Here is a 43,125-nt window from a genome sequence, read left to right as displayed (position 1 = left end):
AAAGATGCAGAAGGAAAAGTAATTGGTATTACTGCAAAAAATATTAGTGAAATCCCAATCGCCGTAAAGTTGGGATTTAAAGAAGGAGATGTCCTTACTGCGGTAAATGATGATGTAATTGATAGTGATGAAAAAATAGTAGATTTGATTAAAAAATATAGTGATGTAACACTTCCATCTGTTAAAGTATCCATCCTTAGGAATGGAAACCCTATGGAGATAATCTATAAAATACAAGATTAGATATAAAGATGAACTATAAACATTTTCATATTAGGAGTTGAGACTTGCAAAATCAAACAAAGTTTATATTAAACTGCAAGAAACGACATTTTGTTTTCTTCGGAAGAAGAATAACTATCCTTTTGTTGTTTCTTAATCTGTTTGTATATTCGGGCTATGGTCAGGATGTGGAGCAAGTTCCACAAGAATCTCCACCGGGCAATATAGAAATTCCGCATATTGTGGATGCACCTTCTGTTCCAGAAAATGTTCCAGAAATGCCTCCTCAATCTCCACCGGAAGCAGTTCGCCCTCCAGTTACAATGCCCGAACCTGTATCCCCTCCGAGTTCTTCAAGACCACCTATACCTTCTTTTCCTACTATGAGAAGAGGGAATCAACCCCCAGCTCCTCCGGGACCCAGGAAAGCTCCATCTGCAGGGGGGACGACAGAAAAGACCACAATCGGTATTGCAGCTGAAACAGGACCTAAAACAGGTGAAACTCCTTCTGAACCTATTTCTTTCGATTTTCATGATGCACCTTTATATGATGTTATTGCGGCAATTGCTCGATTAACAGGGAGAAACTTTGATGTTGACCCAAATATCGGAGCGACAACTGTTACTGTTATAACTCATGATAAAATACCTCCTGAAATGGCGTATCAAGTTCTCGAATCTATATTGGCGTCCCGTGGTTTTTCTATGGTAGAGACATTGGATGGAAAATTAGTTAAAATCATTGCTACCCCTGATGCTGTTACCTCAGAGAAAACGCCATTAATTAAAGGGACCGAAAAACTGCCTGAAGGGTATGATAAATTTGCCACTCATATTATTACCTTAAAGTATGCGGATGCTTCCGAAGTTTCTACTGCTTTACAAGTATTGGGTTCCAAGTCATGCCGTATTTCTGCATACGCGCCTACGAATACATTGATTATTACAGATACAGCAGATGGTTTAAAGCGTATATTTTCATTCTTGCAGGAAATAGATGTTTCCGGAAATGAAACGGAAATGGAAATATTTATGCTCGAATATACCCGTGCGGAAGCCTTAGCCCAACAGATTGAGCAGGTTTTATCTGAAACGAAAACTACAACTGCTGGAGGTCGGGTTCCCGGAGCCCCTATGACACCTCAACCTGTAGTTAGACCACCGACACGTTCTGTCCCTGGCGCTCCTGCTATGCAAATTATAGGTTCCCGTCAAGAAGTCCTTCGTATGGTTCCCGATACGCGATTAAATGCCTTAATTGTAGTTGCAACCGAAGGAATGATGGAAAAAGTCCGTGATTTGATAAAGCGTTTGGATTGCCCAACTCCTTATGAAGCAAATAACCTGCATATTTATGAATTGCTCAATGCAGATGCAGAAAAAGTAGAGCAGGCATTACAACCACTTATAGGTGGTTCTGGTTCAACAAGACGACCCACAGGAACCAGTGCAACTCCGGGAGGGGCAGTTCCGGGCGCGGGTGGGTCAATGGTATCTCCGTCTATGTCCTCAGCTCCGGGGGAAGTTCAACCATTTGAACAGCGAGTCCAGATTACAAGATATGACCAGACCAATTCACTGCTTATTGTTGCTTCTCCGCAGGATTATAAAGTGTTAGAAGCGTTTATTGCCCGCCTGGATGTTCCGCAAAGACAGGTGCTTGTGGATGCAGTAGTAATGGATGTCCGATTAAATAATGATTATGGAGTCAAAGTAGACTCTGCAAGTATTAGCGGAAATTCCGGGTTTGCTGTTACAGGTACTTCTAATATACAAAAAATTGTAGATTCTTTAAAACCGGCAGCAGAAGCGGCAAATAAAATTACCAGTCCAAGCCGACTTAATCGTATGTTAGGTGCGTTAAGTTTGGGCTCGGGTGGAGGACTTACAACAGGGATATATGATGACATTGTTATTCCCATTAGTAAAACTCAACGATTACGAGTTCCTTTCGTTCCATTACTTTTACAGGCAATAGAGACTATTTCTGACTTGGAAGTGCTTTCTCAACCCAGTTTGGTTACGGTGGATAATGAGGAAGCGTCTATAGTCGTAGGTCAGGAAGTGCCTTTCATTACAAGCACTGCAAGTCCCCAACGCACAACAACGGGTGAGGTCATCGGAAGCACATGGGGCGGTTATACGCGTGTAGAACGACATGAGGTTGGTATCAAATTGACCGTAACCCCTCAAATCAGTGAAGGCGATAATGTCCTGATGAAAATTGAAATAGAAGTATCAGCTGTGGCGGGAGGTAGTCAAGCAGTCGGAGATGTAAACATTTTAGGTCCTACAACCAACAAATCCTTATTTAAAAATCAAGTCCTTGTGAAAGACGGTTCAACAGCAGTTTTAGCCGGTTTAATTAGAGATACAGCAGACCGCAACAAAACACAAGTTCCCATTATGGGCGATATTCCTTTATTAGGTTTCTTGTTCCGCAATAAATCGGTATCACGAGAAAAACGCAACATGGTAGTCTTAGTGACACCTCATATTGTAAAAGAATCCAGTGATATGGAACGGGTTACACAATATAAGGTAACAGAATACCAGGATGTTAATATACAAGAATTGTTTAAGGGTGGTTTCTTTAAGAAAGTCAAAGCAAAGGCAGATATGCGGAAAAATTATCGTCCTACTTTAGATAGGACTGAAGCGTTAACAGGACAGGTAGAACAAGAAGAATTTAACCGTGGGACGATTTATAGAAAATAATGGATAAACTACTCGCTGAAATGCAGTTTGGAGAAATATTACTCCAAAAAGGATATGTCCATCCGGAGCAGATAAAGGAGGCTTTAGAACTCCAGAAGATTAAACCGCGACGGTTGGGTGAGATTTTGCTTGACCTTGGGTTTGTAGAAGAAGAGCATGTTCTGGAAGCGTTAAGCGAACAATTTGGAATTCCGATAGAATCAGACCTTTCGCAACAAGTAGATATGAACTTGATTACGAAAGTCCCGATAAATTTCATTCGTGAATATTTTATGGTTCCGTTTAAGCAAAATGGAGCCGGTTATTTAGTTGCCTTAAATGACCCTATAAATCTTCTACCTCTGGATGACCTACGGGTGCTTTTAGGGGGACCTGTTCAGCCTGTTTTATGTCGCAAGTCAGATATACAAAAGATTGTAGATTCTTATTTCGATAGTCAAACGCAAAACACGGCTGAAATGATAGATACTATAGCAATGGCGGAGGAAGACGGAGCAACGACAATCCACACCTTAGATGGAACAGAAACGGAAAAAGACCTGCTGGACCTTGCTAATGAAGCCCCTATTATTAAACTTATCAATTTGTTAATAACAGGAGCCGTCAAAGAAAGGGCTTCCGATATTCATATCGAGCCATTTGAGCGTGAAGTCCGTGTCCGCTATCGTATTGATGGCGTTTTATATGAGAAATTTACAATACCGAAGTCCCAGCAGGCAGCCGTGATTTCCCGTATTAAGATTATGTCCAATCTCAATATTGCAGAACATCGTTTACCGCAGGATGGCCGTATTAAGATTAAGTTAAGTGGAAAAGAAATTGATATTCGTGTATCCATACTACCGACGGCTTTTGGAGAACGCGTAGTTTTACGTATCCTCGAAAAAGGTAATTTCCTTTTCAGTCTGGAAGATTTGGGAATGGACGAACACGACCACAAGATGTTTGACCGTATTATTACCGTTTCTCATGGTATTATTCTGGTTACAGGACCTACCGGGTCGGGAAAATCTACAACCTTGTATGCTTCTTTACAAAGAGTAAATTCACCGGATAAGAATATTATTACCTTAGAAGACCCCATCGAATATCTAATTGCGGGAATTGGACAGATACAGGTTCGTCCTAAAATTGGACTAACCTTTGCAGCGGGTTTGAGAAGTATTTTGAGACAGGACCCCGACATTATTCTTGTAGGTGAAATTCGGGATTTGGAAACAGCAGAAATGGCCGTCCAGGCATCTTTAACAGGGCACCTCGTTTTTGCTACATTACATACCAATGATAGTGCCGGTGCTATTACCCGACTTACGAACATGGGAATTGAACCTTTTCTTGTTACCTCATCCTGTATCGCTATACAAGCCCAGCGATTGGTGCGTAAAATTTGTAGTCAATGTAAACAACCATATAAACCTGACCGAAATCCATTAGAAGAATTAGGTATTAAAAAACCTGACCCCAGAGCAGAAACTTTATGGAGAGGTAAAGGATGTCAAAAATGTATGGAGCGGGGCTATTATGGCAGAACGGGGATATTTGAATTGTTAATGATGAGTCCCAGAATACAAGAATTAGTTCTTGAAGGAGCCGACTCAAATGTAATTAAACGTGAAGCACATAAAGAAGGAATGCGTACTCTCCGCGAAGATGGAGCCGAAAAAATGTTGAGAGGAGTAACAACATTAGAAGAGGTTCTTCGGGTAACCCGAGACGATGTATTTGAAGAAACTTATTAAAATAAAACAAGATGAAAAACACTCTTTAGAATACTTGAGAAGATATGCCTGTTTATCAATATAAAGCATTAATAAAAGGTAGTGGAAAACCGACGCGTGGAGTGATAGATGCGGATTCTCCTGCATTGGCACGAATGAAATTGCGGGAGTTAGACCTTTATCCCACAGAATTAAAAGAAGCCACAGATGGCAGTAGTTTAAAAGAGGGAGAGGGAAAAGGGAAATCGCGTTTTTTCCCATTTGGTGGAGGCGTTTCTACAAGAGATGTAGCCTTGATGACTCGACAGTTTGCAGTATTACTCCGTGCAGGTATGCCCCTGGTAGAGGCCCTGAATGCATTAATAACTCAAACCTCACGGCAGCGATTAAAAACGGCGATATTGGATGTTCGCGATAAAGTGAATGCAGGGAAAAATCTTGCTGATGCCCTGTCTGAACATCCCCGTATTTTTAGTTCGCTATATGTAAATATGGTTCGTGCAGGAGAAGCCAGTGGAACATTAGAACAAGTTTTAAACCGTCTGGCAGATGTTTTAGACCGACAAGCAAAAATAAAAGCCCAGATTTTATCTTCAATCGCTTATCCTGCCTTTATGACAGTTTTTGCTATTTCCGTTATTACATTTATGATGACTGTTATCGTGCCTCGTATCACGACTATTTTTAAAAAACAACAATCCGAACTTCCTTTTATTACAGATGTGCTTATAGGAGTAAGTTCTTTTTTAGGAAGATATGGCATATTCTTTGTGGGCTTTTTATTTTTGTTAATAATATTATGGCGGATATGGATTAGCCGTGAAGAAGGAAGAAAAAAGTGGGACCGATGGAAATTTAAAATTCCGCTCTACGGTACTTTACTCCAAAAATTACTATGTGCGAGATTCTCACGAACATTGGGAACCATGCTTCAAAGTGGTTTAACCATGCTTCCGGCTCTTGATGTCGTATACAGTATCATGGATAATCGGTTTATTCAAATGCATCTGGATGATATAAAAGCCGGTGTCCGTAGGGGTAGAGATTTAGCTCAACCTATGAAAGATTCGGGAATATTTCCACCTATGATGATTCATATGGTTGAATTAGGACAACGAAGTGGTGAATTAGAAAATATGTTAATTCAGATAGCAGATACCTATGATGAAGATGTCCGTTTGACTGTTGATGCTATCGTTGGACTGATAGAACCCGTTATAATAGTAGTAATGGGTATTTTCGTCGGATTTTTGGTTCTGGCGATTTTATTACCTATATTAAAGATGAGTACACATGTCGGAGGATGAAAACATGACACAAGAAAAAACAAAGAAAAAGGAAAAAAATTTATTGGGTTTTACGCTTGTAGAGTTAATGGTAGTTATTGCCATTATCGCCATTCTTGCTACGACTGTCGGTATTTATGTTTTTGGTGCTCTGGATGATGCCGATCAAGCAAAAGCAAAGGCAGAAATCAGTAATATGAAGACGGCTGTCCAGATGTATCGGATAAAAAACAAGCGTTTGCCGAACACTTTAGAAGAAATCGCTCCATTTCTTGACCCGCCCAAAGTCCCGTTAGACCCGTGGGGTAACGCGTATGTCTATCAAAAAGAAGGGAATTCCTCCTTTAAGATTATGTCGTATGGCGGTGATGGGAGCCCCGGAGGTAGTGGAGCAAATGCAGATATTTCCAGTGAAGACTAATCTGCAAGACATTATTCTTTTGTATGAGGTATAAAATTTAAAAATTATGATTATTTTACGGGGAAAAGATGGCTTTACATTACTTGAACTGGGAATTGTTATTTTTATTATTGGCTTGATGGCTACTATTGCCGTTCCCTATTTACTTCCCCTTGCCTTATCTTCAGAGTTAGAAAACGAAGCAAGACGATTGGCTTATTTCGGTAGAGCCGTAATGTCAACATCTGCTTTATTTGGAGATGAATTCTATGTCGAAATTGATTTAGACCAACAAAGGTATTATTGTTTGAAAGTTACTTATCCTGAGGCAACGGAGGGAGAACCCGACCAATTAGGTCTGTTTGAAAGTATGAAAGAACAGGGACTATCCCCAGAACAAATGGCTGAACTTTTTATGGGTTCTGCAGCAGGAGCAAGTACTAACACGGCTACTAAAAATACTCCTACTCCAGGAGGTTTTGATGCAGAAGCCATGAACCGACAGATTAATGAACGATTTGAAAAATTGGCAAAAAGGAAATTAATAGAACAGGCAAAAAATGTAAAACATGAAGATAGTCTGATGGATGAAATAGGACCTCTTTTTGATAAAAAAAATAATGTGGATTTATTTAATGTAGAGCCTGTGATAGAAGAAGTCAATGAACCGGGGCTATCACCCGTTCGTTTGTCTGAAAATGTAGTTATTGAAAGCGTTTTTATCGGTGGAAATAAGTTTTCCAGAGGTCTTGTAGAAATACCTGTAACACCTCTCGGATTAACAGAATCCATCGGTTTTTATGTGAGAAACGCAAACAATGATTATTATACCGTTGTATGGGACCCTGTATCCGCAGGTGCTTATGTGCTGGAAGGAGCCCAATGAAAATATACTTATCTGCTATAAGAAATAAAAAAAGAAAAGTCGGTTTTACACTGATGGAGATTTTAACGGCGTTAGCCATATTGGGAGGTTCTGCTTTTATCCTGTTTAATGTTCACTTTAATGCAATGAAACTTCACCAGGTTACCATAACTCAGACAGATGAAAATCAATTAATTTATGCGGCTTGTTCCCGTGCAGAAGTAGGAGTTCTAACTGGGACACTGGAAGGAAGTGGAGATTTTGGCACAAGTTATGAAGGTTATTCATGGAGTTATTCCGCAACCGCAATAGGTTCTGACCCATCTATCCCGTTATATACTGTAAATGTAACTTTATATACGCCGGAGAATGAAAGCAAAAATTTGACTTTTTTATATTATGACCTGAGTGTGGAAAATCAGACAAACGATTTAACCGGTGGTAGAACTCAAAGCAATCAACGGAGAAATACAAACACAATGAAAGCCCCTGCCAGTGGCTTCTCAGCAAGAAGGAATTCCCTATTTGGAAATTAATTTATGCGGATTATAAAAGAAAATAAATATCCTTTTCGTATAAAAACCCGTGGCTTTACGCTTCTGGAATTACTGATTGCTTTTACCATAATGTCCATTATTGTAATTATCGTTTATTTAGGATTGGATTCTATCTCAAAAGGAACAGATTTGGCACGGCTATCTGCGGAAAAAATGAGGATACAACGATTCTTAGTAAATCATTTTTTAAATTCTTTTAATGCCCTATATATCGACTCTTCTTTTTCTGCTTCGGGCTATCAATTTATAGGACAAAATGAGTCAGGACAATATGGACCTGCGGATTCTATCCGTTTTTGCACTTCATTACCGATGCCAGGACCGACGGCTTTACCGGGAATCCGCAGAGTAGTTACCTATTCTTTCGAGGATACATCTCAACCTGAAGGTTTGTCAGGTTTTGCTACAGATATATATGGTATTTCAAACAATGCTCCACAATTCTTGACTATTACAGAATCGCCACTTGTCCTGGATGAAGATTCAGGGAGTTTTTCGAATGATAGGAATTCTTTACCTGTAAATGTTATAAAAGTTCCCCTCGCTTCTTTAGATATTTATTATTATGACCCCATTAAACAGGATTGGGTAGAGGAGTGGGATTCACAATCAATCCAACAAATGCCATGGGCTGTGCATATTATTGCAAACCTATTTAATGAATATGGAGAAGTTAGCAATGCATCTGCGAATGGGGAAGGGGATATAGACCTTGTAATTGTTTTGCCTACAACAGTAGGAACCGTGCAACCTATGGATGACCCTAATCATTTCCGAGATGTAGGTTCCCTATTTAAGATGGATAGTAATAAGACAAAAGGAGCCACCCCTAATACATCAGCACGCGATCATTTTAGAAACAGAAGGTAGAATTTATAATGAAATTAAAAACAAAAATACAACTTCACAAACGGACAGGGGTAGCCATTATTCTTGCTTTAGTGTTTATTGCTTTGTTATCCATTATTGTGGTTGAGTTTTTATATGAGGCAGAAGTGGAGGCTTCTTTAGCATATAGTCAACAGGGAGACCTGGAAGCCTATCTGGCTGCTAAATCGGCAGTGGCTAAAGCAATGGCATATCTTGCAGAGGATAATTTAAATACCATGATGAGTGGTGCTCCACCGGTAGATAGTGATTTTGATTTGCTTTCTTTTAATATGAGTGCAGCAACCGAGCCCTTGAATGATGCTCTTATGCACGCTTCCATATCGGATGAATATGGAAAGATAAATTTGAATGCTTTATTAGTTCCTCAATCCGGAGGAGAACCTCAGGAACGAACACCTCTTGTTAATGCATTAAGAGAATTCTTTGCTTTACGAGATACAGGAAAAGGTGCCAGTCCGGATATAATTGTAGATTCTATTCTCGATTGGTTAGATTATAATGAGGGAGATTCTGAAAGACCTCAAGGGGCAGAAAATGATTATTATATGGGATTGGAAAATCCATATCCATGCAAAAATGGACCGATGGATTCTATTGAAGAATTATTGTTAATCAAAGGAATTACACCCGAAATATATTTTGGAGACCCTGAAAAGAATCAATTACCTTTATCTGAATATTTTACTGTTCATGGAGATTGGTTGGGTAGGGTAAACATTAATTCTGCTCAACCGGAAGTAATAGCAGCGATTGTCAGTGGTTATACAGGAAATCCAGCCGATTTAGGTTTAGGGCAGCGAATTTTTGATGATGCACATACACAACCATTTACAGATTTAAGTCAATTAGATGCGTATGGTATTTTGCCCAAGCCTCCGACATCGCAAAGAAGAAATACCCCTCAACAGGCAGGGAAACCTATAATTACTCCGGCAGAAAGACCGGATAATCGGGCTCAACGCTATGTTATGTCAGGTCAAATTTTTACCCTTCAAAGCAATGTTTTTCGAATTTATGGGGATGGTCTTTATCAAAATAAGATGATTCGAATTGAAGCGTATGTTTTTCGGAATCCGATGGAATCAGGAGATTTTAATAACCCCGGAATGAATCCAAATCTAAACCCTGCTAATAACAAAACAAACCAGCAAAATCTATCGCGTAATACACCAAGAACAAATAATAATTCCACAACAGTCCAAAATCAAGGAGGATTACCTCCAGAGCCATTCCGCATTTTGGATTGGAAAATTATAAAATAATAGGGAAAAAGAAAAAATAATAATCTATAAAAAACGAAAGAAAGATACATGGGAAATTTAGTAACAACGATTGAGATTCGTGAAGATGTCGTTCGATTAGCAACGGTTCGAAAAAAAGGAAAATATTTAGAGTTACTTCAGGGTATTGAAACACCTGTAATCACAGGAGATACAGAGGTCCCTGATAAAGATGAACCTGTTTTGAATGCTTTGGAAGAAGCCTTCAAACAATTAAAATATAAACCAACTTGTTTTGCTCTTTCTGTCCCCTGTTCCGTGAGTATTGTCCGTTCGCTAACAGTTCCATTTCGTGGAATTAAAAAAGTCGTTTCTGCTCTTCGCTTCGAATTAGAACCTCATATCCCTTTCCCTATTGAAGAGTTAATGCTCGATTTTGCTGTGGTGAATGAAACAAAAAAAGATACAGAAGTTTTAGCAATGGGTGTCCGCAAACAGCATATTCAAAATTATATCCAATATTTGCGAGAGTTTTCGGCGGAACCTGAAACGGCGGTTATTAATTCCTTAGGTCTGGTATATCTCTGGAAACAGGCGAGCAAAGATACCAAGAAATTAAAATCGGCTTTATTGGTTCATAAGGATTTTTCCACTCTTGCTGTTCTTTACGAAGGGAAACTTGTTTTTATACGCCATCTGGTTTTAGGAATTCAAAATTATTATGAAAATCCTGAAATTTTTGCCCGAGAAGTACAAAATAGTTTAAGGGCTTTTCTTGCCCGATGGAAAGGAAATGAAGGAATAGAAAAATTGGAAATTGGCGGATTATCTTTATCGGATGAAGAATTGGGTGTCTTTTCACGATTGGTAAGAATGGATGTTGAGATTATTTCGTTGTCTCAATTCTTACAGTTTCCAAATGCTATGAAAACAGAGCCTGCAGAAACATTATCTTGCTGGTATCCTCTCTTAGGGATAGCGGGAATAACATTAGACCCCTATTTTTCATTTAATTTGCTCAAAGAAAATCAAACTTTGTCTTCGTATTTATCCTCTTTATCCCGTCATTTAATTTTTACCAATTGTCTTATCCTAACAGGGCTTGTATGTGGTGCTTTTTTCTTACAGCAATTAACCCTGAACAATCTTGTTTATAGTAATCTCTATAAAGCGAAGGCAAATGAATTAACACAGGAAATAGAACGGGTCAATCAAGAAAGGGGACTGGATGAAAATATTGACCTATCTCCTTTTTTTGACCCGCCTCTACTGGAAATATTAAATACCATTGCAGAAAAATTGCCTTCCGATAAAGTGAATATTACAGAAATAAAATTGAGTTCGCCCGATGTGCAAAGCTGGTGGATTCGGATACAAGGGACAACCAGCGATTCCGCTTTTATAACGCAAGCAATTTCCGAATTAAAGAAGGTGAGCTATTTTAATATTGTAGATGAACCAGAATTAAGTGCTCAGGGAAATCAAACCAGTTTCGCAATACGAATACAAAAACCTCAAAAACCTTCGATTTCCCCAGAAAACAATTCGGAAAGTAATCCAAAAAACAATCAAGAAAACAATACAGAAAAAAGTAATAAATGAGGTATAAAAATGAATCAAACCCTTCTTGACCGAATTTATTTAATCACAATGATTGTGAGTTTCATTGCTGTAATAGGTATGGCAATATATCTCCACAGAGGACCTTATAGAAAGTTTCTACTATCAAGAAATGAATTAACTCAATCTTATAACCAACTGCAAATGGTAGAAAAATTAAAAAAAGAACAGGAAGAAAGTTTAAAAACCCAGGAGATGTTGCTTCGTATAATAGAAAAAAGACCCCCAAATTTTGACTTCTTTTCCTATGTAAATCAATTACTGAAAGAAACACAATTAACCGATAAAGCCAAACTGGATAACTATCGTGCACGAGCGAGTAGTGCCCGCCAACCGATGTTGCAAATTAAATTGGAAGGAGTTTCCCTAAAACGATTTTCGGAATTCTTAAAGCGTATTTATGGTGATTCTTATTTACTGGCTGTGTATAAAATGGATAAATTAAAACCCAATCAGAGTGGAAAAGGTATTGATTGCGAATTAACCCTTGTAACATTAAAATAAGAAAAACCATATTTTTGTATTGTAAAACAGGATTGCTTTGCGTTTATAATAATAGATATTAAAATAGGGGTTAAAAAGACTCTTGATAAATTATTGACAATAAAATGTATTTTTTATGGAATTATAACTAAATCCGCATTTTTAACATTGATTTTTATTTAAATTTATGTTAAAGTATATAGAGAAAATATGGACATAGAATATGAGCACCTATAAATTATTTGGTCAGATACTTGTAGAAAAGAAAATAATATCGGAAGAGCAACTACGGGAAGCCATACATCGTCAGCAAACGACGATGTCACATCGAAGGATAGGAGAAATCCTTGTTCGTTTAGGGTATATTGGTAAAAGTCATATTATTGAGACCTTGTCAGAACAGTTAGGTATACCTATAATAAAGTTAAGTGAGAGAGAAATTCCGGAGCGTGTTCGAAATATTATGGATGGAAGTATTGCAACGCTTTATAAAGTTGTTCCTGTAGAAATTCGGGGGGATAAAGTTATTATTGCTACATCTGACCCGACTAATGTGAATAATTTAGATAATATTTCCCGACTCCTTGACCGTCCCATAGAACCCGTTCTCGCTTCTCCTGAAGAAATAACAATGGCTTTAGGCAAATATTACGGGGTACAGGAAGCAACCGTAGAAAGTTTGTTGAGTTCGGCGAGTAGTGCCAGCAGTGTGAGTTCTTTATCTTCAATGTCCAATGTGAGTTCGTTTGATAGTTCGCTTGCTTCTTCATCAAGTTTTAGTGCCAGCGATATTTCTCTGAGCAGTGTGAGTATGGATGATGCGAATCTCCCATCTACATCTATAACAACAGAAGGGATGGATGAAGGCGATGCAGACAATCCTGTGGTGAAATATGTCCATCAGATGATATTAGAAGCGTTTCGTTTGCGGGCAAGTGATATACATATTGAACCTGGAAAAACCGATGTGAAAGTAAGGTATCGTATAGATGGTGTGATGCATCTAATGCCATTACCTCCGAAAAGGGCACAGGCGGCTATCATATCCCGACTTAAAATTATGGCAGAGATGGATATTTCCGAAAAGCGGGTTCCGCAAGATGGTCGTATCAAAATGACATTAGGAAATAAAGTAATAGACCTTCGTGTAAGTTCTCTGCCGGCTGTATTCGGTGAGAGTGTTGTTATGCGTATTCTTGATAAAAGTGGACTTATGTTAGGATTAGGACAGTTAGGCTTCAGTCCAGAGGTGCAAAATCACTGGGAAAGAATTATTCAGCATGCTACAGGTGTTGTTCTGGTGACAGGACCTACAGGGTCAGGGAAAACAACCACCCTTTATGCTTCTCTTCATAATCTAAATCAGCCGGATGTAAAAATAATTACATTAGAAGACCCTGTGGAATATCAAATTACAGGAATTAATCAGGTGCAAATTAATCATGAAATTGGTTGGGATTTCGCACGAGCTTTGCGTGCTATATTCCGTCAGGACCCGGATATTGTGATGGTCGGTGAAATCCGTGACTTAGAAACAGCGGAAATCGCTATAAAAGCCGCATTAACAGGGCATTTGGTTTTCTCGACATTACACACCAATGATACGGCTACTGCATTTACCCGATTGGTAGATATTGGAGTTAAACCGTTCCTTGTGGCGTCGGGTATTCGAGCAATACTTGCTCAGCGATTGGTGCGAACGATTTGCACGGTTTGTAAAGAGCCTTTTGTTCCACCAGAATTTGAAGTTCGCCGATTGGGTTTTCCTGTGGACCTGTCTACCATTGAATTATATCATGGTGCCGGTTGTGATAATTGCAACCAGACAGGCTATCAAGGACGATTGGGTGTTTATGAATTATTACAAACAACAGACCGTATTCGTGAAATGGTCATGCGCGGAGAATCAGCCACGGCAATTCGAAGAGAAGCCCGTCTATCGGGGATGTCTACCATGCGCGAAGATGCCTGGCGTAAAGCGACAATGGGTATTACTACTGTTGAAGAAGTTAACAAACGGACACGGATTGATGAACCTCTTCGCAAACCTGCTGTTGCGGTATAATTGAATATAAGGAGATACATATATGGCGTATGAAATGGTAAGTTTATTACGAATGTTAATAGACCGTGAAGGTTCGGACTTACATCTTGCGGTCGATAACCCCCCTGTGGGCAGGGTTCACGGAAGATTGGTTTTCTTTGGTGAAGACCCACTTACACCCGAAGATACAGAACGATTAATGAAAAGTATTGCCTCTGTAGATAATCAACAGGAACTGCAAGAAGTAGGAGGGTCTGACTTCGGTTTCGCATTTGAAGATATTGCTCGATTCCGTGTGGCTATTTTTAAACAAAAGGGATATGTAGGTATTGTATTGCGATTAATCCCTCGTAAAATATTAACCTTTGAAGAATTAGGTTTGCCCCGACATATTGAAAATCTACTTCGTCAACCGCGTGGATTGGTTCTAATTACAGGTCCTACAGGGTCCGGGAAAACGACAACATTGGCTACCATGCTTGATTGGATTAATACCAATCTGGATTCACATATCATAACCATTGAAGACCCAATAGAATACTATCACTCCCACAAAAAAGGAATTATAACCCAGCGTGAAGTAGGTGTAGATGTGCCGACTTTCGCAGAGGCTTTGAGAAGAGCATTGCGTATGGACCCCGATGTGATTCTCGTCGGTGAAATGCGTGACCTCGAAACTATCGAAGCGGCTATTACTGCTGCAGAAACAGGGCACCTTGTGTTCGCTACCCTTCATACGACAGGAGCCGTGAGAACTGTAGACCGTGTTGTGGACGCTTTCCCTTCCAACCAGCAGGAACAAATTCGAACCCAATTGGCAGGCAACTTAAAAGCGGTAATTTCACAAACCCTCGTTCCCCGGAAAAGCGGTTTTGGGCGTGTTGCGGCGTATGAGATTATGTATTGCACCCCTGCTATTCAAAACTTAATTCGTGAGAATAAAACTTATCGTATAACATCGGCTATTCAGACGGGTCACAAGTATGGTATGAATTTGTTAGACGAACATTTACTTGCCCTGTACCGTAAGGGTATTTGCAAATATGAGGACTGCCTTGCCAAAGCACAAATGCCTGATGAATTTGAAGCAGCGGCTCGTGCTCTGGGTATTGAAGGAGGTCCTGCTCCTAAAAAAGAAGGAGAAGTAGCATAATTTAAGACAAAATAAAAGAAAGTTTGTGATATGTCGAGTGCATTAGCGAAACAAAATCAATCAAAGACAGCCCAGTTTAACCAGCGCCGATTGGGCGATATTCTGGTAGAACAGGGTGTTATTATTCCACTCCAATTGGATGAAGCACTCCAACGCCAGCGATTAACAGGCGATTTTTTAGGTCGTGTGCTGGTCTCTATGGGCTATTGCGATGAGCAAGCAATTGTAGAGGCACTGGGAACACAATTGGGGATGGAGAAGGTTGATGTAACCCGTTTGAAAATTCCCGAAAATATTATTCGAAAAATTTCGCCCGATGTAGCTCGCTTTTACAATGTTATCCCTATCAAAGAAGTAGACGGTGTTCTTGTCGTAGCAATGGCTGACCCCTTAAATTTACAAATATTAGATGATTTAAGACATATTGTAGGTCAGCCGGTCCGTGGGGCCATTAGCAATCCCCAGGATATTGCTACAGCATGGAAAAATAATTATTCCTTTGAGACAGATTCTATTCATGAAATGATTGCCGAATTGCAGGATAAGGTAGGTGCTTCGGAGCTGTCTCTTGAAGAATTAGGAACGCAGGAAATTATCAAAGATACAGAAAATCTGGTCGAATTAGCCCAACTGCCCGAAGTTATTAAAATTGTTAACCTGGTGTTTTTAGAAGCGGTAAAGAAAAGGGCATCCGATATTCACTTTGAAGTATATGAAGACCGTTTTCGTATTCGTATCCGTGTAGATGGTGTTTTGCATGAAATTGTAAATCCGCCCAAGACACTGGCAATTGCCTTAGTATCGCGTGTAAAAATTATGTGTAATATGGATATTGGCGAACGACGGTTACCTCAAGACTCCCGTATCGAATTAAAAGTCGGTGATAGTGTTATAGACATTCGTGTGGCTACGCTTCCCACTCTGTATGGTGAAGGAGTGGTTATGCGTATTTTAGACCGAACCGCTGTCCGTATAGATTTAGACCGTCTGGGACTGAGTGATAATGTAAAAGCAAAGTTAGATGATGTTTTAGCCCGTCCTAATGGTATTTTGTTAGTGACAGGTCCTACAGGTTCAGGAAAAACAACAACCCTATATGGTTGTATTGCAAAGTTAAATAGTGAAGAAGTAAAAATTATTACGATGGAAGACCCTGTAGAATTGCAGATAGACCGTGTGATGCAATGCCAGGTGAATGAAGAAGTAGGGCTAACCTTTGCGGCAGGTTTGCGTTCTATTCTGCGTCAGGACCCGGATATTGTGATGGTCGGTGAAATCCGTGACTTAGAGACGGCACAGATTGCTGTTGAAGCATCATTAACAGGTCACCTTGTATTAAGTACCTTACACACCAATAGTGCTCCTGAAACGATTACCCGTCTTTTGGATATGGATGTTGAACCTTACCTGATAACGGCTTCCTTAGAGGCTGTATTAGCCCAGCGATTGGTGCGTTGCCTTTGCAGACATTGTAGAGAACGGTATCGTCCCTCAAAAGAAGAAATGCAGGAATTAGGATTGCCTAAAAACTGGCAAGAAGACCCGAAACTTCAATTGTTCCGTCCCAAAGGATGTCCTGCCTGTGATTATATTGGTTATATGGGCAGAACAGGTTTGTTTGAAATTTTACAGGTAGATGAAACTGTTTGTGAAATGATTTTAGACCGTGCAATGGCGTATGATATTCGTAGATATGCACGAAAGAAATTAGGTATGAGAACACTACGCGAGGAAGGTATAATAAAATGTGTTCAGGGTGTTACTTCTGCTAAAGAAGTAATAGCCCATACAGATTATTACGAAGATTAAAAAAAGGAATTGGAACCATGCCTAAATATGCTTATCGAGCAATTAATCGTGAAGGAAAAGAAATCTTTGGCATTATCCAGGCAGATAGTGTCGCCCTTGCGATTAACGATGTAAGAAGTTTGGGGCTGTTCCCGACGCATGTCCGTGAAGCCCGTCGTAGTGATGAACGAAGGGCAAGAGGTGAAAAGAAAGGATTAAGTGAACTTTATTTCGGTGGTGTAAAGACAAAGCAACTTGTGGTTATGACCCGTCAGTTATCTACTCTGATTGACGCAGGTTTGCCTCTATTACGAAGCCTAAATGTGCTAATTGCACAAATGAAACCTTGTAAGTTAAAAGATATTTTGCGTGAAGTATCGACAGATATCCAATCAGGAAGCACTTTTTCTGAAGCATTAGCAAAACATCCCAAACAATTTGACCGCCTTTTTGTGAATATGGTCAAAGCAGGTGAAGTCGGCGGTATGTTAGAAATTGTACTACAACGCATAGCCCAATTTATGGAACGAAGAGAAGCGTTAAAACGGCGTGTAAAGTCTGCTCTGATTTATCCTATTGCCGTTTTAATCATTGCCTCTGCAATTGTGATGTTTCTTTTAATAAAAGTGGTGCCTGTTTTCGCAGATATTTTCAAAGAATTCGGGGGTAAACTTCCCTGGCCCACTCAATTTCTTATGTCCGCCGGGGACTTTATGATTTATAACTGGTGGTTGCTTATTTCCATTGTGGCATGGACGATTATTTTTATAAAAATTCTCTTTAAATTTCATGCAGTTCGAAGGTTTCGAGACCGTGCTGTATTAAAAATACCCCTAATTGGGGATTTAGTCACCAAAGTGGCTGTGGCACGATTTGCCCGAACATTAGGAACGCTAATTACTTCTGGTGTGCCTATTTTACAGGCATTAAAAATCACAAAAGAGACCATCGGTAATGAAATCATCCAGGATGCCGTGGATAAAGTTCATGATAGTGTAAAAGAAGGGGATACGATTGCAGCACCTCTTGACCAGACCAAAGTATTCCCTGCAATGGTCGTTAATATGATTGATGTCGGTGAAGAAACAGGCAGTCTCGACGCCATGTTAAATAAAGTTGCAGATATTTACGATGCAGAAGTAGAAGCGGCTGTCGAGGCTATGTTGTCATTAATGGAACCTGCAATTATTATCGTTCTGGGTGGTATTATCGGTTTTATTGTGGTATCTTTATACTTGCCGATATTCACGCTCGGAGATACCATCAGTGGAACATAGTAAAAATAATACAACGAAAATATGGCACAAAAAGCTATATTTATGGTATAAATGTAATGACAGTTTAATTATTTACAAGAACTTATAACAGAAAGGACGAAGAAAATCGTCTGCAAAACTGGATGGAGGAAGACAGTATGAAACGAAACAAAGGATTTACACTCGTAGAACTATTGGTTGTGATGGCAATCATCTCAATTCTTGCTGCTATCATTGTCCCCAATGTTGCCCGATATATTGCACGAGGCAGGGCTACACGGGCTTTAGGGGACATTAAAGGAATTGAACTTGCACTAACTAAAATGGTTACCGATGCCAATGTGCAAAATTTAAATTATCTGTTTAAGGCAGATAATATTCGAAGAAATATCTTCGAATTTGGAGATAATACACCGTATGTACTGACATCACAGCAATTTCTATCTGCTATTAAATTGTATACCAATACTTTGTATGCTTTGCTAAGAGAAGGTCGGAGGGTCCTTGATGGTAGAACAGACCCCGATTTAGGTATTGCCTATGCTGATATTTTAGATAGAGATGTCGTTATGCGACTTGGAGTTGGTTATCTGGAAGATATTGCTTTTGACCCTTGGGGAAATCTGTATAATATTTATCCAGGTCCCTGGGCACCCAGAAGTGGACCCATTCCTTTCCGTATTTACATGTTAGGTGAAAAAGAGAAAACCTTACCGGGCGTGTCAGGTGGAAGAAGAAGTGATACTTTAACATTCAGTACAACAGACCCAGAAACCAATTTATCAATAGAGGTAGGTTTCCCTGCAGACAAAGGGAAATTGGCTTTTATCTGGTCTAATGGTGCTAATATGATTTCAGGTCAGGGTGTTTATGATTCTAATTTAGCAAATCCACTTCCTGGTGGAAGTTATCAAGGTTCTGCAAATTATGCGGACCAGGAAGAAGAATATAAAGGTGGTGGCGATGATATTAACAATTGGGACCCGGGTCAGAGTTGGATGCGTTTCTACAGCTAGTTAGTAAATATTTGACAAATATAAGGGCAATGTATGGGAAGGTTGAAGCATACATTGCCCTTCTAAATATGAAAGACCTGATATAAAATGTTTATCAGAGATAAAAAACAAGGTTATACATTGACCGAATTACTGGTTGTAATCGGAATTGTGGGGATGTTGACCCTTATTTCTGTTCCGTCTATTTTCCGATTCTATAAAGATGCAACGGACCCGGTAAAACGCACGGCTCGAGAATTGGCTCAAATTATGCAGGTAGCAAAAATTTATGCAATGACCTATCGTGTGAATACGGCGGTTGTTTATGGGGATGCGTTTGTGCCAGTTCCTTTAACAAATGTTGAAACAAGTCAGGGAGTTATTACAGGAGAACGCCATATACGGGCGTTGGTTTCTGCTGCAGTCATGTATGAAATTAGTAGGAAGAACAACGAAGGCTTCGATGATATTCGTGATAGGTTGGGATTTCCTGATAGATGGAACAGTATTTATGTTCCTATTGAGGCGAAATCAGAATACGGTATGAATAGGCGATTTGAAGACGGGATTGCTCTTTGCAATGTCGAATTTCGGGAAAATGTTGTTATCCCTAATTCACTGACAATAGAAGTTCCTCTTTTGCGTTCTGTGGATGAAGGAAATTCCACTGCATTACTCGGTTTAACCAAAGTAAATGTTCCATTTTTAGATTTAGAACAAACAGCACAAGCCCCAATGGCTTATTTAAGTTCCGGTGCTAAAACTTCCTGGTATGCCCATATTTTTGGACCAGATGGGAATCTTATACCTACTTCTAATACAATGGTAAAGGAACGATATATTCTCGCACTGGTAGATACGACTAATTCCGAACCGATGATTCTTCCTGAAAATCTTCAGGGACAAATCCCTGCAGATAGTGTATGGGTAACGCATAGAATGAATTTATTAAGTCTGTTTCGTGTTACAGGCAGGATAAAAACAGAAATATGAAAGAATATATGAAGAACAATTATCGAAACAAAAAATCGGGCTTCTCTATTTTAGAGATTGTTATTGCCCTTGCTATTATCGCGGGCGGGTTGGTGGCAATTTTTACATTGTTCCCTTCAGCACAAAAACTGTTAACCGATGCTTCCGCCAATGCGAATGTTTCCGATTTAGCCCGAACAGAAATGAGCCGTGTTCGTGTAGGAGGTGCTTTATCCACAGGTCTTAATTCGTGGTTAAGAGATAATGCTTTTCAACAAATAGATACAACGGCCAGTGCTTACGAGTTATATCAGCATTATGGGGCTTCTACCTCGCGTGTTCCAATGGGTAAAGGTTTGTATCGAGTAACCTTTAAGGTGAGGCTCAATGATGGGAGAGAAGAAAGGTTCGTTACTTATGTTACAGAACAACAATAAAAAACAAATAAAGTTACGGCATATAATTCATTTTGAATATAAAATAGGTATGACGCTTGTCGAACTTATGGTGGCGATGGCAATATTATCTATAATCCTAACGGGTCTTGTTGCTATGTTTGTTTCGGCTATTGAATCTACCCATCAGGGATACATGATAAAAGAGAGTTATGGGAATGCGCGTTCTGCTATGGAAATACTATCCCGCGATTTGGAACGGGCTTGTTCCCTTGCCAATCGCGGAGAAAAAGTTCAATTTTACGGGACACCTACCGCACTAACTTTTGTAACGATGTTAGACAATGGACAGGTAGGCAGGGTAACCTATTTTTTTGCACCCAGTCCGTCTATTCCTGTGTTTGAAACATGGTTACCCTTAGGACCAAAAGAAGAAAACAACCTGCCCGACAGGATTGCAAAAGAAAAAGGAATGAAACGAGAAATCAATAAAATTCCAAATGTAAATACCGCTTATTTCTTTGATGACATCCGTTCTAAAATCCAAGAGGCTTTACCAGCAAGTTGTGATGTGACTACAATCGAAAATATCTTAAATACTCTGATTCATATAAACACAGACCCATTTCCAGAAGTACAGACTGAATTAAATGTCGGCAATCAATTTTCTAATGAAGAACAGGCATATTATGTTCGTATTCAACCGATGGCTTTGTTCCGTATCGAAGAAAGTGCAAAAGCAAATATTATAGATATGGAAATGAAAAAAGGTTATATAGATTCCTCAGGGATATCTGTTCAATTAATGCCTGAACCAGATTTATCCGCAACAGAAAATCCATTTTCCTTTACAGGTTATTCGAATATTGACGCACTATTACATACTTTCCTTATTGAGGGAGTCGGAACACAAAGTGGAATAAGTATGGTCAATCCTATAGAGATTCAAACACCTTCTGTAAATGTTGTCAAGGATTTAAGAAATTGCATAGGGAATCCTAACTACCAGGTCATAGATGAAAACTTTATAAACGACCTGATAACTATCCGAAAAATAGAATTACGCCTCTTATTAATGCAAGTTTATAATTCGCGGCAGTTCTGTAATGAATGGTATAATCTGTTGCAAAATCCCTCCAATGTTCTTGCTATTACAGGACAGGGAGGTATATTAAATTTGTCTCCTTATATCTGGAGTTATGACCTTTCTATAGCACGACGAGACCAGATGTATCTATATCAATTACTGACGGGTGGAACTGGTAATCCTACTCTTCTGCTCAAACCGCCGCCCAGGGAAGTTTTATACAATTTCTGGGAAACGAATGGGTTTGATCCTCAAGATTATGTTTTATCCGATGGCTTCGGTGCTCATGCCTACTTGATTGATGAAAATAATGGATTGATAACATCCAATGACTTGATTTTCCCGGGAAATCTCTTTTCTTATCAATCTGAGGAAAATCAGACCTCGATGTATTTTAACGATGTAAGAAGTATTCCTCTTTATAGTCACTATCTTTCTTTATCGTCAGAATCCGTTTCTGTTCAGGATGCAGAATGTATTACAGCATTTTTAGATAGGGTCTGGGCAGATATGAAAGGGACAGACCCGAGTCAATCTTCTCCCTTTGCGACAATTTTCTTTGAGCGTTTACCGGTTCGAATTACTGTCAGTGCCTGGGTTTGTTCTGAAAAGCCGCAGCCCGGTCTTTCTGATTTCAGGCGCTGGTTTAGTCAATCTATTGATGTTCCGTGCGGATTACGAACTCCCCAACCAAGGAGAATGCCCGCAGGAATGTAAAGAAATTTTATTAAACAACTCAATCTATCGTAAAATTTAATAAACTTTGTTCTGGATAGAAAATTTAGAACAAAGACAGATTAAATTTTTAAGGAGTGTTTTTCTTATGCGAAAACCAGATACGGGCGCGGCATTAGTCCTTGCCATTGGAATTATCGCCATTCTTCTTGCCATTGGTTTTACTTTTTATTTTGTAACAAGAGGCGAATTATACACTGCAGAATTATCTCTTCGTCAGGCACAAGCAGACCAACTGCTAAGAGGGGCAATAAATATCGGCATATCTGTATTAAATAAAGATATAAATCAAAACCCCTATGCTTCTTCAACAGACCATGCATGGCGTTCCTTTTTTAGTGGAGCCTGGGTCGCAGGCAAACCCTGGGCTCTTCGGAATTCAGGTGCCGGGAGGGGATATTTTGCACTCCGCTCTTCAATGCAATGGAAAGGGAGTATTCCCCATATAGACATTGCACGATTATGGATTAATTTTCCAAATTTACAGGGATTTATGTTAAATTTACCACCAGAACAGCGGTTTCTATATGTCCGTTTTGCAGATGGTTACTCGGAGATGTTGTATAATGGACCGCGTAGTCGGGAATGGTTGTTTTATCCGCGTATTGAAGGGTTCAATGCGCCGATTCTTTATGATTTAAATGCAGAATTAATTGTTCCCGGACCCAATCCCTCTCTTTGGGTACCTGTTCCACAGAAAGTCGGGTCTAATTTTTTATATTATCGTTTTAATGTTAGTGCAGATACTTTTGATGAGATTACTCGTGAAGGAGATATTCCAAGAAGTTCCGCTCCCTTCCTTCTTCCATCAATGTTTGGAACAGTCCGTAACCCCGATGGCACCCCTGTTTTTACAGGCTTTGACCGATATGGAAATTCTTATGCAACGAGTAGTTTATATACCCCGGAATGGGTAAATGCGTGGGCAGATGTGGATTTAGATGGTGATGGTTATAAAGATGCTGTTTGGATGCCGATGGCAGCCGATAAACTATTTAGCGGAGTGGTCAAGGATTCTGCAGGGGAGATTCACCAAAACCTCAATGATGGTTTGGATAACAATTTAAATGGTTTAGTTGACGAAACCCCGGATAACGGTGTTAATGAAGAGATGGGTCCTTTCTTTCTTCAAAATGAACCATTACCACAAAATGACCTTCCAGATAAGTATGGTGATGAAACAGCAGACCCCGAAGAAGTATTTGAAGTAGGAGCGTTTGTCTATTGGGGGGGCGATGATGGACTGGACAACAACTGTGATGGGATTGTGGATGATAGTGCAGAGCAAAAAGTTTTTCTTACAGCACCTTTACCGGGATTACGGATGAAGGTAGATTGGAATGCAGATGGAATTATTGACCGCAACGATATGGTCCCAGATGAGAATGGGAATATGGTGTATTTGGAGGTGATTATGCCATCTTCTATAGAAGTGGTTCGTTATACCCCAACCGGACAAGAACGGTATAACTTAACAGCGGATGATGTGGATTGTCTGGACAATGATTATGACATGTTAGTTAATAATTTTGAATCTTATGCTTATATAGGTCCAAACAATATAGAAAACTTCTTTACAATTACAGAAAATAATAATGGTGAAATACAGACGATACAATTACCGGGACCTCCCTTTGTTCTAAAAGGATTTGTTTCCAGCGGTCCTTACCAGGGTGTTCCTATGTATGATCGCACTAAGAGGAATCAAAAAGACCTTCAAAACTATGATTATACCTTTGCTAAGTTCGCAATGCCCGGAAATTGGAATCCTGATGATAAATCTAATTTCTCTGCTGCTCGGGAAGCAAGTTATATTGAAATCAATCATTTTTTAGATTCTGGAGGCAATCCCTTTCTCCCCGGCGTGCAGGTATATCCCAGTCGAGGAATTTATAGAGATGGTGTAGCAGGTATTACTCGCCCTATAAACTATACAAGGCTAATCCCTTATATCCATATAACCCACACAGGAGAGCCTGTCTGTGACCTGATGGGTAGAATGGCTGTTTATATAACCGATGAAAGCAAAAAGGTAAATTTGAATATTGCGGGAGGACACTATCCGATTGATTTTAACTTTGCTGCTCCGAATCCATTGCTTGCAGGAAAGATGTTACGAACTTATTTTATTCCGGGTATATCCTCTCCATGGCTTATCGGCTATGGATTGGAAACCCGATTCTTACCCGATATGGGAATTATCCGTGCAAGGAAACTATGGAATTTATTAACAGGGGCTCCAGGAGGACAAATAGATAGTTCTCAATCCAATTATATCCTTAATGCAAGTTCCAGTTCATTATATTACGATGTGGCTTTTCCGGGTTATGGTGTTGTGGATGACAATGCCAATGCGTTTCTACTTTTGACCAATGGACTGGATGATGATGGAGATGGGGTGGTTGATAACGGTGTAAATGATTTGCTTGGAATTTTAGAAGGTATAGATGAGCCAGGTGAATTTCAATATACATTACCCTATGCGAACAAATTAGCAGAGCGTGACCGTGTAGATAATAACGCCAATAACAATATGGATGAAAGTGGAGAATTAGGGGACAGAACTATTAGCACACCCGACCAAATTAACGAATTGTCCGATTATGGCATACCGGGGACAACCGCATTTGAAAAGATTAAACCCACAATAACAACAATGGGTTTATCAAAGAATACTCAAATTCGGAAGTTTGGCACTTCTTTGCGAGGAATAAATCCTGTTAATGTAAATTATGCAACACCAGAGCAATTGGCTTCTACGATACTTTTATCAGAAAAACCTGTGTCTAGTATCAATACCATGTCCTGGAGAATGCCGATGGCAGAGGATGCCTATTACTTCGCCGAAGGACTACGAAGTTATGAATATGAATGGGATACTTGGTTTGGTGATAATAAAGGTGAAGTAGGTTTTCTTTTCTATTCAGATGACGGAACAAACGAACCCATATCTGCATTCAATCCAACAATCAATTATATATTCCCTGTAGATGCTGTGTTAAAAACAATGCAATTAGCCGTAAATCTAACGGACATGCGGGATAGTGATGTTGCACAGTCCAGATTAACCACAGAAAAAGTTCCTGACCCCCTGACATCAACAGAGAAGAATATATATAATCCCAGTCAAAATATAAATTCTTTGTCCCCTTATGAAAAAGGCTATAACACATCGAATTTTCCTCTTCGCAACATAGAAAACTATGCTAAGAACACTTTAGGGGAACTTGATATTAATTGGGCAATTAATGATTATTGGTGGTCAGAGCGAGTACTAAATGGAGTGAACAATAACGGAATACCTGTAAAAGACCTTCGTTCTATTAGTTATACCGTTGCCGGAGTTGACTCCATTCGTATTACAGAATTAATGGTGAGACCTGTTCGTAGAGTAGAAGCAGAAATCCCTGTCTATCAAAATCTTTATAATTCTTACAAAACGCCTTATCCGCCAGGAATTCCTTTATTCCTGACCGATTTTGAACCGCTAAGCAACCGTTTCCTTGATGATGAAAATCATGATGTTGTTCCCCAAAATCCATGGAATTTAGCCAATAATAATGTGTTGGGAAAAGGGAATTATTATGAAACGAACTTACCTGTTTTCCAGTATATTGACAGGACAAACATTCCTCCATTGACAACAGATATTCCTAATGTAGTAGAGTATCGAATCCGTGCCACAAATTCTTTACCAGCAGGGCGGTATTATCTTACATTGAATACTCAGAACCTTTTGGGAGAACCGACATTAAACCGTGCAAGCAATAAACGAATAAAGTACGCGATTAAATATTGCCCTATCAATGTTAATAATCCCTCAGATACCACAGACGATACATTAATAGAACCTTCTATTCTTGATGATGTTTATGCGAACCCTCTCATTGTTGCTAATGATGCGGTATTCCAGCGGGTTCAGGATTCCTGGATAGGTGTTAATGCAAGGGGAGAGACAACAGGTATGGTATTTTTACCGGGTCAGTTGGAATCAGAGACATTAAATCCTCCGGCTTATTACTGGATGGATGGAATTCTACCCGAAGAGCAACCTATTTATGGGAAGACATTTGCTGTTACAGTTCCTCCATATACCCCTGCGGATGGACAAGACAATGATTATGTATTGTGTATTGCTTTCTGGTTAGAACAGACTTCCAATAACGAGCCTATTTCATTAAACTTCCTCGATTTCAGTCAAGAGCCTGACCATGAATATATAGAAATTGCAAATATTTCAGACAATCCCATTGATTTAACGGGATATACTCTTGAAATTGGTATTCCCAGAGATAAATCAGGAACTCGCACCGATCCCTATAAAGTAACGGCAAAAATAGGTGATGAAAATAATGTAAATAATAGATATATTATTGCTCCTAAAGGTAGATTATTGCTAACCTTTGATTCTTCTTCAGACCTTATTGGAGACAAATTTGACCATTATCGAGACCCCAATATAACCCCGGCATCTCTGATAAAGAGGAACGGTATCGGACTTTGCGATGTTATTCCGACTGTCCCTGTTCCACCTGAATTAGAACCTCTTGTGGGTATAACAACACCTTTTATAGCCTTGAATGAAACAAACAATGTGTTCCGCAGGGAATATACGAATAACGGTCTTGAAGAGGATTTCACAGATTATAATGGAGACGGAACACCGGGAGATAATCCTGCGGATAATGATATAAGAAGTACTCCGAATGATAACAATTTTAATATCGTTGGACCCAGAAAGGCATGGGATAGGATTGTTCCTTTATATTCGGTTGAATTTCCACTTATTGATGGAGAAAATACAGAACGCAGAAAGACAGAACAGATAACCACACTAAACGACCTTGCTAAGTTAGTCTTGCAGGGAGGTATATTACCTGATTATCCCGAGCATGATGGATATGATAATGATGGTGACGGTGGATATTTAACGGCGACCGGCAAGTATGAATTAGGAACATTAGAAAAAGATGGCGTGGATAATAATTTAAATGGTGTTATTGATGATAGAGCCACAGATTTATCAAATCCATTAAATATTCTCTTTTCAGAAGGTGTTGATGAAGGCAGAGTAGAACCCGGGACCACCTATACTAACGGCAGGCTTTTTGGCTATGGTTCTTATGAAAAAGGTATGCTGCCCGTTTTCCATTTGAAGGATATGGCTACTTATGGTGGAAATATTGATGTTGACTTTATTAGCGACCCTTACGACCAGGTTCAACCGGTAAATGTAACTACGGGATTTAATTATATAGGTAATCCCAATCTTATAGAACCTTACTTCGGAACGGACAATGACCCGCCTCAATGGAAATATTTTGTAGAAAGGCGATGGAATCCCGGCGATTGTGTTGTTGTAATTCTATATGATACCAGTGGTAATCAGGTGGATGGAGTTTCTTATAACGAAAATGATGTTATAAACCGTTGTATTGATGATATACTTCCTGCCCCTAACAGCAATATGCAATTAAATCCAGATTTCTCTTCTTGGTGGATACCCGATTGTATGTTATGGGATTTCTATCGTTCACTAAATCGCAAAAGTCCTGAATTAAGTGGAGACCGATTTGGTTTGTCCAATCGCTGGGAAGCAACCGATGGATTTTATGATGATTGGGAGGAATCTCCTCATTATTTAGAACAACTTACCCTGGTTATGTTGGATAATACGCCACCCAATAATTTCCCATTGTTCCAATATACGAATAATAATCCCTATCGCGATAAAAGAGATATTAATTTTGTAGTGAATACTTATCGAGGGACGCCCTTAGGAAAATCATATACAGAGATTGCGTTGGCTGGAAAAGATTTTTCATCCCCCATCGTTTCTTTGCCTGATTCTCCTATAATAAATGGCAGGAATATTACGCTATTATATCCTTATTGGAATACAGAGCAAAGGCGTGATGTTGGCACAATCTATGCAGGGACATTGGGACAGTTAAAAATCCCAATCCAGAGAGAATATCTATATTCCTTATACCGAATGAAACAGGTATTTACAAACCCAGAATACAGATATCTGTTCGATTTAAATCGTCAGAATCTAACTCTTTATCCGACGGTAGGAGGTGAAACATTCTGGCGTCAAGTATGGACAAGTGCAAATGTTCTTGCCAGTCAACTTCAAGGGAAAGACGAAGTAAACAGGGTTCTAAAAGGTGCTTCTTCTATGATAACCACAGCAGAGAAAATCCTTACTGTTGGAACTGCTGATTTTATTCCTATAAGACCGAATCCTGCAGAAACAGATGTATTCCCATCGGGCTCTAATCTTGCGGATATGTTGCGTTTTGATTTGACCAGCAATACCTATCCTGAGGCATGGGTGCCATTATTCCTATTCATGCTTCCAGGTGAAGTATATACATATCCTAAGTTTGTCGATGGCTCTTTATGGGGTGGCACATTTCCTACACCCTATAATACTTTGTTTAATGCTCAACCTAATGGAAGTTGGTTGTTTAATAACAATACTGCCTTTGGTAGGCCTCAAATGGACATTAATGATATTGCTCAGCGATGGGAAATCCCTAAACGCATTTTTGCCTATGTTAGCAGTTACAGAACCACTTATCCCGAACAAAACCGTCCCGAAGCACTATTTGTGTGGGATGTTAATGATGGTATAGAAAATGGGGATTATTATGTTTATATTAATGTGGTAAGTGAAAAACAACTAAAACGACTGCAATTTTATGATGAGCAACTTCATGCTTCTGGAACGCCTCCCTACGAATTATTCTCTCAAGAATTCGGCGAGCTCTGGATAAATAAAGACTATGACCCTACACAAGTGAAATTAGCATTAGAAATAATTACAGATCCGGCAAAGGCAAGAGGATTAAAACCTCGAGGCTCTACGCTTGAAACAGGTCTAACTCACCCCGATGATTGGTATCGGACAGAAGTTGGAGGATTTTATGAAGATGTTGTTGACTTTTCTCCGAATAAAGATGGTATAATATTATATGGACAGCAAGCCGCAGCCAGCTGGCAGTCCCAAATGGTTCGAGTTACACAAAAATTTGTGGCATTACGCGTAAGGAACACAGGAGATGCTCCATGTTTCCTTACACATATTACATTAGTCCCTGCTAAATCATCCCTTCACAAAATTAATATAAATACTATCGAACCTTATATATATACGGATGGGAGACAAAGGAGAGTTTTTGCTTCCTCCATGTGTTTACCGGGATTTTATTACAGGTCGGATATTCTTCCTAAAAATCAGGACCTGAACAATCCTCTCTATAGTGTTAATCCAATTCCTTCAGCCAATGCAAATTATTACGACAATGTAAGTGACACAGTTCTATCTGCTTTTCAATTATCTAATCTATTGATAGAGAACCGTCCTGAGTACACCGATGGTAGATATTATTTATCACCCTTAGAACTTGCCAATACCATCCGTTCTAAATATTTGTTGCCTTTAAGTGTAAATACAAATTACAGCGGTAGAATAGCCGATGTGCTATCAAGATACGAATCCATTGCCGATCATATTAGTCTCAGGTCTGATGTTTTCAAGATAACAACACTGGTGCAATTGGGTTCTGGTGTAGATGGGAATAAGGATGGTTGTTATAGTTATCGGACAAACGACGAGTTTGTTGTTCAATCAGAAGCAAGAGCAAGTGTTATATACGAAAGGAGCGTGCCCGCAGCCCGATATGAGGAGGATTAAAAAATGAAAAAACAAGTAAGACGGAAAAGGGGATTTGAATCGTATTATGTGAAGAGAAAGTTATCAGCAGGTATCCCTGTAATTTTCCTGATGATATTTTTAACATTACATTCTGCTACAAATGCTCAGGTTGTTATACATCCCGGGGATAATATCGTTGATATTATCTCAAATAATCCAGCAGAAACTACTTTCCATATTGAGGCAGATACTACTACTCCCACCATTTATAATATTGAACAACCTATTATAGTTAATCGGGATATTACCTTGGTAGGAGTCCCTAATTCTGCTTCTCCTTCTAACCCTATATTACCTACGGATATTGTTATTGCCGGGGATAATGTATTTGAAGGGGTTGTAGGAAATGGTAATTTTGAAGAAACCTCAATGACAGATTGGAATATCCAACTGGAACCACCAGACCCTGGTGACCCGGGTTACTCTATTATTGAACAAAATAGCCTCGCATTAAGTCCTACCCATTTAGCCTTATTTAAAGGAGTTAATCAAAATACATTGCCCGAACAGATACATCAAAACTTTCAATTTACAGAAGACCCCTTATCAGGAGACCCTTATCTCATAGCAGGCTATCCAGAGATTTGGCAAAATATTACCTTTCCTATAGTATCTACAGTTGTAGATATACTTGAAACTCAACCTATAGACTTTCCTAAAGGCACAGAACCAACAGGTATATCCTATATAGAAAATACCCTCCCTCTTTCTGCAGAATTGCCTCTTGACCTTCCGAACCTTGTTTCTGCACAACTTCGATTTGAGATTATGCGGAGTGCTGACCCTGTGAATTTGGATGATAGAGTTGAAATATATATAAAAATGTTAAATGAAAATAGAATCTTTACAATTCCTTTGTCGGCTATTGCCAGTCCAATGATGTGGGTATCATGGAATTTTGATATTACTTCCTTAATTCAACAATATAATCCCGGGGATACACCTGATGTAGAGATTCGAATTTCGAAATTAGGAATAGGTGAAAATACTGTCTATCTGGATGATTTTCGGGTATTTTTAGATATGGGGTTTATTACTACAGAAATTCCTATTTTTTGCGGAAGTTTTGACAATATTGGGTGTGGCGGTTGGACAGGTGAGGGGAATTGGCGGATTGATAATGACCCATTGGGTCCCCCTTTAGATAGATGTCTTATTATGGGTCCTTCTCCTGTATCCCCAAGGGAAGTCTGGGTAGAAATGTTTGTTAAAACCAAAGTATTCAGTGGAAAAGCAACGGATATGTTGAGGTTTTCCTTTGATGGGATGTTAATGCCTACACAAATATTTGCTGAGGTAACCCCTGGGGACTGGGTTCCTATTCCTGAATATAGACCCAATTTAATCCCGAATGCCGAAGATTATACCCGTATTTTAGTTAAAATACCATCGCCTTTAACCAACGACAATGTAAAACATGTCTTTCATATTGAAAGTCAGGTTTCTCCCTGTGCTCTTACTCCAGAAAGCATTGATTTTAATACCACCACTTTCGATATAGACGATGTCCGCTTTCTTGTAGGTCCTTTAGCAAACTTAAAATTGCCCGAAAATGGTATTAGTATCCCTAATGGAGATTTCGAATCAGGAAATGATGGGTCATGGATATTCGTTACTAACCCTGTTATACCGGGGAGAGATATAGCAACTGTAATTAAAACCATAGGAGGAAATATTGCTCCTTCCTGTTCAGAATTAGGGGGTGTTCCTCCAGCAAAACTTTCCTTTCAAGTTAAACCCGTGAATGTAGATGGAAGTCAGGATTTCTTTAAGGTATGGTTAGATGATGATGAAAACATAGCAACAAAAATTGTTTACGATTCTCGTATTTCAGGTATGCCTTCAGATGGAGTCTGGACCAAAATTGAGAGATGGTTAGTTCCACCTTTGCTGGAAGAAGGTATTAGTAGCTTTTCGCTGCATGTAAAAGCAAAAGTCTTTTCACTGAATCCAGGTTCATATATTCTGTTTGATGATTTTTGTGTAAGCCCTTATGGAGGGTTGGGAATTTTGATAGACCCATTTGGAGTATGTCCTGATAATGCAGTCCAGAATCCTTCTTTTGAAACAAATCCAGATTCTGCGTGGAACAAAAATGCTACGGCTTTACTTATGGGACCTATTCATTGTTATGACATGGCATATCCCGTTGACTGTATTTTGCCAGAACCCCCCATAACCGGAACAAGAGCCTTACGATTTGGTGCCGTTAATCCAGTGCCTATATTAAGTTTTTGGTTAAAAATCCTTAATGCAACAAGCACTTCAGACACAAAATTGGAAATTGTGATTGATGACCAAGTAATAAAGACAATAAATGCTAACGATACTTTCTACTGGAATAACTATGCATTGGTAATGATAGATAATGAACTTTTGCCCTTTTTGGATATGCAAATGCATAGTTTAACAATTCGAATTAGTGCGGGAGAATGTAACAAATCTCCAGTCCGTTTCCTAATTGATGATGTCTGCTTGGGCTATGAAATACTTATGCCGGGACCATCATTGGTGTGTTTAAATAATATAATATTAGATGCTGGGTTTGAATCAGGATTATCGACGCCATGGGATGCCAATCCTGATAAAAGCCAGATAATTCAAGGAGGTCCCACGGGCTTTATTGATGCTCATACGGGTGCCTGGTATGCACGATTAGAAGGACCAAAACCTGATACACGTATACTCTCGAAATCAGGAATTTTAATTCCTCCCTCAGCAACAATACTCCGATTTTATGTCTATGTTGAAAAAGGGAGTTTGCCCGAGCAAACAACATTAAAAGTTTACTGGGATGATATAGCAGGGACACCTGTATGGGTTAAAGATGCGGAAAGTTTTGAAGAAGGGAAATGGATTCTTCAAGAAGTGCCTTTGTCATCTTTAGATTTCGGTCCACATACTTTGTATTTCGTTTATGAAAATTGTAGGTTTCTTGACCATTCCATAATTATGATTGATGATGTTGCAATAGCAAGAAACAAATTCCCTCTGATAGAAGTTCAACCCAATGGCAATTTATGTGTCGAAAATCTTTCCCTAACCAGAGGCAGTGCTGGTATCCTGAATACAGGAGGAACAAGTAAAGTTTATCGCTGTTTCTTAGGTCCTCACCTTGATGATGGTATCGTTGTTATGTCAAATGGAACCGCTTCTATTTCACAAACTGTTATACATGGAAATTCGAATGATGGTGTTTTGAATAACGGGTTAACAGCAATATTACAAAGCACGATTCGTTCTAATGGGGGTATAGGCGTTGAGAGCAAAGGAACTGCAAATACTTATGTAATGGCATCGCTAATCTGGGAAAATGCCACTGGCGGATTGATAAATGATACAGGGGCAAGTTTGGTGAGTGGTTGGAATCTCGTTTATCCTCTAAGTACTACAGATGTTACAGAAGTAGGAAATCCAATAACAATCAATCCTCTTTCCGTCCACTTCCTTGACAATCCATGGTTAGGGAAATTATTAACTCCTATTCCAGCACGAGTTCCGTTGCAATCAATTCTGAACCAAATTCCGAGTATATTAACACCATATTTAAGTCAATCAAGTTGTAGCAACGCCCCTTATGTAGATTTTGAAAATGAAGTTCGCGATATTCTAAACCTTCAGGTGAGTGCCGATGAGGTAAGTATTTTGGGGACAGAACTTCTGTGGGTATATTGTAAAGTAAACCCAGTTGTTCCTCGTAGTGTTACAGGTAGAGAGAGAGACATTGGTATTGGAAATACATTTACTGTAGAAGTAGGAATTCAAGGGAATTATACTCTTAATGATGCTACCTTGTATCTTGTCCCTGAAGAGTATGTATCTCGAGTTACAAATGCTCCCGACCCATTATTGCAGATAAACAAACTTCCCGCAGAATTAAAACAGGTTGTTACTCCCATAGATACTACTCTTCAAAAAGGAAGAAGTGTATTTCCCATTGATTCGTTATTTTTGTCCGATGGAGATGGAATATTATTTACCACAAATGGTAGAGCAAGACTCTATTTGCGAGTAAATCAAATTCTAATAGGTATTGCAACTGTTAATGATTACAGAATAAGATTTAATTCAGAAGATACGGAGTTTGTAGTTGATACAGTTCAGCCTCGTTTAAGAGGTGACTTATATGATGCAACTGCGGCAGGTTTTGTTGTACAAAACAATGATGTTGTTTCTCCGCCAACTCAATTTAGTTATCCCCCCAATTGGGGCCCTGCTCTTCTTAATCCTCTGGCATATTCTTACGGAACAATAAGCAATGGAACAGAACCAACAGCACAGATATTCTTTAATAATCAACCTCAAACGGGTCTTGCTTTTGTATTGCAACCAGCATATTATGACCCATATCCCGAATATAATGGTGTGCCAAGGATTGTAGAGGTTTCCGGGTTTATTAATAATAGGTCAAATATATCTGCATCCACAGTTACCCCTATAATGGATTTGATTACCAACGGACCTGTATTCCCGGGTTTTGAACCTTATAGAGGTTTGGGATGTGCTTTTATCGCTCCGTTAAATGACATAAGTCGAATTCTTTCCTATGCATCCAATCCAGTAGTAGAATATCTCGCTACAGCCGACCCATCTCAACCAGGACTTACACAACCATGGCAAACTGCATTAGTCCAATGGAGATGGTTAAATCTTATCTTCGGTCCTGATTGGCATATTCGTATGAAGTTTTTAATTAAAGATTTATCAGGGAATATTATTTCCGAAAATCCTATTCAGCAAGATGCTCTCGAGTTATGGTGGATGAGAGACCCTGTGTTAGATATTACTTCTGCTCCAAGGACGGGTTCCTGGGATAAAAACCCAAAGATACAATGGAGATTGATAAGAAGCGTATCGGATAAACCTGTAAATTCTGACCCATGTCTCCCTATTTATGGGATTCGTTTATGGTCTGCTATAGACCCCTTCAATTATGAAACTTCTATTTGGGAAGTTGTAGATAGATTTGTGAATCGTTGGGGGTGGATTATTAATCGTGAAAGTATGGATAAAAATACACCTATCGTATTTTCGGATGGAACCATAACAACTCTTAATGACATTATGAATGATAGTCATTATTGTGGTGCCCTTTTAATGGCGACGATTATTGGAGCCGATGAATCCGGAAATGTTCAACCAGTTCCAAATGTTCTTTTAGGGAATAGATTTAATTCTTTAGGAACAGTGACTGGAAACAATATTCCATTCTGTATATGGAGAAACCCCTGTGAATTTGACATTGATACAAAATTGGATATAAATTCATGGTGGAACAATACCACTGCACACCCAAGCACATGGAGAGAGGTGAATTATAATTTTGGTGAAAGGGAATTTGGTGCCTCACGAAGAATCCCACTACCTGCACTGGAAGATGCCTGTAATTATCGTATTGAAATAAAACTGAACATGTCTTGTATCCTTCCTTCAGAAGGATTTGTTACTGGAAGAAGGGGATTTGATGTGCAGATATTTGAAGATTCCAATTTAGTTGCCGCAGGAACAGTAATGATGACCTACGGAGATACAAATGCAGAAATATATATTCCAACAGATATATTATCACCGAGAAACGATAGTTCCAATTTCACTTTGAACTGGTATAACTTAAATCCTGATTTTCTAAATAATCCACCTACAATATGTAATTTGTCTACTTCAGATAGATTAGGAGACGAGGGCTCTCCTGCAGGTGGATTTAGAAAGCGTGAAGTGAAATACGACATTGTTGTTCGTGCCTTTGTTCAAGATATGGCAACAGGTGCGTTAGTAACCGATTCAACACCTGCAAAAACCACAGTAACAATATATCCTCCTACGGGGGGTAAGGAAAGGTCTGTTACAGCACCGTCTCAACCGAAAGAAGAACAACGAATAAAGATGTTCCAAAGAGAATGAAAATAATTTGTATAATTTAATAATATATTCATTAAAAAATAGTTTTTGTATTAATAAATTATAGGTTCATAACGAAACGAATGGTAAGCAGTTATATGAAGCAGGCTGTAGTATGGGGTATAAGGTGGGCTATTGTTATAATACTTTTCGCATCATGCTCCTCTGAAAAGAAAAAACAACAATTGAGTAGCGTTACGATTGATAGTTCGCCCGAACAGGGAGCAACAGTTGTGGTATTTGGTGAAGAGAAAGGAGTTACTCCCCTGACACTGACAGACCTTCCCCCAGGCTCTCTCGAAGTAATATTAAAAAAAGAACGCTACCAACGAACAGTAGAAACATTACTTCTTCGTCCCGGAGAACATTCCCAATATAAATTAGAATTAAAGCCATTACAAGGATACATTAACTTTGAAACAGAACCACCGGGAGCCGAAGTGTATTTGGAGGGAGTGAAGATAGGAAATACACCTATTTTCCGATATGCGGTAGAAATTGGACATAAAAAATATAAATTACAACTGACTGATTATTATCCCGTGGAAGGTGATTTAGAAGTCCGAGAAGATTTTCAATATCCTATAAAATATATTTTAAAGCCTATGGAAGGGACAATAAATATTCTTTCTCGTCCTACAGGGGGAACCGTTCGAATTAATAATGTTCCTCAATCACAAAAAACTCCCTTACAATTACAACTTGCCCCAGGGGAATATTTGATTACTGTATCTGCCGATGGTTTTCTTGAAGAGCATTCAAAAGTTCTTATTCAGCCCAATAAAGAACAAACGGTTACACTCGTGTTAAAAGAAGGGGAAACACCACCAGGAATGGTATTAATTCCGGCAGGCGAATTCATTTTTGGTGAAAACGAACGCTCTCCGGATGAAGCCCCGAGAAGAAAAGTTTTCGTTCCGGCATTTTATATTGATAAATATGAAGTAACAAATGAAGAATTTAAAAAAGTTTTTTCGGACCATAATTTTCCCAAAGGACAGGAACGCTATCCTGTAACCGGTGTTTCATGGGACCAGGCTATGTCTTATGCTACAAGGGTTGGCAAAAGATTGCCAACGGAAATAGAATGGGAAAAAGCGGCTCGTGGAGAAGATGGCAGAGAATACCCGTGGGGAAATGAATTTTCATTAGATTTCTGTAATACAAGAGAAAAAAATCTTGACATGCCTGTCCCTATTGGTAGTTATATCGGAGGCGTTTCTCCGTATGGTTGTTTTGATATGGCAGGAAATGCGTATGAATGGGTTTCTGATTGGTATCAACGATATGAAGGAAATCAATATATTCGAAAAGAATACGGACAAATTTATCGCGTGTTAAGGGGTGGCTCCTTTATGACAGAAAAATTTGATGCACGATGTGCCCGTCGTCATTTTGACAGAATGGATGCAAATCGTGCGGATTATGGCTTTAGATGTGTAAAAGACTTACCCAAAAATTTATCGGTGCAAAAGAATTAATTTCCATCCAACAATATATTTGGTGTAATATACATTAAAAATGTATTAAAATAATATGTCAAGAAAAATTGGATAGGTAAAAAAATAAATTATTTTTGTCAATAATTTTCTTGACTTTAAAGATTATTTGTAATACAATTATTAACATAGGATATTAGAAGTGTAAAAAATGAAATGTTGAAAAGAATTTACTTGGAAATAAAATATGTAGTAAAATAAAGTGATTACATACAAGGAATAGTTAAGAACGAGATATGTCAGTATATACGACAAGAAAAGGAAAAAAGAGAGTAGTCATAGAGATAGGAACTTCTGCAGTCCGTCTTTGTGAATTTAAGAAAACAAAAAGCGGATTGCAGTTAATAAAATATTTTGAGAAACCTGTAGCTAATGATTATCGAATGGATGAAGAGGAACGGAAAGATTTACGAAAGAAAGCCGTTGCAGAACTATTAAAACAAGCAAAAGTAAAGACAAGAAAGTTAATGTTAGCTGTTCCAGGACAGTCTGTATTTGTTCGTGTTCGTTCTCTTCCCCCGGTATCCGAAAGGAAAGTAGACCAGATTGTTAGATACGAAATTCAACAACAAATTCCATTCGATTTGAAACAAATAGCCATTGATTATCAGATATTAGACCACCCCGAAGGAGGGGGATATGAAGTTTTGATGGTGGCTATTAAAACGGATGTTGTAGATAAATATTTATCTATTGTTGAAGGGTTAAGATTAAGTCCGGACATTGTTGATGTTATTCCCTTTGCTTCGTATAGTTGGCTCAAATATAACGGGGAATTACATGCTCATAGTGAATGTGTTGCTGTTATCGACTTAGGTGCTTCCACAACGAATATTGTTGTGGAACGCGATGGTATTTTCCGAAATACGAGAACATTAAATATTGGTGGAAATGATATTACTCAGGCTATTGCAGATGCCTTCAATATTCCTTTTGATGAAGCAGAAAAAATCAAATGTGAGAAGGGTTTTGCTCCTACAGGAAATCCACAAATTGATGGTAAAGGTGGAGAAGCCATTGGACGTGTATTGAACCGTCTTGTAAATGAAATTCAGCGTTCTTTTTCATACTTCCGTTCTCTTCCCGGTGGAGGACAGGTAACGCGTGTTTATTTATGCGGAGGAGGATGCGCCCTTCGGAATATAGTGCCATTCCTTCAGCGTGCCTTAGGGATAGATGTGAGAATTGCTCAACCTCTCAGTGGAATTACAATAGGTCCTGATGCTCAATCCATTGCTCAACATCCCGAGAGAAGTTGTGTTGTTTTGGGGTTGGCACTTCGCAACTGGGAAACGGCCGCATTAGAAATCAATCTTATACCGCCGCGTATCATTGAAATACGAAGAAGAAAGGAACAAGCCATTTATTGGGCATTATCTATGATTACACTGGCCCTGATAATGGCATCGGTAATTCCTGTTCATGCCGCACAGAATAAATTTGTAAAGGAAAGAATAGAAGAACTTCGCAAATATGTTCGAATGTATGACCCCGAAGTTGCCCAGAACCCGACGATTGTATCTCCACTGAAACAAGAATTAAGTAAAGCACAAGCAGAAATTAAAGTTTTAGAAAATAAAGTAAATGCACTGGATAAAGCCGTCTATAATAGGAGGTATTGGTTAGATGAAATGTCTTTGGTTTTATCTGCAAGACCTCCTCGAACCGATAAAGATGGAGTATGGTTTAGTTCTATCGAAACCGTTTTTATCCAACAACCACAGGCAGGTCAACCTATGCCTGCAAGAGGAAATATTCCACCCGCAGGTATGCCCGTGCAGCAGCAACAGGCTCCAGTAAATATTACCGGTTTTCCGGGAATAGGTTCTCATGGACCTATGGTAGGAATAAGTGGAAGAGGTGGTGGAGGCCTTTTCAGAAGAGATGATAATCCTACTCCTGCTCCAGCAACAACACAGCAACCCACAGGGGCACAACAAGCACCACCTTTACCACGCTCTAATGGGTTCCGTATAATGGGATTGGCAACCTCAGATACTATTATTAAAACTTTTGTAGATAACCTCAAGAAAGCCTCATTAAATCTACCCGAAGGCGTTTTAAGAATTAAAGAAGTTTATTTTTCTGAATCGAGTGTACAGGTAACTCCATGGAGTTCTTTGTATAATGCTCAATCTGCATTTCAAGGTAGTTCGACACTGGGAATGGGAAGTTTTGGTAGTCAGCAGCGATTAGGTGCATTTTCTCAACAAACAGGACAAGCGGCTGCGTTTTCGGCAACCGGTCAAAATTTGTTCACCTTTATAGTTACTGTGCAATTTGAGCGTGTATCTGCAAAAGATTTAGCAGCTGCTGGAGGAGGAGCAGGGTCATGAATATAACTATATCAAGAGGGACAATTATCTATATCACTGTTCTGCTCCTTTCTTTCCTTCTTTTTGCAGGGGTTTATTATTTCTTCTTACAGAAACAACTGGCAGCCTATAAGAAGGATGAAGATTTAAAGAAAGCCTATGAAAGTGCTTTGAAGGATTTAGAGCAAACCTTTTCACGAACAGACCCCGAGGTATTAATTCGTGAATGGCGAGCCCAGGTGGTTCCATGGGAAGATGCATTAAAGAACAGGTCCACTTTCTTTAACCTAAGCAATTGGACAGACCATGAAGTTCCACCCAAAGAGGGTGTTATCTTAAAATTCTGGTATGAAGAACAAGCACAAAAAATGGTGAAGCAATTATATGAAAAAGTAGGAGAAAAGATGGGGCGTTATGATTTATTCCCTCAGGACATACGAAAATCTTTAGGGGTGTTAAGTCTTGACGAGATATCTCGAATGGATGTTACCGAAGATTTAGTAAACAAACAATTAGCTAAACTTGCTTTCGGTATAAAAATGTGTGAATATCTTTTGGATTCTAAAATGGCAAGTATTGATGATATTGTTTTCTGGCCACCTATCGTACAACATCCTGATTTTGAAAAACTATTATCGTTTTTTGTGTTTGGAGTTCGTTGTAGCATGACAATGAAAGATTTTGTCAATTTTGTAGAGCAAAAATTACGATTGGCAGACCGATATTTTCATATCAATGCTATTAGAATTCAATATCCCTATATCGCTTATAATGTAGAACCTTTACTCCAGATAGAAATGATTATTTCACAAGCATATTATAAACCTCCTCAGGAGGTAAGTGCTGATATTCGACTTCAATATCAGGCACAAATGGGAGCCGGTGGACAAAGACGACAAGGAACCCAGGAAACTACTCCTGCAGAACAAGCAGGTTTCACGGCAAAAGCATGGAAATGGTTTAAACGAAATATTTTATATATGAATTAAATATAATATTATGATAGACAAGATACAAAAAATAGGAATATGGTTTTGGTGGAACAAGGAAAGATTTGTATTACTTATACTGGTAGGAATTTTAGGATACCGTGTATATGTAATTGCATATCCACCTCCACCGGAAAAAGAAGAAGTTTATTCTCCACCCCGGAAGGATGTTCCCGATGAACTTAAACCTAAGATGCCACCATTACCCCCGACATTATCTATACCAGGAACTTATGCTTCCCTGTGGAGGGAAAATCCATTCTGGTATTTTGCAGGTGAATCCACAGGTTCTACCGGTACAAAAGAAATTACATCAAAAGACCTTGGAATCACTTTGCTTAATGTTCGGCAGGTGGGGGACCGTTGGCGTGCACAACTTCGTACACGGTCTACAACAAAGTGGTATGATGAAGGCGAAGAATTTGAACAGTTTATTCTTGAACAGGTTAATCCTGATGATAAAACGGTTGTTATATATTCAGAACAATATGGAAGACGATTTACATTAGAAATGCGAAAATAAGGTAGGAAAAACATGAAAAAGGAATGTCATTTAGTAGATAATTATAAATATAATAACAACTTCCAAACGGTTAAAAGACCACGGGAGGAAAAATTACGAATGCGTACCACGAAAAAATTCTATTTTGGGTTTATGATGTTCGTAGCGACTATAGCAGTCATATTCCTTATGACAACACAGGGTGCTCGCGCACAAACTGTTGTGGAGGATACTACGACAGTCTCACCTGTAACTGTTCAAGAAGCAGCTCCTACGGATGCTTCTGCGGAAAATACAGCAACGGAAGAAAATGCTGAAACATACTTCCGTAGAGGTGTTGGCTTGTATAAAAAAGAATTATATCGTGAAGCCCTAACTGAATTTAATCGTGCCCTTGCATTAGACCCTAATCACAAAGAGGCACAGGTATATCAGCAAAAATGTAACGCTCAATTACAATTGTCTGTTGGAGAAAAGACAGAAAATACTCCACCACCTGCTTTTGAAACATTCCAACCGACCCAACCCGGTGAGATGCCAGAAAAAACAGCAGAAGAGTTAAAGAAAGAAAGAGTTCAAAAATTACTCTCCGATGCCCAGCGTTACATGGAAGCACAGAAATTCGATATTGCCGTAGAGATTTATAATAATATTTTACTAATTGACCCCAAAAATGATATGGCTCGTGAGGGACTTCATCAAGCAACGATTAAACTCCATCAAGAATCTGTAAAAGAGTCAGAAAGGAAAGTTTCCGAAGACCGAGCTCGAATAAGAGACTTTATTGAAAAACAAAAACAACTTCCTGAAGGTGCTGATGCCCGAGGAATAAAACCCTACAAGTTTACAGTTCCTGAGATAGAAGAAGAAACCGCACCCGTAACTAAAGTGAGTGAAATAGAAAAATCATTAGATTCTATTGTTAGTATCGAGTTTGAAGATATTCATATCAGTGAAATTACAACATTCATTTCTGACAGTTATGGTGTGAATATCGTTATTGACAATCGTGCCGTTGAACCTCCTTCAAAACAACAACCTCAACAGGCGGCAGGGCAACCTGCACAACCCGGTGCCATGGGTATGCCGCCTGGTGTTCCGGGACAACCTTATGGAGCACCCGGAGGAATGCGTCCTCCTATGGCGGGGCCTGGTGCAGCACCCGGCGGTATCGGTTTAAGAGGAGGAGGTCCAGGTGGCAGTGGCACTCCGGGTGGACTTCAAGGAGGTGGTTTAGGGGCTCCTTTGGGTGTTGCTGGACAACAACAAGGTTATGCTGTATCTCCAGATGTATATTATGGAACAAAATCCAATGGTATTGTCCCTTACATAAGTCTTAAAGATGTTACCTTACGCGAAGCACTAAAGGCTTTATTGCGTCCATTAGGTCTGGACTTCTCTGTTCAACCGGGTTTTGTCTGGATTAGTAAACCTGAAATTATCCGTCAAGAAAGTTTCGAAGCATTAGAAACACGATTCTATGAAATGAGAAATGTCGGTTCTGACCGTTTATTTAAATTAGTATTAAGAAATCCGTTTGGTGGAGTTGGTGGAATGGGTGGCATGTATGGAGGTGGAATGTATGGCGGTGGAATGGGTAGCTTTGGTGGAAGGGGTTGTGGCGATGGCATGTATGGCGGTGGCATGTATGGAGGTGGCAAAGGAGGCTATGGAGGTGGCATGTATAGAGGTGGCATGGGCGGCTATGGCGGTGGCATGTATGGAGGTGGCATAGGAGGCTATGGCGGTGGCATGTATGGAGGTGGCATAGGAGGCTATGGCGGTGGCATGT

General features: G+C 39.2%; 26 protein-coding genes. All 26 read left to right on the top strand.

All coding sequences use genetic code 11. The features are described 5' to 3' along the window. The coding region (locus PLA12_05125; GenBank protein HOQ31880.1) for a S1C family serine protease at nucleotides 1-243 on the top strand (243 nt) is incomplete at its 5' end. A gap of 44 nt (nucleotides 244-287) precedes the next feature. Continuing rightward, nucleotides 288-2,942 carry a type II secretion system secretin GspD gene (gene gspD, locus PLA12_05120; GenBank protein ID HOQ31879.1) on the top strand — a complete coding sequence of 885 codons (2,655 nt, stop codon included), beginning with the start codon at nucleotides 288-290 and terminating at the stop codon, nucleotides 2,940-2,942. After that, on the top strand, nucleotides 2,942-4,681 hold the full coding sequence (gene gspE, locus PLA12_05115; protein HOQ31878.1) for a type II secretion system ATPase GspE: 1,740 nt from the start codon (nucleotides 2,942-2,944) through the stop codon (nucleotides 4,679-4,681). Before gspD ends, gspE begins: the two co-directional genes overlap by 1 nt. A gap of 44 nt (nucleotides 4,682-4,725) precedes the next feature. Further along, on the top strand, nucleotides 4,726-5,967 hold the full coding sequence (gene gspF / locus PLA12_05110) for a type II secretion system inner membrane protein GspF (GenBank protein HOQ31877.1): 1,242 nt from the start codon (nucleotides 4,726-4,728) through the stop codon (nucleotides 5,965-5,967). A 4-nt stretch (nucleotides 5,968-5,971) separates the two neighbouring features. Continuing rightward, nucleotides 5,972-6,367: a type II secretion system protein GspG gene (locus PLA12_05105; protein ID HOQ31876.1), complete on the top strand. Its 396-nt coding sequence runs from the start codon at nucleotides 5,972-5,974 to the stop codon at nucleotides 6,365-6,367. Between the two features lie 46 nt (nucleotides 6,368-6,413). Then, entirely contained in the window at nucleotides 6,414-7,232 is an 819-nt protein-coding gene (locus tag PLA12_05100; GenBank protein HOQ31875.1) for a prepilin-type N-terminal cleavage/methylation domain-containing protein, read from the top strand. Then, nucleotides 7,229-7,747 (top strand): prepilin-type N-terminal cleavage/methylation domain-containing protein, encoded by a 519-nt coding sequence (locus PLA12_05095; protein HOQ31874.1) that lies wholly within the window; start codon nucleotides 7,229-7,231, stop codon nucleotides 7,745-7,747. The genes PLA12_05100 and PLA12_05095 overlap by 4 nt, the downstream gene beginning before the upstream one ends. Before the next feature lie 3 nt (nucleotides 7,748-7,750). Then, nucleotides 7,751-8,638: a prepilin-type N-terminal cleavage/methylation domain-containing protein gene (locus PLA12_05090; GenBank protein HOQ31873.1), complete on the top strand. Its 888-nt coding sequence runs from the start codon at nucleotides 7,751-7,753 to the stop codon at nucleotides 8,636-8,638. Nucleotides 8,639-8,646: 8 nt separating this feature from the next. Next, entirely contained in the window at nucleotides 8,647-9,921 is a 1,275-nt protein-coding gene (locus tag PLA12_05085; protein HOQ31872.1) for a type II secretion system protein GspK, read from the top strand. A 48-nt stretch (nucleotides 9,922-9,969) separates the two neighbouring features. Beyond that, a complete protein-coding gene (pilM, locus tag PLA12_05080) occupies nucleotides 9,970-11,481 on the top strand; it encodes a pilus assembly protein PilM (protein ID HOQ31871.1) in 1,512 nt (503 codons plus the stop codon). A gap of 9 nt (nucleotides 11,482-11,490) precedes the next feature. Beyond that, a complete protein-coding gene (locus PLA12_05075; protein HOQ31870.1) occupies nucleotides 11,491-12,003 on the top strand; it encodes a hypothetical protein in 513 nt (170 codons plus the stop codon). Nucleotides 12,004-12,205: 202 nt separating this feature from the next. Next, the gene (locus PLA12_05070; GenBank protein ID HOQ31869.1) at nucleotides 12,206-14,047 is read left to right on the top strand and encodes an ATPase, T2SS/T4P/T4SS family; all 1,842 of its coding nucleotides are present in this window, start codon (nucleotides 12,206-12,208) and stop codon (nucleotides 14,045-14,047) included. 22 nt (nucleotides 14,048-14,069) lie between these two features. Then, complete coding sequence (locus PLA12_05065; protein HOQ31868.1) at nucleotides 14,070-15,179, top strand: type IV pilus twitching motility protein PilT; 1,110 nt, start codon at nucleotides 14,070-14,072, stop codon at nucleotides 15,177-15,179. A 30-nt stretch (nucleotides 15,180-15,209) separates the two neighbouring features. Next, nucleotides 15,210-16,988, top strand: a complete 1,779-nt coding sequence (locus PLA12_05060) for an ATPase, T2SS/T4P/T4SS family (protein HOQ31867.1) — start codon at nucleotides 15,210-15,212, stop codon at nucleotides 16,986-16,988. A 17-nt stretch (nucleotides 16,989-17,005) separates the two neighbouring features. Next, nucleotides 17,006-18,244 (top strand): type II secretion system inner membrane protein GspF, encoded by a 1,239-nt coding sequence (gene gspF, locus PLA12_05055; protein ID HOQ31866.1) that lies wholly within the window; start codon nucleotides 17,006-17,008, stop codon nucleotides 18,242-18,244. A gap of 137 nt (nucleotides 18,245-18,381) precedes the next feature. After that, the gene (locus PLA12_05050; protein ID HOQ31865.1) at nucleotides 18,382-19,239 is read left to right on the top strand and encodes a prepilin-type N-terminal cleavage/methylation domain-containing protein; all 858 of its coding nucleotides are present in this window, start codon (nucleotides 18,382-18,384) and stop codon (nucleotides 19,237-19,239) included. Between the two features lie 87 nt (nucleotides 19,240-19,326). Then, the gene (locus tag PLA12_05045; GenBank protein ID HOQ31864.1) at nucleotides 19,327-20,211 is read left to right on the top strand and encodes a type II secretion system protein; all 885 of its coding nucleotides are present in this window, start codon (nucleotides 19,327-19,329) and stop codon (nucleotides 20,209-20,211) included. Further along, nucleotides 20,208-20,627, top strand: coding sequence for a prepilin-type N-terminal cleavage/methylation domain-containing protein (locus PLA12_05040; GenBank protein HOQ31863.1), 420 nt, complete (start codon nucleotides 20,208-20,210; stop codon nucleotides 20,625-20,627). The genes PLA12_05045 and PLA12_05040 overlap by 4 nt, the downstream gene beginning before the upstream one ends. Beyond that, the gene (locus tag PLA12_05035) at nucleotides 20,608-22,389 is read left to right on the top strand and encodes a prepilin-type N-terminal cleavage/methylation domain-containing protein (GenBank protein ID HOQ31862.1); all 1,782 of its coding nucleotides are present in this window, start codon (nucleotides 20,608-20,610) and stop codon (nucleotides 22,387-22,389) included. The genes PLA12_05040 and PLA12_05035 overlap by 20 nt, the downstream gene beginning before the upstream one ends. Nucleotides 22,390-22,495: 106 nt before the next feature. Next, the gene (locus PLA12_05030; protein ID HOQ31861.1) at nucleotides 22,496-30,109 is read left to right on the top strand and encodes a hypothetical protein; all 7,614 of its coding nucleotides are present in this window, start codon (nucleotides 22,496-22,498) and stop codon (nucleotides 30,107-30,109) included. Between the two features lie 3 nt (nucleotides 30,110-30,112). Further along, nucleotides 30,113-36,031: a right-handed parallel beta-helix repeat-containing protein gene (locus PLA12_05025; GenBank protein ID HOQ31860.1), complete on the top strand. Its 5,919-nt coding sequence runs from the start codon at nucleotides 30,113-30,115 to the stop codon at nucleotides 36,029-36,031. Between the two features lie 95 nt (nucleotides 36,032-36,126). Further along, nucleotides 36,127-37,509 carry a formylglycine-generating enzyme family protein gene (locus PLA12_05020; protein HOQ31859.1) on the top strand — a complete coding sequence of 461 codons (1,383 nt, stop codon included), beginning with the start codon at nucleotides 36,127-36,129 and terminating at the stop codon, nucleotides 37,507-37,509. A 254-nt stretch (nucleotides 37,510-37,763) separates the two neighbouring features. Beyond that, nucleotides 37,764-39,863: a type IV pilus assembly protein PilM gene (gene pilM / locus PLA12_05015; GenBank protein ID HOQ31858.1), complete on the top strand. Its 2,100-nt coding sequence runs from the start codon at nucleotides 37,764-37,766 to the stop codon at nucleotides 39,861-39,863. Then, entirely contained in the window at nucleotides 39,860-40,831 is a 972-nt protein-coding gene (locus PLA12_05010; protein ID HOQ31857.1) for a hypothetical protein, read from the top strand. Before pilM (PLA12_05015) ends, PLA12_05010 begins: the two co-directional genes overlap by 4 nt. A 10-nt stretch (nucleotides 40,832-40,841) precedes the next feature. Further along, the gene (locus tag PLA12_05005; GenBank protein ID HOQ31856.1) at nucleotides 40,842-41,354 is read left to right on the top strand and encodes a hypothetical protein; all 513 of its coding nucleotides are present in this window, start codon (nucleotides 40,842-40,844) and stop codon (nucleotides 41,352-41,354) included. Between the two features lie 12 nt (nucleotides 41,355-41,366). Further along, on the top strand, nucleotides 41,367-43,125 hold a 1,759-nt coding region (locus PLA12_05000; protein ID HOQ31855.1), incomplete at its 3' end, for a tetratricopeptide repeat protein.

This window comes from Candidatus Hydrogenedens sp., from assembly GCA_035378955.1.
Taxonomy (GTDB): domain Bacteria; phylum Hydrogenedentota; class Hydrogenedentia; order Hydrogenedentales; family Hydrogenedentaceae; genus Hydrogenedens.
Note: the sequence above shows the minus strand (reverse complement) of the source record. Positions and strands in the feature narration are given on the sequence as shown.

Excerpts from the sequence above, each read along its gene's own strand:
- gspE (HOQ31878.1), top strand. The coding sequence starts at position 2,942 with ATGGATAAACTACTCGCTGAAATGCAGTTTGGAGAAATATTACTCCAA.
- gspF (HOQ31877.1), top strand. The coding sequence starts at position 4,726 with ATGCCTGTTTATCAATATAAAGCATTAATAAAAGGTAGTGGAAAACCG.
- PLA12_05105 (HOQ31876.1), top strand. The coding sequence starts at position 5,972 with ATGACACAAGAAAAAACAAAGAAAAAGGAAAAAAATTTATTGGGTTTT.
- PLA12_05100 (HOQ31875.1), top strand. The coding sequence starts at position 6,414 with ATGATTATTTTACGGGGAAAAGATGGCTTTACATTACTTGAACTGGGA.
- PLA12_05095 (HOQ31874.1), top strand. The coding sequence starts at position 7,229 with ATGAAAATATACTTATCTGCTATAAGAAATAAAAAAAGAAAAGTCGGT.
- PLA12_05090 (HOQ31873.1), top strand. The coding sequence starts at position 7,751 with ATGCGGATTATAAAAGAAAATAAATATCCTTTTCGTATAAAAACCCGT.
- PLA12_05085 (HOQ31872.1), top strand. The coding sequence starts at position 8,647 with ATGAAATTAAAAACAAAAATACAACTTCACAAACGGACAGGGGTAGCC.
- pilM (HOQ31871.1), top strand. The coding sequence starts at position 9,970 with ATGGGAAATTTAGTAACAACGATTGAGATTCGTGAAGATGTCGTTCGA.
- PLA12_05075 (HOQ31870.1), top strand. The coding sequence starts at position 11,491 with ATGAATCAAACCCTTCTTGACCGAATTTATTTAATCACAATGATTGTG.
- PLA12_05070 (HOQ31869.1), top strand. The coding sequence starts at position 12,206 with ATGAGCACCTATAAATTATTTGGTCAGATACTTGTAGAAAAGAAAATA.
- PLA12_05065 (HOQ31868.1), top strand. The coding sequence starts at position 14,070 with ATGGCGTATGAAATGGTAAGTTTATTACGAATGTTAATAGACCGTGAA.
- PLA12_05060 (HOQ31867.1), top strand. The coding sequence starts at position 15,210 with ATGTCGAGTGCATTAGCGAAACAAAATCAATCAAAGACAGCCCAGTTT.
- gspF (HOQ31866.1), top strand. The coding sequence starts at position 17,006 with ATGCCTAAATATGCTTATCGAGCAATTAATCGTGAAGGAAAAGAAATC.
- PLA12_05050 (HOQ31865.1), top strand. The coding sequence starts at position 18,382 with ATGAAACGAAACAAAGGATTTACACTCGTAGAACTATTGGTTGTGATG.
- PLA12_05045 (HOQ31864.1), top strand. The coding sequence starts at position 19,327 with ATGTTTATCAGAGATAAAAAACAAGGTTATACATTGACCGAATTACTG.
- PLA12_05040 (HOQ31863.1), top strand. The coding sequence starts at position 20,208 with ATGAAAGAATATATGAAGAACAATTATCGAAACAAAAAATCGGGCTTC.
- PLA12_05035 (HOQ31862.1), top strand. The coding sequence starts at position 20,608 with ATGTTACAGAACAACAATAAAAAACAAATAAAGTTACGGCATATAATT.
- PLA12_05030 (HOQ31861.1), top strand. The coding sequence starts at position 22,496 with ATGCGAAAACCAGATACGGGCGCGGCATTAGTCCTTGCCATTGGAATT.
- PLA12_05025 (HOQ31860.1), top strand. The coding sequence starts at position 30,113 with ATGAAAAAACAAGTAAGACGGAAAAGGGGATTTGAATCGTATTATGTG.
- PLA12_05020 (HOQ31859.1), top strand. The coding sequence starts at position 36,127 with ATGAAGCAGGCTGTAGTATGGGGTATAAGGTGGGCTATTGTTATAATA.
- pilM (HOQ31858.1), top strand. The coding sequence starts at position 37,764 with ATGTCAGTATATACGACAAGAAAAGGAAAAAAGAGAGTAGTCATAGAG.
- PLA12_05010 (HOQ31857.1), top strand. The coding sequence starts at position 39,860 with ATGAATATAACTATATCAAGAGGGACAATTATCTATATCACTGTTCTG.
- PLA12_05005 (HOQ31856.1), top strand. The coding sequence starts at position 40,842 with ATGATAGACAAGATACAAAAAATAGGAATATGGTTTTGGTGGAACAAG.